Source organism: Variovorax sp. GW821-FHT09D04 (genome assembly GCF_059416405.1).
The window spans coordinates 1-54747 of record NZ_JBWKPA010000018.1 but is presented as its reverse complement, the minus strand read 5'-3'; the positions used below and the strand labels follow the sequence as shown (position 1 = coordinate 54747).

At 58.9% G+C, this 54747-nt stretch carries 63 protein-coding genes (1 of these 63 only partly in view); 37 read left to right on the top strand and 26 right to left on the bottom strand.

What is annotated here, in order from left to right; translation table 11 throughout:
* The 3 genes in view from AC07O4_RS30980 to traJ are tightly spaced (at most 46 nt apart) and all read right to left on the bottom strand, a layout consistent with a single transcriptional unit that may run on beyond the window.
* On the bottom strand, positions 1 to 1725 hold the 5' portion of the coding sequence (locus AC07O4_RS30980) for a type IV secretory system conjugative DNA transfer family protein (protein WP_495306562.1). Its footprint begins 216 nt before the window's first position; only the first 1725 of its 1941 coding nucleotides appear in the window; the start codon lies at positions 1723 to 1725; its stop codon lies off the left edge, out of view.
* Complete coding sequence (gene traI / locus AC07O4_RS30975) at positions 1722 to 3959, bottom strand: TraI/MobA(P) family conjugative relaxase (RefSeq protein ID WP_495306586.1); 2238 nt, start codon at positions 3957 to 3959, stop codon at positions 1722 to 1724. The genes AC07O4_RS30980 and traI overlap by 4 nt, the downstream gene beginning before the upstream one ends.
* A gap of 46 nt (positions 3960 to 4005) precedes the next feature.
* The gene (gene traJ, locus AC07O4_RS30970) at positions 4006 to 4383 is read right to left on the bottom strand and encodes a conjugal transfer transcriptional regulator TraJ (protein ID WP_495306561.1); all 378 of its coding nucleotides are present in this window, start codon (positions 4381 to 4383) and stop codon (positions 4006 to 4008) included.
* 309 nt (positions 4384 to 4692) lie between these two features.
* Between traJ and AC07O4_RS30965 the strand changes: the two genes are divergently transcribed.
* From AC07O4_RS30965 to traM, 3 genes are read left to right on the top strand one after another with little or no spacing between them, the layout of a single operon-like run.
* Entirely contained in the window at positions 4693 to 5121 is a 429-nt protein-coding gene (locus AC07O4_RS30965) for a TraK family protein (protein WP_495306560.1), read from the top strand.
* Between the two features lie 14 nt (positions 5122 to 5135).
* The gene (locus AC07O4_RS30960; RefSeq protein WP_495306559.1) at positions 5136 to 5861 is read left to right on the top strand and encodes a P-loop NTPase family protein; all 726 of its coding nucleotides are present in this window, start codon (positions 5136 to 5138) and stop codon (positions 5859 to 5861) included.
* Positions 5861 to 6304, top strand: coding sequence for a conjugal transfer transcriptional regulator TraM (traM, locus tag AC07O4_RS30955; RefSeq protein ID WP_495306558.1), 444 nt, complete (start codon positions 5861 to 5863; stop codon positions 6302 to 6304). The genes AC07O4_RS30960 and traM overlap by 1 nt, the downstream gene beginning before the upstream one ends.
* Positions 6305 to 6306: 2 nt before the next feature.
* On the opposite strand, the gene AC07O4_RS30950 is transcribed toward traM, so the two are convergent.
* Positions 6307 to 6912 carry an IncP plasmid survival protein KfrC family protein gene (locus tag AC07O4_RS30950; protein WP_495306557.1) on the bottom strand — a complete coding sequence of 202 codons (606 nt, stop codon included), beginning with the start codon at positions 6910 to 6912 and terminating at the stop codon, positions 6307 to 6309.
* Between the two features lie 30 nt (positions 6913 to 6942).
* Positions 6943 to 7293 carry a KfrB domain-containing protein gene (locus AC07O4_RS30945; protein WP_495306556.1) on the bottom strand — a complete coding sequence of 117 codons (351 nt, stop codon included), beginning with the start codon at positions 7291 to 7293 and terminating at the stop codon, positions 6943 to 6945.
* 386 nt (positions 7294 to 7679) lie between these two features.
* On the opposite strand from AC07O4_RS30945, the gene AC07O4_RS30940 reads away from it, so the two are divergent.
* The 10 genes from AC07O4_RS30940 (at position 7680) to AC07O4_RS30895 (ending at position 14301) form a co-directional block, all read left to right on the top strand.
* A complete protein-coding gene (locus tag AC07O4_RS30940; protein ID WP_495306555.1) occupies positions 7680 to 7871 on the top strand; it encodes a hypothetical protein in 192 nt (63 codons plus the stop codon).
* On the top strand, positions 7868 to 8329 hold the full coding sequence (locus AC07O4_RS30935; protein WP_495306554.1) for a type II toxin-antitoxin system YafO family toxin: 462 nt from the start codon (positions 7868 to 7870) through the stop codon (positions 8327 to 8329). Before AC07O4_RS30940 ends, AC07O4_RS30935 begins: the two co-directional genes overlap by 4 nt.
* 829 nt (positions 8330 to 9158) lie before the next feature.
* Positions 9159 to 9407, top strand: a complete 249-nt coding sequence (locus tag AC07O4_RS30930; protein WP_495306553.1) for a hypothetical protein — start codon at positions 9159 to 9161, stop codon at positions 9405 to 9407.
* The gene (locus AC07O4_RS30925; protein ID WP_495306552.1) at positions 9404 to 9640 is read left to right on the top strand and encodes a hypothetical protein; all 237 of its coding nucleotides are present in this window, start codon (positions 9404 to 9406) and stop codon (positions 9638 to 9640) included. Before AC07O4_RS30930 ends, AC07O4_RS30925 begins: the two co-directional genes overlap by 4 nt.
* Positions 9641 to 9677: 37 nt before the next feature.
* The gene (locus AC07O4_RS30920) at positions 9678 to 10091 is read left to right on the top strand and encodes a hypothetical protein (protein WP_495306551.1); all 414 of its coding nucleotides are present in this window, start codon (positions 9678 to 9680) and stop codon (positions 10089 to 10091) included.
* 25 nt (positions 10092 to 10116) lie between these two features.
* Positions 10117 to 10386 (top strand): hypothetical protein, encoded by a 270-nt coding sequence (locus AC07O4_RS30915; protein WP_495306550.1) that lies wholly within the window; start codon positions 10117 to 10119, stop codon positions 10384 to 10386.
* Positions 10387 to 10401: 15 nt separating this feature from the next.
* A complete protein-coding gene (locus AC07O4_RS30910; protein WP_495306549.1) occupies positions 10402 to 11511 on the top strand; it encodes a hypothetical protein in 1110 nt (369 codons plus the stop codon).
* The gene (locus AC07O4_RS30905) at positions 11501 to 11779 is read left to right on the top strand and encodes a hypothetical protein (protein WP_495306548.1); all 279 of its coding nucleotides are present in this window, start codon (positions 11501 to 11503) and stop codon (positions 11777 to 11779) included. The genes AC07O4_RS30910 and AC07O4_RS30905 overlap by 11 nt, the downstream gene beginning before the upstream one ends.
* A gap of 259 nt (positions 11780 to 12038) precedes the next feature.
* Entirely contained in the window at positions 12039 to 12374 is a 336-nt protein-coding gene (locus tag AC07O4_RS30900; RefSeq protein WP_495306547.1) for a hypothetical protein, read from the top strand.
* A gap of 91 nt (positions 12375 to 12465) precedes the next feature.
* On the top strand, positions 12466 to 14301 hold the full coding sequence (locus AC07O4_RS30895) for a site-specific integrase (RefSeq protein WP_495306546.1): 1836 nt from the start codon (positions 12466 to 12468) through the stop codon (positions 14299 to 14301).
* Between the two features lie 226 nt (positions 14302 to 14527).
* On the opposite strand, the gene AC07O4_RS30890 is transcribed toward AC07O4_RS30895, so the two are convergent.
* From AC07O4_RS30890 to AC07O4_RS30835, 12 genes are all read right to left on the bottom strand, one after another.
* Positions 14528 to 15838 carry a hypothetical protein gene (locus tag AC07O4_RS30890; protein ID WP_495306545.1) on the bottom strand — a complete coding sequence of 437 codons (1311 nt, stop codon included), beginning with the start codon at positions 15836 to 15838 and terminating at the stop codon, positions 14528 to 14530.
* 301 nt (positions 15839 to 16139) lie between these two features.
* Positions 16140 to 16505 (bottom strand): hypothetical protein, encoded by a 366-nt coding sequence (locus tag AC07O4_RS30885; protein ID WP_495306544.1) that lies wholly within the window; start codon positions 16503 to 16505, stop codon positions 16140 to 16142.
* Positions 16502 to 16930, bottom strand: coding sequence for a hypothetical protein (locus AC07O4_RS30880; RefSeq protein ID WP_495306543.1), 429 nt, complete (start codon positions 16928 to 16930; stop codon positions 16502 to 16504). The genes AC07O4_RS30885 and AC07O4_RS30880 overlap by 4 nt, the downstream gene beginning before the upstream one ends.
* Before the next feature lie 50 nt (positions 16931 to 16980).
* A complete protein-coding gene (locus tag AC07O4_RS30875) occupies positions 16981 to 17265 on the bottom strand; it encodes a hypothetical protein (RefSeq protein ID WP_495306542.1) in 285 nt (94 codons plus the stop codon).
* Positions 17262 to 18293, bottom strand: coding sequence for a ParB/RepB/Spo0J family partition protein (locus tag AC07O4_RS30870; RefSeq protein ID WP_495306541.1), 1032 nt, complete (start codon positions 18291 to 18293; stop codon positions 17262 to 17264). The genes AC07O4_RS30875 and AC07O4_RS30870 overlap by 4 nt, the downstream gene beginning before the upstream one ends.
* Positions 18293 to 19069: a ParA family protein gene (locus tag AC07O4_RS30865; RefSeq protein ID WP_495306540.1), complete on the bottom strand. Its 777-nt coding sequence runs from the start codon at positions 19067 to 19069 to the stop codon at positions 18293 to 18295. The genes AC07O4_RS30870 and AC07O4_RS30865 overlap by 1 nt, the downstream gene beginning before the upstream one ends.
* The gene (locus AC07O4_RS30860) at positions 19066 to 19359 is read right to left on the bottom strand and encodes a TrfB-related DNA-binding protein (RefSeq protein WP_495306539.1); all 294 of its coding nucleotides are present in this window, start codon (positions 19357 to 19359) and stop codon (positions 19066 to 19068) included. The genes AC07O4_RS30865 and AC07O4_RS30860 overlap by 4 nt, the downstream gene beginning before the upstream one ends.
* A gap of 153 nt (positions 19360 to 19512) precedes the next feature.
* On the bottom strand, positions 19513 to 19824 hold the full coding sequence (kleE, locus tag AC07O4_RS30855; RefSeq protein WP_495306538.1) for a KleE stable inheritance protein: 312 nt from the start codon (positions 19822 to 19824) through the stop codon (positions 19513 to 19515).
* Between the two features lie 118 nt (positions 19825 to 19942).
* Positions 19943 to 20167, bottom strand: coding sequence for a stable inheritance protein KleA (gene kleA / locus AC07O4_RS30850; RefSeq protein ID WP_495306537.1), 225 nt, complete (start codon positions 20165 to 20167; stop codon positions 19943 to 19945).
* Positions 20168 to 20256: 89 nt separating this feature from the next.
* A complete protein-coding gene (locus tag AC07O4_RS30845) occupies positions 20257 to 20565 on the bottom strand; it encodes a helix-turn-helix domain-containing protein (protein WP_495306536.1) in 309 nt (102 codons plus the stop codon).
* A gap of 8 nt (positions 20566 to 20573) precedes the next feature.
* Positions 20574 to 21614, bottom strand: coding sequence for a hypothetical protein (locus AC07O4_RS30840; RefSeq protein ID WP_495306535.1), 1041 nt, complete (start codon positions 21612 to 21614; stop codon positions 20574 to 20576).
* A 102-nt stretch (positions 21615 to 21716) separates the two neighbouring features.
* Positions 21717 to 22133 (bottom strand): antirestriction protein, encoded by a 417-nt coding sequence (locus tag AC07O4_RS30835; protein ID WP_495306534.1) that lies wholly within the window; start codon positions 22131 to 22133, stop codon positions 21717 to 21719.
* Between the two features lie 886 nt (positions 22134 to 23019).
* On the opposite strand from AC07O4_RS30835, the gene AC07O4_RS30830 reads away from it, so the two are divergent.
* Positions 23020 to 23871, top strand: a complete 852-nt coding sequence (locus AC07O4_RS30830; RefSeq protein WP_495306533.1) for a replication initiation protein — start codon at positions 23020 to 23022, stop codon at positions 23869 to 23871.
* Positions 23872 to 24262: 391 nt separating this feature from the next.
* Here AC07O4_RS30830 and AC07O4_RS30825 read toward each other — a convergent pair whose 3' ends face one another.
* The 3 genes from AC07O4_RS30825 to AC07O4_RS30815 all read right to left on the bottom strand — a co-directional run bounded on the left by AC07O4_RS30825 (position 24263) and on the right by AC07O4_RS30815 (position 25767).
* Positions 24263 to 24511, bottom strand: coding sequence for a hypothetical protein (locus AC07O4_RS30825; RefSeq protein WP_495306532.1), 249 nt, complete (start codon positions 24509 to 24511; stop codon positions 24263 to 24265).
* Positions 24512 to 24518: 7 nt separating this feature from the next.
* Complete coding sequence (locus AC07O4_RS30820; RefSeq protein WP_495306531.1) at positions 24519 to 25328, bottom strand: N-6 DNA methylase; 810 nt, start codon at positions 25326 to 25328, stop codon at positions 24519 to 24521.
* 109 nt (positions 25329 to 25437) lie between these two features.
* Positions 25438 to 25767, bottom strand: coding sequence for a hypothetical protein (locus tag AC07O4_RS30815; RefSeq protein WP_495306530.1), 330 nt, complete (start codon positions 25765 to 25767; stop codon positions 25438 to 25440).
* A gap of 500 nt (positions 25768 to 26267) precedes the next feature.
* On the opposite strand from AC07O4_RS30815, the gene AC07O4_RS30810 reads away from it, so the two are divergent.
* Positions 26268 to 26921 (top strand): YkgJ family cysteine cluster protein, encoded by a 654-nt coding sequence (locus AC07O4_RS30810; RefSeq protein WP_495306529.1) that lies wholly within the window; start codon positions 26268 to 26270, stop codon positions 26919 to 26921.
* Positions 26922 to 27005: 84 nt separating this feature from the next.
* Here AC07O4_RS30810 and AC07O4_RS30805 read toward each other — a convergent pair whose 3' ends face one another.
* The 3 genes from AC07O4_RS30805 to AC07O4_RS30795 form a co-directional block, all read right to left on the bottom strand.
* On the bottom strand, positions 27006 to 27869 hold the full coding sequence (locus AC07O4_RS30805) for a hypothetical protein (protein ID WP_495306528.1): 864 nt from the start codon (positions 27867 to 27869) through the stop codon (positions 27006 to 27008).
* A 64-nt stretch (positions 27870 to 27933) separates the two neighbouring features.
* Positions 27934 to 29952 (bottom strand): ParB N-terminal domain-containing protein, encoded by a 2019-nt coding sequence (locus tag AC07O4_RS30800; protein ID WP_495306527.1) that lies wholly within the window; start codon positions 29950 to 29952, stop codon positions 27934 to 27936.
* Between the two features lie 579 nt (positions 29953 to 30531).
* On the bottom strand, positions 30532 to 30858 hold the full coding sequence (locus AC07O4_RS30795; RefSeq protein WP_495306526.1) for a single-stranded DNA-binding protein: 327 nt from the start codon (positions 30856 to 30858) through the stop codon (positions 30532 to 30534).
* A 102-nt stretch (positions 30859 to 30960) separates the two neighbouring features.
* Here AC07O4_RS30795 and AC07O4_RS30790 point away from each other — a divergent pair, with 102 nt between their 5' ends.
* From AC07O4_RS30790 to AC07O4_RS30710, 17 genes are all read left to right on the top strand, one after another.
* Entirely contained in the window at positions 30961 to 31323 is a 363-nt protein-coding gene (locus tag AC07O4_RS30790; protein ID WP_495306525.1) for a transcriptional regulator, read from the top strand.
* 239 nt (positions 31324 to 31562) lie between these two features.
* Entirely contained in the window at positions 31563 to 32528 is a 966-nt protein-coding gene (gene trbB, locus AC07O4_RS30785; protein WP_495306524.1) for a P-type conjugative transfer ATPase TrbB, read from the top strand.
* Between the two features lie 8 nt (positions 32529 to 32536).
* Complete coding sequence (locus AC07O4_RS30780; RefSeq protein ID WP_495306523.1) at positions 32537 to 32932, top strand: TrbC/VirB2 family protein; 396 nt, start codon at positions 32537 to 32539, stop codon at positions 32930 to 32932.
* 2 nt (positions 32933 to 32934) lie between these two features.
* Entirely contained in the window at positions 32935 to 33252 is a 318-nt protein-coding gene (locus AC07O4_RS30775) for a conjugal transfer protein TrbD (protein WP_495306522.1), read from the top strand.
* Positions 33249 to 35810 carry a VirB4 family type IV secretion/conjugal transfer ATPase gene (locus AC07O4_RS30770; protein WP_495306521.1) on the top strand — a complete coding sequence of 854 codons (2562 nt, stop codon included), beginning with the start codon at positions 33249 to 33251 and terminating at the stop codon, positions 35808 to 35810. Before AC07O4_RS30775 ends, AC07O4_RS30770 begins: the two co-directional genes overlap by 4 nt.
* Entirely contained in the window at positions 35807 to 36535 is a 729-nt protein-coding gene (locus AC07O4_RS30765) for a VirB8/TrbF family protein (protein WP_495306520.1), read from the top strand. Before AC07O4_RS30770 ends, AC07O4_RS30765 begins: the two co-directional genes overlap by 4 nt.
* An 8-nt stretch (positions 36536 to 36543) precedes the next feature.
* Positions 36544 to 37632 carry a P-type conjugative transfer protein TrbG gene (gene trbG / locus AC07O4_RS30760; RefSeq protein WP_495306519.1) on the top strand — a complete coding sequence of 363 codons (1089 nt, stop codon included), beginning with the start codon at positions 36544 to 36546 and terminating at the stop codon, positions 37630 to 37632.
* Position 37633: 1 nt separating this feature from the next.
* Positions 37634 to 38659: a conjugal transfer lipoprotein TrbH gene (locus AC07O4_RS30755; protein ID WP_495306518.1), complete on the top strand. Its 1026-nt coding sequence runs from the start codon at positions 37634 to 37636 to the stop codon at positions 38657 to 38659.
* A 46-nt stretch (positions 38660 to 38705) separates the two neighbouring features.
* A complete protein-coding gene (locus AC07O4_RS30750; RefSeq protein ID WP_495306517.1) occupies positions 38706 to 39179 on the top strand; it encodes a toxin co-regulated pilus biosynthesis Q family protein in 474 nt (157 codons plus the stop codon).
* Positions 39176 to 41032 (top strand): hypothetical protein, encoded by a 1857-nt coding sequence (locus AC07O4_RS30745; RefSeq protein WP_495306516.1) that lies wholly within the window; start codon positions 39176 to 39178, stop codon positions 41030 to 41032. Before AC07O4_RS30750 ends, AC07O4_RS30745 begins: the two co-directional genes overlap by 4 nt.
* A 15-nt stretch (positions 41033 to 41047) precedes the next feature.
* A complete protein-coding gene (locus AC07O4_RS30740; protein WP_495306515.1) occupies positions 41048 to 42394 on the top strand; it encodes a hypothetical protein in 1347 nt (448 codons plus the stop codon).
* Positions 42378 to 42872: a hypothetical protein gene (locus tag AC07O4_RS30735; protein ID WP_495306514.1), complete on the top strand. Its 495-nt coding sequence runs from the start codon at positions 42378 to 42380 to the stop codon at positions 42870 to 42872. The genes AC07O4_RS30740 and AC07O4_RS30735 overlap by 17 nt, the downstream gene beginning before the upstream one ends.
* A 2-nt stretch (positions 42873 to 42874) precedes the next feature.
* On the top strand, positions 42875 to 44710 hold the full coding sequence (locus AC07O4_RS30730) for a GspE/PulE family protein (RefSeq protein WP_495306513.1): 1836 nt from the start codon (positions 42875 to 42877) through the stop codon (positions 44708 to 44710).
* On the top strand, positions 44707 to 45801 hold the full coding sequence (locus tag AC07O4_RS30725) for a hypothetical protein (protein WP_495306512.1): 1095 nt from the start codon (positions 44707 to 44709) through the stop codon (positions 45799 to 45801). The genes AC07O4_RS30730 and AC07O4_RS30725 overlap by 4 nt, the downstream gene beginning before the upstream one ends.
* Before the next feature lie 55 nt (positions 45802 to 45856).
* Complete coding sequence (locus AC07O4_RS30720) at positions 45857 to 46450, top strand: type 4 pilus major pilin (RefSeq protein ID WP_495306511.1); 594 nt, start codon at positions 45857 to 45859, stop codon at positions 46448 to 46450.
* Positions 46451 to 46485: 35 nt separating this feature from the next.
* On the top strand, positions 46486 to 48177 hold the full coding sequence (locus AC07O4_RS30715; RefSeq protein ID WP_495306510.1) for a hypothetical protein: 1692 nt from the start codon (positions 46486 to 46488) through the stop codon (positions 48175 to 48177).
* A 78-nt stretch (positions 48178 to 48255) separates the two neighbouring features.
* On the top strand, positions 48256 to 48744 hold the full coding sequence (locus tag AC07O4_RS30710; RefSeq protein WP_495306509.1) for a hypothetical protein: 489 nt from the start codon (positions 48256 to 48258) through the stop codon (positions 48742 to 48744).
* A gap of 189 nt (positions 48745 to 48933) precedes the next feature.
* Here AC07O4_RS30710 and AC07O4_RS30705 read toward each other — a convergent pair whose 3' ends face one another.
* On the bottom strand, positions 48934 to 49386 hold the full coding sequence (locus AC07O4_RS30705; protein ID WP_495306508.1) for a hypothetical protein: 453 nt from the start codon (positions 49384 to 49386) through the stop codon (positions 48934 to 48936).
* Between the two features lie 131 nt (positions 49387 to 49517).
* Here AC07O4_RS30705 and AC07O4_RS30700 point away from each other — a divergent pair, with 131 nt between their 5' ends.
* On the top strand, positions 49518 to 49769 hold the full coding sequence (locus AC07O4_RS30700) for a helix-turn-helix domain-containing protein (RefSeq protein WP_495306507.1): 252 nt from the start codon (positions 49518 to 49520) through the stop codon (positions 49767 to 49769).
* A gap of 59 nt (positions 49770 to 49828) precedes the next feature.
* On the opposite strand, the gene AC07O4_RS30695 is transcribed toward AC07O4_RS30700, so the two are convergent.
* A complete protein-coding gene (locus AC07O4_RS30695) occupies positions 49829 to 50299 on the bottom strand; it encodes a lytic transglycosylase domain-containing protein (protein ID WP_495306506.1) in 471 nt (156 codons plus the stop codon).
* A 3-nt stretch (positions 50300 to 50302) separates the two neighbouring features.
* Complete coding sequence (locus AC07O4_RS30690) at positions 50303 to 50929, bottom strand: YcbK family protein (RefSeq protein ID WP_495306505.1); 627 nt, start codon at positions 50927 to 50929, stop codon at positions 50303 to 50305.
* 128 nt (positions 50930 to 51057) lie between these two features.
* Here AC07O4_RS30690 and AC07O4_RS30685 point away from each other — a divergent pair, with 128 nt between their 5' ends.
* The 4 genes from AC07O4_RS30685 to trbL all read left to right on the top strand — a co-directional run.
* On the top strand, positions 51058 to 52395 hold the full coding sequence (locus tag AC07O4_RS30685; RefSeq protein ID WP_495306504.1) for a TrbI/VirB10 family protein: 1338 nt from the start codon (positions 51058 to 51060) through the stop codon (positions 52393 to 52395).
* A gap of 19 nt (positions 52396 to 52414) precedes the next feature.
* Complete coding sequence (trbJ, locus tag AC07O4_RS30680; RefSeq protein WP_495306503.1) at positions 52415 to 53206, top strand: P-type conjugative transfer protein TrbJ; 792 nt, start codon at positions 52415 to 52417, stop codon at positions 53204 to 53206.
* A gap of 9 nt (positions 53207 to 53215) precedes the next feature.
* Positions 53216 to 53431 carry an entry exclusion lipoprotein TrbK gene (gene trbK / locus AC07O4_RS30675; protein ID WP_495306502.1) on the top strand — a complete coding sequence of 72 codons (216 nt, stop codon included), beginning with the start codon at positions 53216 to 53218 and terminating at the stop codon, positions 53429 to 53431.
* 12 nt (positions 53432 to 53443) lie between these two features.
* Positions 53444 to 54747 (top strand): P-type conjugative transfer protein TrbL (trbL, locus tag AC07O4_RS30670; protein WP_495306501.1); only part of this gene is annotated, 1304 nt, incomplete at its 3' end.

The window sequence follows — 54747 nt, the reverse complement described above, 5'->3', positions numbered from 1 at the left end:
GATGCACTCGTCCGGAGTCAGCAAAGGGCGTTGCACCTCCTGCGTCGTTCGGGAGACCTGGCCGAGGAGCATGCCTGCGCGTTTACCGCTGGTCGTGACCTGTTCCTTCACTACCGTCGTCTGGCCCGTCAGCTTCGATAGATGCTCAGCGGTCTCGATTCGATTCGGCGGGTAGGCATTCTGAATATGACAGTTGGAGGTGATCGTCTCATCACGTCCATAGCCGGTTTTGTCGCTCTTGAGCTGGTTCAAATCCTGGCAGATCAAATAGGCCTTGATGCCATAGCCTGCCAAGAACGCCAGGGACTCTTGAAGAATGTCGAGTTTCCCGAGCGCTGGAAACTCGTCAAGCATCAGTAGGAGACGGTGCTTGTACCCCTTGATCTGACGAACGTAGTCGTGCCCTTTTGGAGCTAGCCGTCCGAGCCATCGGCGCCAACCCTTCACCTCGACCGTTTTGCCGGCTGTGAGCTCAAACTCCATCTTGTCCGCCAAGAGCCTGATGATCATGTTGACCATCACCCGAATAAGAGGCCTGAGGCGGTCTTTGTCGTTTGGCTGGGTGACGATGTATAGGCTCACCGGGCTGTCAGCATTCATCAAATCCTTGATGCGGAATTCGGATGCGCTGGTGTTGAAGGCAACAACCGGATCTCTGTAAAGGGACAGGTAGGATTTGGCGGTGGAAAGCACCGAGCCTGCCTCCTCGTCCGGCCGATCCAGCATGTCCCGCCCTGAAGCGCCGATGACGGGGTGGTTTTTCCCATCCACGTGCCCATAGGTGGTCATCTCCATCCAGAGTTCTCGCACATCGCGATTCGGGTCCGCCAACAATGCGTCGACCGTCGTCATCGTGGCCTCCAGGCCTTCGTCTCTAGCTTTGTAAAGCGCATGCAGAATGACGCCGACCAAGAGAGCTTGTGAGGTTTTCTGCCAGTGACTCTCCAGGCCTTTCCCATCCGGGTCCACGATCAGCGTCGCCAGGTTTTGTATGTCGCCGACTTCCGATTCCGTCCCCACGCGGATTTCATTCAGCGGATTCCAACGGATGCTGCCGTTCATCGTGGCAGGCTCGAAGCGCAGGACTTTGTTCCTCCCGTGCTTCTGGCGCCAGCCTGAGGTCATCGCCCACAATTCGCCTTTGAGGTCGGTGATCACTGCGCTGTGGGGCCACGACAAGAGAGTTGGGATCACAAGCCCAACGCCTTTGCCTGAACGTGTCGGGGCATAGGTCAGGATGTGCTCTGGCCCAGCATGGCGCAGGTAGTGGATAGCGCCAGCGCTGTCTACCCATGAGCCCACGTAGACACCGTCGTCTGTTCCCAAAAGTGCAGCTGACTCAATATCTTTCTTTCCAGCCCATCGGGCCGAGCCGTGGAGGTAATGGCTTGCCTTCGAACTGTTTTTGATGATGGTCTTGATGACCAAGAGGGAGAGGAAGCCCAAGGAGCACAGCGATGCCCCAATCCCTCCAGCTCGAATAAACGCCTGTGGATACGCGGAGTACCACTGAGATGCCCACGAAAGCACGGCCCACGGGGGATAAAGTCCCCCTACGTTGGCGCCGAGAGCCGGGTGATACCCGGTGCTGTATGCGAAGTATTGCGTTGATGCCGATAGCGAAACACAGAAGGTCATTGCCGCGAGCAGTGGAATTAACTTCCCTGGCTGCTTCCCCACCCCTCGCACTTGCGGTCCCACTGCATTGTTGTAGTTCGAACTCATCTGCTGCGCCCCTTCGACTTGACCGTGCCCTGCGCGGTCAGTGTTACGGTGTCGCCAATACGAACTCGCTTGAGCTTTGAAGCTGTGGCGGGGTCAACCGGCATGACCGCGATATCGCCATTCCTCGCGAACAACGCGAGATTCACACCATCGATGGTTCGCATCCCGGCATAGGAGAGAACGGCTTCCTGAGTCGGAGTATATAGGCCGTACTTCGGTATATCGAATCCAAAGCCTCTCTTTCCGTTGCGCTCAGCTATCAACTTTTGGGCAGCTTCGGATTGGCCTGGCGTCAGTCCTGGCCGAGGTATTGACCGTCGCACAGCTCCATCGATTGAGGATCCTTGGTGCTCCAGGTCACGAGAAACATCACTCTGCAGTAGCACTTGACTTCCACCTTGGTTGCGAACCAAACCGAGTTCACGCAAGTCATGCAGGCGGTTTTTTCGGAAGGGTGGCGGGTGCTTGCCAATTCCGCCAATGTTGGGCTTTCCGCCTCTGGAGCCCGCCCCTTCGTCGGCGCCTCTGATGGCGGCGGCTCCTGCATCGGCGTCTCGAACAGCGGTGGTGAGAGGTCTGGAATCAACTCTGGTTCGGGTGTCGTGTTGTCCATGCTTAGCGCTTGCTCCGGTGGCTGGTCCGCGAGCGCCATGGCTTCCTCCATCAACTGCAAGTCTGTCTTTTCCGTCATTTCGGAGTCCTTTTCGATGAACTAAGAGTGTTTGAAACCTGCGTTCGAGATCTGGATCGACGAAGGAGATCTGGAGACGCTGTGCCGCGGCTGTTGCGACCACACGTGCTTTGAACTCGGCCGAACCATTGACGGTGATCCGTTGACCAAAGCGGGCAGTCGCCATCTGCAGTGCTTTGTGGATCCCGCCCCGATCGGCACCTCGGGAAACTTGCAACCGATCACCGTCGTCGCGGATCGCCGTATCCCCGGTTCGAAAGACCACCGTTCCTTTTTTTGTCACGGTGTCTTGGGTGCCGTTAGGCATCTGGGTCGGAGACTTCTCACCGCTGCCCGAAATCGCGTTGCCTTTCAGGCCTTGTCGACTCATCCTGGAACGCAACGCGTTCAATGCGTCCTCATTGCCTTGAGTGGCCTTTGCCTTGAGCCAATCCGCCCAGGCCTTTCGTGCGTACTGCTGATTCAGAAAACGCCGCTCTAGCCTGTGCCGTTCTCGGACAACCGCCAGATCCTTTTTGAGGCCGCGACTTGCCAAGCTATACAAAATCTTCCGCGAGAGGCGATCGCCGCCCACGAGCTTGATTGCGGCGCGCTTGCCAGCGCCCGCTGCCTTGACTGCGTCGACTTCAGCGCGCTGCCGCCGGCGCAAGACGTCGGATTCGGCCGATCGCGCGCGACCCGAATCCGCAAGCTCGGCTGTGTACTCCTGATGGAGGGCCTTGGTATCCACCTGGAAAGACACCGGACGCTTTGTATACGTGGCCCTGGCTTCTTGCGTTCGTGAGCCATGAACCGACGGCTCAAATACACCAAGTCGCGCCTCGAGCTTCTGCTTTGAGAGGCCCCTCGAAACTGAACTTGCCTTGACGTGGACCCCTTCCAGGTCGACGAACACGAAGCCGTTCGCGCGCATCCGAAGTTCAAGCCCGTGCTCGTGTAGCGAGTCATGCAGTTCCCGCCAGGTCTTGGCAGAGTCAATTCGATCAAGGCACTCTTTGCGAATCCAGGTCTGCAGGCTTTCGACCCCTGCATGGCGCTCCATGTCTTCTGCACGGTTTTCTGAGCCTCGCTTTTGCACCAAATGGTTGTCTTGTTCCAGGCCAAACTCGATTTCAAGCCGCCCGCATATCTCGGGAAGCTTCAAGTGATCAAAGTAGGGGGAATGGACGGTGTGCCTGGTTGGATGGACCTTGTTGATCGCAATATGTAAGTGGACGTTGTCTGTGTCGTAGTGAGCGGCACTTACCCGCTGGTGCTCACCAAAGCCCAGTTCCTGGCAAATCTTGCTTTCGATTGCTTCAAGCACCTGATCGGGCGGGTTCTCGCCGGCGCGAAAGGAAACGATCAGGTGATAAGTCTTGTCAGCGCGCGAGCGCGTATTCAGCTGTTGGGTTGCTTGAACTTCCAATGCCGCTGTCGGCGCATCCAGAGACTGGCAATTCGTGATGGCAACACGACCCACACGCTCCTGACTCCCTTGCGTGTCGGTGATGTACTTGACCAGTTCGCCGTAGTCGCTTTTGCGCGCGGAGCGCATGGCCACCTGTTTTGCAATCACTCAGACACCCCAGATTTAGCCGCTAAAGCGCTCACGAATGGACCGCCATCCTGATCACTTCACGCATCGCGACCTGGTTCACTTGAATCTGATCCAAGGTCGCCAGCAGCAAGCGTCTTAGCTCATCCTGCGAGTAATCCGCCAACCTCTTGTCGTTGGTCAACCAGAGCTTGACCAACCCCCCTAGCCTGCCCAGATTTGCGTTGATCTTTGCAAGCTCGTCGACACGCTCGTAGTCGAGGACGCTACGAACCTCGTATCCAAGGCCGACTTTTCGGAGATATCCGGACGTGCTGTTTCCCGTCGTCTGAGCCATTTTTTCGATGCCATCCTTTTCGTCTGGCAAGACCCAGACGCGGATCGGTTGATGTTTGCGACGCGGCGACTTCTTTTCTTCCATGGCGTTCATACAGATGCGGTAGCAGCTCGGCCCCGCAGGGCAGGATCCGTTGAGCACCGCAGGTGCGAATAAGGGCGCGATGGAGGCCGTAGGCCTACATCGCATATCCTGCCCCGTTTCACGGGGTCATTACTCCAAAGGATGCTACCACTCGCGCCCGATTTATTGGGTGTTTAGCACCTCTCAGGCCGTTCATTTCGTTCGATATTTCGGAATCCGTGCCTCGTCTCCCTATAATCGGCTCCAGTGGGCAACAGCCGGCCGAGAGACGGCCTCTGATCGGCACTCAATAGGAATAGCAATGGATGGCGAATCGAAATGGCTAAGAGCTACCCAGATCAGCTGGCCGAGTGGATTCGTAAACGCGAGGCAAGCGGCCGCGACAAGAACCTGGTTGCGTTTCACGCTGTCAAGGACGATGTGAAGACCGCAATGGAGGCCGGCTACGCTGTGAAGACCATTTGGGCTCACATGAGCGAGACGAAGCGTGTTGGCTTCGGATACGAAACCTTCCTGGGCTATGTGCACAGGCTGCTTAAGCCGTCGACCAATCGACGGGGTATTCGGTCAGGGGAGCGATTGGTTGCTGGCCAGGTTGAACCGCAGCGCACGGATCCAATCACCTCAGCCCAAAAATCTGCCGTTGTTCGCTCTCCGCCCCCAGCGGAGCACCTTGCCTCTGACGAGGACTCAGCTCCTCCCAAGATGCCGGCCTTTGCCTTCAACCCCCTCCCCAAAAGTCGATAGATAGGAAACCAACCATGGCCAAAATACACATGCTCCTGCAGGGCAAAGGAGGCGTGGGCAAATCGTTCATTGCTTCCGTCATCGCCCAGTACAAGAAGTCCCTGAATCAAACGCCTCTGTGCATTGACACCGATCCGGTGAATGCAACGTTCACAGGGTTCAAGGCGTTGAAGGTCCGCCGCCTCGAGTTGATGGACGGCGAGGAAATCAACCCGCGGAATTTCGACTTTTTGGTGGAGCTGATTGCGCCCTCAAAGCACGACGTTGTGATCGACAACGGCGCAAGCTCTTTCGTACAGTTGGCCCATTACTTAGTGACCAACCAGGTGCCGCAGCTGCTGCAAAGCATGGGGCACGAGTTGATCATTCATTCGGTGATCACCGGTGGTCAGGCCTTCGAAGACACGCTCCACAACTTGAGGCAAATCGTTCCTCAATTTCCGAAGGAGGCTAAGTTCGTCGTCTGGTTAAATCCCCTTTGGGGCCCTATTGAAGACAAGGGCAAGACGTTCGAACTGATGCCCGAATACGAGGAAATGAAACCTCGTATTTCTGCGATCGTCACGATCCCTACGTTGAAGCCTGAAACCTATGGCCGGGATCTGACTGAACTGCTGCAAGCTCGGCTGACCTTCGAAGAGGCCGAGAACAAAGCATCACTGACGATCATGACGCGTCAGCGCCTCAAGATCATCTGCGATCAGCTCTATGCCCAAATGAAGTTTGCGAAGGTGATGTGATGAGCGAGGCGGTCGACGAGCTCATGCGAGACATCGTGGCGAAACATGGCATCGCTGTCGGCCGCGACGATCCGATCATGATTCTCCAGACGATCAATCAGAGACTGCTGATTGACAGTGCGAAAGCTCAAGAAAAACTTCTTGAGCGCTTCAAAGAGGAGCTCGAAGGCATTGCGCAGCGGTCCGGCACCGATGCCAAGGAAAAAGCGGAACGTCTTTTGAACGCCGGCGTAACCGCAGCGCGAGAGATGATGCAGATGGGAGTGAAGAACTGCACCGACGAGTTGACGGCCGCTGTGCGCCAAGAGGTGGAGGCAGCCATCCGCAGGGTCGACACAAAAGCCCAGGAGGTGAGCAACTTGTCCAAGATCAATCTGATCGCATCTGGCCTGGTCGTCTTAGCTGCCGCGATCGCGCTTCTCGCCAATCTCTTCGTCCGTTGACCCTAGTCACGGAGCAAAGAAAGCCCCCGGGATCGACCGGCAAGGGAGTGTTCCTCGTTCCTGACTTGCGCCCTCCTCCGTTGTTCCTGCATTCGCAGATGCAGTTCATGGGCACGACGGGCTTGCTGCATCTCTGCCCACCCCTCTACCAATTCAGGATCCTGGGCCCGGAGCTTTCGCAAAGCGAGCTGTTCGATTTTCGGGCCAGACGGACTCATCCCGTCTCGAACTTCCCGGACCCTTTCAAGCCGGTCTTGCATCCGCTGGAGCATGGCCTTCTGGCCATCGATCCTTTCCTGCCACTTTGCGCGCGCGCCCGGTAGGACGAGGCGGCCTGGACGTTGTCCTTCTGTCTGCTTGATCAGCAGTACCTGCCGATCCATCAACGACTCCAGCCGATCTTCGATTCTCTCGACCTGGTGTTGCTTTGCATCAATCTGGGTTGAGAGCGCCCCTTTGAATTGCTCCTCGAGCGGGGTCATTGCGACCTCCACCTCGTTCGCCTCTTCGACCGCTTGAGCGCGCTCCAAGAGCACGTCGGGGTCTTGAGCGCCCTGCCCTACCCTGCTTTGGGTTTTCGTTTGAAAGCTCTTTCCAAGTACGGCCATTTTCCCCACCAGAAAATTTAGCCGCTAAATTCAGCGCGAGAGTTTTTGCGCTCTCTGCTGCTGCGGCACAGACACCACCGCCCTCCCCTCCTTGTAGCAAATCGAGGCGGCGGAACCCATGTCAGGTACTTTATCGAAATCTTGCTTTGCGTGCAGCACAACATCCCTGCCCGCATGTTGATAGATGGCTTGTGCATCGACGTGCAGGATGATTCCATCCGTGGTGGCGGATTTATCTGCCGTCTTGGCGGTGTACAGGTTGTAGTAGCCAGGCCGAATGCCTTGAGCCTTCTCTACCTTCTCGACACGCCAGTCATTCGTGCCTTCCTCGGTTTGAACGATCTTCTGACCGTTCATGACGACAAGGCGTTGCTTCTTCATTCCATACCCTCGACGGCTCACGTTGATTGGTGCCAGTCCCCAGTGTGGGTAGGCCGTATGGCCCCAGGCGAGGACAGGAATTCTAGATTGATCCCTGTCACTTACATTGATTTATCACGCGCCTGGGCGCGGAAAATCGGGTTCAACATGCTTTTTTAGTAGTTCTCCTACGCAGCAGGGGGCAGTTTCGATCAAGTTATAGGTGATAACTGAGCCGTCCGACATACATGGCATGGCGTCCCGGCTATTCATCGACGCTTCGAATTCTGAAATTTAGCGGCTAAAACTCTGGGCAGGACGACTCGAAGGGGAGGGGGCCCGAGTTGCAATGTGGCTGCGGATAGGGCCACGTTGCGTGCTGTGCAAATAAGAGAGAAAATGCTTGGATGGCAACACAAGCAAACCGCACGACCTTCACGGCCACCCCCTGGCCCGACACGTCTCGCGCGCGTCGCGAGTTCATTGCCAAGTCGTTCGACCGCGCAGTCCAGACCAGCGAAGAGGCTCTGGAAAGCGCACGCAGCATGGCCGCGAAGATGCGCAGCGGCAAGCCTCTGCAGCGCGCACCAGCCAGGTGAGCCCAAAAGACCTCGCGGTCCATTTCGCACCCGCTGTAGCGGACAGGATCGGGGCAGACCTTCCAGGTTGGGCTGACGCCATACGCAGCTGGCACCACGATGGCGACCCAGATAGGTTCTTTGGGCGCGATGTTTACAACCATCGCGATGGGTACAGCATTACCTGGGCGCGCCACATGCACGTGGTCCCCAGCCCTGGCGAAGCTGGGCTGGAGAAGTGGGAGCGTACCCGTTCTGCTTTCAATCGAACGAGTGATCGCCTACTTGTGTATTCCATGCACTCCGAGCAGCCACTCCAGTATGGAATCCTACTGCTCGCCCTCCTAGGCGATCCAGGCGGACACAAGGCCCTCATCCATGGTGCTGCTGCCCAGGAGCGTCGCGAGATTTGGGATGACCTGGCCTACGCGCATCAGACCAGTGGCGACATGCCCGATGGCACCGTTACGGATAGCTAACTTCTCAACCCCTGTTTTTGCGACTGTTCCAACCAGCGGCAGCAGCGTTAACTTGCGCGACTCCTTCGGCGGCAGGCCTATCAAAGGCGAGAGGGTTTTGGACCTCGATGAACGGGCCTCTGGCCCCACAAGAACTGCACTGGCCCGCGTAGCCAAATTTCCTTCGTACAGTTCGTTGCGGCTCAGCGATGAAGGGGGCCATTTCTCGCATGTTGACGCCAGAGCAAGCAGCGCCGCAGAAGGGGCAGGGGGCGAGTTCAACCATCGGCAAGTTCTCCTATTGAAGTGGCTTCTTCACCTCGCATCATGGTGTTTCTCCCGCTGTCTAGCAACTCCAATGAGCTTGCCTCTCCGGCGTTTGCCTGATCGTGGGCCGCGCCAATAGAGGTTCGTCGTACGCGCCACTGGAGGTTGATCTGTGCAGAAAGTGCGCCACTGATCACTGGCTTGCACAGGGCCTGCGACGGCCTCAGCGGACAAATACAGCCAGGTTGGCGGGCCACGCCCAGCCCCTGAGGAACATCAACCAAAGATCGGCGGCGTTCCAAAGCGACTGTTGGCGAGGCGCGGCCGGTTCCAAACTCTGTGAAAAAAATTCCATTCCCGGTGAAACAAATCTCCTGCCGTGACAATGACTTAGGCGAACTCACCATCAACTCGGGCATCAAAATAGGCACTTAGCGAGTAAAAATCGCACGGATGATAATAAAGATTATCATCCCGTCAGATTGCTCTTGACGTCTGCTCGAGGCTGTGCAAAATAGAGCCGTGGCGCTACACGCCATCCGCACCGGCGGCACCGGTCTTCCTGAACAGGATCACCATCAACATGGGCTACACCAATCCCTTGCTCAAGCTCCAAGCCGGCAGGGCGCTTCTGGCACTACCCGCCGAAGACCGCCGCCGTATCGAGGCCGTAATGCGCGCACTGCGCGTCCAGGCAAACACCGAAGCCGAGATCTCCTGGCGCCGTCGCAAAGGCCCCATGGCCGCGTACTGGCGTGCCGTGGCCACCTACGCCCGCCACCTCGCGCACGCGCTGTCACGCTCCACTCAGTGCAAGGACGGCGCCCCATGACCGCGCGCAAGACCCCAGACCTCATGCCTTTGACCTCGGACGAGACAGCGCGACTTGCGCGCGAATCGGGCCCTGGGAAACCTTTGTCGCTTGCCTTTGGTCGCAGCGGCGTTGCGCTGCGCACCGCCATGTCGCCTTGGGCCGTCACGAAGCTGCTCGCCATGCGTGCAGCCGCCACGACGCTCGATACAGCCAAGAAGGACGAATTGAAGCCAGGTGGTCCCCATGCCTAGCGTTCGCCGTCGCCGCCCCGATGGGCACAGAGGGGAAGTGCAGCTGGCGCTGTTTCCCGAGCACGCCGAGCTCAACAATTACGCCGCGCGTTGGACAGGCAGGCTCAAGGACAAGTGGAAAGACCCGCGCATCGAAGTTCGGTTGATTTCCATGTGGACCCACAAGCACGGCTGGCAAATCGGCTGGTTTGCCCGCGTAGATCAGGCTCTGGATGAATGGCATCCACAGGCCCCCACTGCGCACCTCCGATCGGCCAACTACCCGTGGTACCGGCCCGATGCGCTTCCGACCTCCAATCGATTCGAACTGGCGGCAGGATCCGCCGCGCGCGCTGTCAAGATCGTGCTGGCACAGATGATGGAATACACGGCAGACAGCGACAACGCTGCAGAGCTCACGGCCGTGTCTGAACTCATCGAAGAACAGGCGCAGGCCTGGCTGACTTCTTGATCGATACACAACTGAAAGAACGACCATGAGCAATAGAGCATTCATTCCTGGCGTGCTGATCGGCGCGGCCGTTGGAATCGTCTCTTCGGCCGCACTTTGGCACTTCGGACCCAGGTTGACCTATGACCGAGTTCTTGATGAGACGGGGCGGGACATGGTCAAGAACGCGCGGCTGATCGAGCGCTGCACAGCAGCCTATGCGCAATCGCACGGTGGCACGCTACCGAAAGGTACGCTGGTGCAAGGCGATGGACCAGCGCAGATCGTCATTGGTTACGACCCCACTGCGAACTGATCAAAGGGAACGGAAATGCCCATCACCCCGAACACACATCACCGCATTGAGATTCCAGGCCTCGCCGAGGCCATCGCTGCAGCTCCTGTCGACGACAAGCACAAGCAGTTGCTGCAGGCCGTGCGCCGGTTTGAGCCGCTTCACGCGGCCAAGCTGGCCACCACCCGCGACGAGGGCGGCAGGCTCGTTAGGCGCTCCGTGCTCAACGCCGCCGGCGAAGTGATCCATGAGAATCACAGAGAGTGGCTGCGCCTCGAACTGGAAGCGGACGCCGGCGACGCTGCGACCACGCGTGCACGCCTGCGCGGCAAGGGCTATCTCCTTTCAGTCTGCAACTTCGTAAACGTGTACCTGGTGCACGACCGTGGCGGCCCGGCTCAAGACAACTTCCTGCAGGTCGATCTGCTCTTAGAAGACGAGCGCGTCGACCTAGAGATGTTTTCCTCGGATTCGTGGCGTGACGCGCCAAAAAATCTGCGCGACCTGGTCGACGCGGCCGAGGAGGGCTACAGCGTGGAGGAAGTGCGACGCCGGCGCCTTCGTCCATCTGCCTACTCCCTCGAGAAAGTCGTGGACGTGGCCAAGTTCGTTGAGGACGCGGAAGCGCTCGAAACAGCGCGCCGCGCGAAGTACAAAGGGGCGCGCTACGCGCTGTCTGACAGCTACACGGGCGTTCGCGAAAAAGTCGTGACCATCGACGAGCTTTCGCCTGACTGGGATCGCTATCCTGGCAAGGCCAAACGCCTCTTCGATGACTGGGCCGCCTCGAGCGCCGGGCGCAGTGGCGCGCGGATCTGCGAACACTGGGTCATGAAAACGACCGACTGGACCAGCGACACCGGTGAACGCTCCATGGAGCTCATTCCCATGTGGACGTTCGACAAGAAGATGGCGGAGATCCCGAGCCATAAGGGCAGCGAATATGAACTCTTCGGCAAGCTGGAAAAGCTAGACCAGCGCACGAAAGCACCCTTCGCCTGGTTCTTCTTCATGTTGCACGGGAACAGAGTCACGGATGGTGCCGGCAGACGCATTCTTGAGGCTGCCGAAAACGGCCTGATCGTTCTACCCGAGCACGACTACCGCGTGCTCAAGGCCTGGAGGACGAAATCCTATGGCTTCTGAAGAATTGGTTCCAGTCCATCTGCGGGTGTCGAAAACACTGAAAGGCCAGTGGATCAAGCAATCGCGGGCCGCCGACATGACACTCAATGATTGGATCGTTTCGCGCATCGAAGCTTTGGATGCCACGGCCGACGAGGCTGCAGGCATTGCATGGTGGAACGAATTGACCGAGCCCACGCGGTTGCACTGGCTGGAAAAGGTTGAAGCACAAGGCGGCAGCGTTGCTGCAGCATGGGCGGCATTTAAGCTCGAAGCGAAGGGAACATAGGTATGCCGAACGAAACACCCTCAACGTCATCACGCACGAAAATCGTGAATCTCTCGATCGCACTGATCGCCACGATAGTTGCTCGAATTCTCTGGTCACTGCTTGCAGCTTCCGCCGGCGTCGATCTACAGGCACCAGTCTTCCGATTCGTCCTGGATCCAATGCTACTTGTCACCTTCTGTCTGTGGATCTCCTTTCATCTTGAGAGACGAGCTCGTGATCGCATGAAAAATGAGGCTGAACAAAGAAAGGAGCGCCTGTGAAAGACCCTGGCAGCTTGGGTGGCGCAACGATTTTTTTTGGAGTTGCGGTGTTCGCCATGGTGGCTTTTTTGGGGCACGAGGTTTGGCAGCAGATGCGCATCCCACAAGCGATCACGCCTGAAGAAATTTCAGCCGCCCCTGCCGGCTGCATAGCTGATCGTGTGCGATCGGAAATCCAAAATGGAACGCGGCCCCTGACACACGGGGACTACAACTCCATTAAGTACAGATGCAAGAAAGAAGATGACGCTCAACGCATCGAGGCCGAGGCCAAAGTCGATCTCGCGCGCCAGCGCGAAGTGCTGAGCAAACAACAAAACGGATCGCAATGAGCGATCTCGCAGTTTGAGATCTTCTTGGAGTCGAACAATGGTCCATCGCACGAGTTGCGGCCGAAAACTCCACGTTGGCCACTTCGCCTTCATGCGTGCTGTGATCGAAGGCTTGGACATTCGCGATAGCTGGCAGAGATACCTGCAGCTCGAGGGAGAGGCGACAGATGCCCGTCGCGTGAAGAGCGCCATCAAGTGGATTCGCCTCGAGTTTGCAGCCGCAGCAAAGCGGCAATCAAAGCCTGGAACAGCTCGCCTGTTCAGAATGGACGCAGCGGAGCTGGGCACTGAACAGGCGCTCCCGTCCCTCGCCGAATACACAGCCCTGCGCGGCATGGAGGACTTCCCAGAATCGGAAGTTGCCGAGGCCTATGCAGATGAGTTTGGTGAAAAGGCAACTAAACCCGGTGCATCGCGCCGCGGCCGGCTAATCAAACTCCAAATACGAGCGCTCAACAACCTTGAGCAGCTGGTGGCCGAACATCCGAAGGCAGGGGACGGCGTGGGAGCCTGGCTAACTCCTTCGCTCGCTTTCCGATTGGAGCAAGCAGGCCTGCATACCCTCCGCGCGCTCATGGATCGCATCAACGGTGTTGGTGCACGCTGGTGGACCAGTGTGCCTGGCGTTGGTGAGCGAAAGGGACACCGCATCGTCGATTGGATCCGAATGCACGAATTGAGCATCGGCCTCAAGATTGGCGACCATGTCGCTGTGCGGCGGGCAGCATTGCTGCATTCGCAGCTCGACCTGGTGGTGCCAGCATCGACTGCCCTGGTTCCTCTCGAGAAGTTCGTCGTCCCGACCGAACTCAGTGGCCAGGCTGGCGTATTTCGCGCGCCGCAGACTCAATGCCTGCTCGATGCAACCGACGACTACGCCGCCATCCAGGCCTGGCTGAAGAGCAAGCGGGCTGAAGGCCCAACGCAGCGCCTCTATCGAAAGGAGGCAGAGAGACTGCTTTTATGGGCAGTCCTTCAGAGACGAAAGGCGCTTTCTTCGCTCACTGTAGAAGATGCGACCGCCTTCACTGCCTTCCTTCAGTCTCCGCCTTCAGCCTGGTGCGGCCCTCGTCATCGGCAGCGGTGGTCGCCGCTTTGGCGGCCTTTGGAAGGTCCGCTGTCGACAAACGCGACACGCCAGGCCCTCATCGTCCTACGCGGCTTGTACGCGTTCCTGGTCGCTCAAAACTATGTGGTCGGCAATCCATTCAGTGGTGTTTCGCTGCCCCGCGTTGCAGTGCGGCCGCTTGGCTCGGGCCGAGCGCTCACTTTTCAGCAATGGGACGAAGTCAACGCCCAGCTTTCGAAAGCCACGACGCCGGCGGAGCGACGCTGTTCGCGAACAGTCCGATGGCTCTATGCTACAGGCTTGCGGATCTCTGAACTGTGCGACGCACGCTGCGGAAATCTTGATTCAGTCGAGTTCTCGGCCGCCGATGGCTCCAGATCTGCCGGCTGGCTGTTGGAGGTGATCGGGAAAGGGGTGAAGTACCGTCAGGTGCCTGTTCCAACCGACCTTGTCGATGAGCTCAAGGCGCTACTCGAGGCAGCTGAGATGCAGCCAGATCTGAGAACACTGCCGACCGCTGACATCCCGATCCTCGCCAACCTCGAAGAAAGGGCCACAGAGGCGTTTTCGGCATCGGGGGCATACAAGGCTGTCCGAATCGTTTTTGAAGCCTGTGCGGCACGTCTGGAGGCCTCCGACAGCGCTTCAGCTGCTCGGATAAGAACTGCAAGCCCGCATTGGTTGCGCCACTCGCACGCGTCCCATGCCCTCAATGGGCGGTCCGGTAGCTCTGCCGTCCCAATTCAGGTGGTCCAAAACAATCTTGGCCACGCGTCGATCGGGACGACTTCTGGATACCTGACGACCGAACAAGATGCGCGGCTTTCGGCGATGCAGAGCTTCTGGAACGAAAAATGAATCGGAAACTTTCCGAGTCCTCCTGCAGACCCTTCACCAGTGGTCCGGCTTTTTTCTCGGCTTCTTCTTCGTCGGTACAACAAGCGGCAGCTGAGCTGCATGGAGTTCGTCGTCCAGGATGTATCGCCGTGTCCAATGCGCGTGCCGTGACAACGATACGGCGTGCCGGCGGGATGCTGCTTCTTCCGCTGGCGGCCTGACGACGGTACCGTCAAACGTCTTGAAGCTAGGGCCGCTGGAGCTTGGCCAGGGCAAGCGCTAACGGTGACGCTAAGTTGGCCCCATATGACAGTAGCGCTGCATGCCCTGCCATTGTCAAAATGAAAGTACCGTCGGAAGCGGGCCTCAACAGCCGGCGAGCTGTCAGCTCCTCGAGGGCGGCGCCTTGCTGCAATCCTAAGTCATTCGCTGCACTGGCGAACTCTGGCCCAACCTCGACATGGGCCCCCGCATCGACACTAGAAATGATCAAACTCCCAATGAGCCTACCTTGCTGTGTAGCAGTCAAGGTGTAGCCAGGCAGGGTTGGCACTTGATCCGCATCAAGAACGAATTTCTCAAGCAATAAATTTGCTCGGCTGAAGTCGATGCTTCTTCGAAGCGCAGGATCCAGGACCGCCAGTAGGGTGGTAATGTCTTTTAAGCGCGCATTTTGTGCGGCATCCCGATTAAATTTGCCAATCAGAGTAGAACGCTCAGTTTCTAATTCTGGGCGCATCGACCTGAGGCGATTCAGGGCAATTTCCATGCGCTTTTGAGCAGAGCCGCTTTCAATTAAATGCGTTTGCTTTGTTTTGAATTCTCGGTCATTCGCAAGTTCGCATGCAGAAATGAATGCAAGTCGTTCAGATAGCGACGGCTTTCCTTCGATACGTGTTTTAAAGCCCGATCCCCACATAATGCTACACACGATCGACCCGAATTCGGTTCGCCTATGCTGCACCTTCGCGGATTGAGGGCGAGCCCGAAGCATCAATACAGCCGCTTTACTCCAATCCACATGATGGCGATCTTGAAGTGCACTCGCCTCTGCCAGAGCCCCGTCATATGCCGATTTCATAGAAGAACCGGGCGGCCCCACAACTTCGTACGATGAGCCATCCAGTTCGCGCCACTTAATTTTTGCTTTAAATCGAGACCCAGGCAAAGTGTTATAAGTGACAGTCCCCGAAAGAAATAGTGATTTAGCAGCCTCATCGAGCTGAGGTTTAATTTCACCGCGAGGTCCCTTAGCGATTTTTTCATTGCACCGCGAAATTGTTTCTCGCAATGCTTGACCCATGGTTGCCCAAGTCGTCGAACTCGTTGTTGAATGATCTTTATCATTCCATGTCACGGTACACAAATAGCGTGGAATCCCAACAGGAACAACATTTCGCATCACCACCGAGAGAATAGGAACTCTATTGGATATAAGTCCTCTGTTTACCTCACTCTTCCAACCTAGCTGCGGCTCATCTGGGCATTCTTTTAATTGCTCGCACACTTCCTCAAATGCTTCTTCTGGAGTACCGTGGAATCGACTTTGCAGAGTCACTCTCCACTCTCCGACGCCGAAGACGATAGTGCACCTGAAATTAGGCTGATGTGCAGCTGTGAGCAAAATCCGCACTTTTTGAACCGAAGCGCAACGTCCTGCCAAGACAGGCGTGAGCTTTAACGGATGTGCGTTGTACTCAAGCTCGCTGACTTGGATCCATTCGTCGGGAGGAATCCAAGAGCTTGTAGATCGACCAATCTGTATTTCGTCCACCCAAATTCCCCTTCATCGCTCAGCTCTCGGCCATTGTTCAGGTATTCTTTATCTGCTCGTTGAAAACTTCCAGGAATGCTTGAGATTAGCCAGCGAGAACTGTTCCTTCGCGTTTTCTGCGGCGCTTCTCGTTCAACAGCGCGGTTCTTTCTTTACCTCGAAGTTTTCGAATGAAATACTTCTTTCGCAATGCGTCAGCATACTTTCTCTGTCCACTCCATGACAAATCGTACCCTGGCGCAGGTTTGGTCAAAATATCCGAAACCGGAATTTCAATATCCTGAGCCATTGCATCATCAACGACGCATGCAACAGGGCACCTCCAATAATAAAACGTCTCGCTCGACGATAGCCACATTACCACTGCGTAGATTAAGGCACCAATGGATATGACCAAGATTGCCACGGGGTCATTTGCGAGCAATAACAATCCCTCTTGCAAATTTCTCATGGCTCACTCCTATCCCTGGCGTGCAGCTTGAGCTCGTAGCCCCCGCTGAGCTTCGATGCGAGATCCAAAGCAAAAGACTTTCCGGAAGAGGTACTGCGGTAGCTTGCAGCTGCAGGTGAGCTGATCTTCGCGAGCGAGCCGACCACCCACAGCTCCAACGCAGGGATGCCGCTGGGAAGAAACCAACCAGTGCCATGCACCCCGACCGCGTTTCGCAGAGCCGTCTGCTCGACGATTTCGGCGACTTGGCCTGCACGCCTAGTCTCAACAACCCTCATCGGGTTTTCAAGATGGTTGCTGATCTTGCGAGCCATTTGAGCTGTCAGCGGATTAGGCGGCAATCGAGCCAAATAATCCATCGCTTCACGAAGCAGCGTATGTGATGCAACGAGCATTTCAGCAGAGCTGACTTCGTCGGGGGTCATGGCTTTTATGTCCTCGCAGTCAGATCATATGGAAATTTTTTCATATGCCCTCAACCCTTGGCCATCGTGGCAGTCCAAAACGCTCGCGCCACCAAGAACAAGCCCACGGGGGCGAGAAGGATCGTGACAAAGCATCCAGCGGCCAGAAGTATGTCTCTCACGCAGCTCATGACGGCGACATCGTTAAGTCCACGGATCTTCGCTACCGTCACAGCCATCACAATGAGAAGCATCACACTTCCGATCGCAAGACCAAAATGAAGGGCTAGGCTATAGCCCCCGAATATTTCAAACAATCCTTTGAACTGGTACGAAATATTTTCAACCGAGTTCACGTCGCCCCCTCAATAAGTCGATTCAATTTCAAATCACCGAGTTCGATCTCAATTTCCTGCCCATCGTCCTCGTATTTGATCCATGCGAAGCCTTCCGCAGACCAGCGTTTTCCGGTTAGCAACCGAACTGGGCGCTTCTTGTAGGTGCCGAGGATGATTGCCTTCTTAATTTTTTCAGGATCGGGCTCTTTCTCCGACTTTTCCTTTGGAGTCTTATCCGCGCCAGCGGTCGGCTTTGTCGTGCTCGGTTCGTCGCCACCTGTCTCAGTGCCGCCGTCCGATTCGCGGGCCTGGTCTGACCTCTCGTCGAGAAATTCACGAAGCAGCTTCACCGAACCGCGGGTGATCTCCTGTGTGTCGTCTGCAAGCCATTCCTTCACGGCGTCAGGCTTCTTCTTGAAGGCCTTGGACACCTCGCTGATCAGCGTCACATCCGTGCAACGGCCGCTTTCAAAAGCGCTCGCAACTGGTGCAGGCAGCTTCAGCAACGCCATGTGCTGTGACACATAGGCTTCGGAGAGCTTGGACTTCTCGGCCAACTGGCGCTGCGTCCATCCGTTCTCTTCCATGATCTGCTGGAAGACCCGGGCCTTGTCCATTGGCGGGGTGTCGGCACGGACCTTGTTCACGACGACCTGCTCGATCCGCGTGAACTTCTCTCCGATCACCGCAGGGATGGTGTCTTTCTCTGCTGCGAGCGAGGCGCGCCGGCGACGTGCACCGTCGTTGATGATGAATCGACCGTCGACCTCAGGATGGCGATACACCGAGATCGCCACCTTCACGCCGTGGGCCTTGATCGATTCGGTCAGCTCGAGCATTTCCGCTTCGTCGAAAGTCTGACGCGGTTGATCGGGATCCTCGTCGATCAGGTCGAGCGAAAGCGCGATTGACTCGCCTTCGGCCGAGGCACTTGCTTCGGCTGTCAGAAGGCTCGAAAGATTTCCCAGGCCTTCCAGGCCCAGACCACTCGACTTAGGCGTGTCTGCGGTCTTCATGTTGTTCCTGGTGGTGGCTTCGGCGCTCATCATGCAATCTCCATCTTCTCGAACACGTACTGTGCGAACGCTCGCACTTCCTTCGTTGCCACACGGGCAGCGGTCTTCTTGATCTCCCATACCGGCATGTTGTTGCCGAGGGCTTCTGCGATGCTGTCGCGCAACCCGACGCTGACCGGCATCACGGTCTGCGGGTAGGCCTCGCGCAGGGCAGCCAGGTTGGCCACATGACGCGGCTTTCGCGCATCGATCTTGTTCGGCACCATCCCCAAGAACTTGAGCTTGGTGTTGTACCTGCGCAGAGTCTCAATCTGCTTGTTCATGAGCTTCATACCCTGGAGGCTGTACGCCTCTAACTCGATTGGGGAGATCATGAAGTCGGATGCAAGCACGGCGGCTGACATGGCCTTGCCGAGCGAGGGAGCCGTGTCGATCAGGCAGATGTCGAAATGCTCGCTGAGCTCCGCGACGCATGCACGCAGTTGCTTGGCCGCATCTGCCAGTTCCATAGAGCTGTCCAGGTTGGCCAACTCCGGGTCTGCAGAGATCAAGGCAAGACGCCCTTGATCATCGCCGACAGCACCTGCAGCCATCGCCTTCTTCAACCCCTTCAGATCCGCTTTGAACAGCTTGCTGGACGTGAAGCCGGTATCAAATTTACCCAGCGTCGTCGATGCATTTCCTTGGAGATCAAGGTCCAGCACAACAACACGGTATCCACGCTCGAAGTAGTCGAACGCCAGGTGGCAAGTGGCAAAGGTTTTGCCCTGCCCACCTTTTTGAATGGCTGTCACGAGAGTCTTCATTTCTGCAATCCTTTTTTGGCCGCCTTGGCCCATTGCTTGACCTGGTAGGCCTGGACGGCTGGGAGGACGGCCTCGACGCGCTCGAACCCCGGCGGCACCTGGCTTGTTTCCCACACCTTCGCCACTGCCTGCGACACCGCGCCCTTTGTCAGACCGTGCTCCTTCGCCACCACCGTCTGCACCCGACCGTCGACCAGCACCGATCGCACCATTTCGATCGTCTTGTCCGCCATTCGCAGGCCCTTGATCGCTTGCCGGAATTGCTCCTCCGTCAGCCGTTTTTCGCTCATTGGCATCACCCATATGAATCTCCGCACTCTGTGTTGAAAAAAGGCGGTAACAGCCGCCACCCGAGAACACAGTTTAGCTAAACAAAAGTGCGGCGTCAAACTGTTTTAGCCGCTAAACCGCAAATATTTCGATTTATCAGCTAAACAGTCTGCTCATTTTCTCGGCTTTGCCACCGTCACAAAGTATGTGATTGCAACGAAAACGAGGAAATGGATCACGAATGTCCATCCAGCGTGCGCGCCTGGCGTATTCCATTGGAAGAGCATCCTGAAAAACTGCCAGGCAACGTCGATGGCGAGGACCCAACGCAGAACCGGCCAGACAAGTGCGAGCGCCAGTTGGAATCCCGAGACGACAGAAGGCCATGCTTTTTTCATGGCGCCATCATGCCTCGGCGCGACAGTGACGACTTCAAGCACGTCCACCTTACGGGGCCGCGCTGGGAATTGAAGAATGTTCGACATGACTTGACCTCGCTTGCATCCAATGTTGGAATACCGCCGCAAGCCGCACTCTGGTTTGGACCTCGCTGTAACAGCAGCAAGGTCAAGCGCTCCCCGGTTCGCCGGGGCGCTTCCTCCCCTAAGTGGGCACTGCGCCTTCTATCCGCGCTTTCTTGATTTCCTCTGCTGACCACTGCTGCAGCACGTCGCTGTCCAGCTGCAACGAATCCAAATAGGCTTTGTGCCTCACAGAAATGGCCTGTCGTTCCAGGGCACGCGCTTCACGTTCGAGCGCCTGGATCCGCTCAACACGGTTGAGCAATGGTGTTCCCACCTCTGGCAGTTTCTTGACCCATTCCATCATCGGAAATCTCCGGTTCCGACCAGAGCGACATGCCCGGCCATGGGCAATAGTTTAACTAAACTCTCTATTCGACGCAAGAGATTTAGCCGCTAAATTTCGTTCTTTCCCATCGTCGTTGTCTGCTCACCACTTGCTTCTTCATGGAGCCAGATGCATCCAAACCCTGCCATATGGCAAAGCAGGGCCCATGCGGAAAAAGGGATTTCTGTTTCTCCTCCGACCCATCGGCGAATCGTCCGACTCCCTTTGTCACCCAGGCCGAGAAAGCGAGCGGCTTCACCACCGGTGAGATTTGCTCTTCCAAGAACCATCCTGATCTCATCGCCCGTCGGTGGTCGCCAACCTTCGTCAGCTGGCACCATGGAATTGCGCTGTGGTTTTTGCAGGTTTTCGGTCACTTTGTCCTTTAGTTGAGCGGTCTAAGGGCCCCCATCGTGTAGGCCGTCTGGATACAGCTCGGATCATGATCCACGACGACGCGTCCCTTTCGGTTCTTCTTGTACGTTACCGCTTTCTCATCGTGTGCCCAGACCGACTCCAACTCCTCGTTGACCTCTGTGACGATCACCACCTTTCCCAGCCTGTCCTTCAATCCCTCTCTCGGCTCCCAATCGATCACGCAGCGTTGCCCTTCGCGGAAAACCTTCTTTTTGGAGTAAGTCCCGCGCAGCTTCTCTCTCTCTGCCGCCTTCGCTGCAGCAATTCTTGAACGTGCCTGCTTGGCCCACTTGCGCACGATGAATGCCTGGTGAGAGGGCAGAACTACATCAACGAATACAAAGCCCTCGGGTACAGGATCTGCCTGGTCAAACGACTCATCGGCTGCGCGGCGCCGCGGCGGCTCTTCCAGCTCGAGCAGCCATTTGGGCATTGGCCACTCTGCCAACGTTTTGCGGTGCTGGTCATCCACATACCGCTTTCGCCCAGCGAGAAATGCTGCAAATGCTTCTGCGACAGCATCGAGCAGGCTCAGTCCTGGTCTTGCTTGAGTGAACTCTGATCGGAAGCCCGTTTCAGAGATGAAAACCTTGTCCAGGTCGACTGCGTGGAATTCCAAGCAGCAGCGGGTCAAGTCGCCCCACCCTTGACTCACGATTACCAAGCAACGGACGCCCTGAATCGTCAGCATGAACTCACCCAGCTGGCCCCAATGCGGAATTGCGCCTGGGGCAGCTCTACAGTGGCGCTCAATCAGAGCTGCGGCCGAGTCCTCGCGGCTGACGTCTCTGCAGGCGAAGAAGGTTCCGCCGTTGAGCTTCCAAATTGATGCGTCGTACCTTGCCGATGCCAATCCGGCGATATTCATCTCACCCGACAAGACGGCACGATTGCACTCTTCCACCGATTCTTTTGCCACGCGCAGCAGCCCGTCGAAGTCGTCGGGCAACGTCGCAGCGATGCGGGCCGCTTCGTCTTCACTGGCTTGAATGTGGTTCTTTGCCGGCATGGCTTTGGCTCTCCGCCGAACTGGTACTTGTTGGGACGCGTTCACACAAACCTCGCTTGTGAAATTCAACAACTGCCCCGGCCGTGGCCGGGGCCTTTGTCCTCAATCGATCGCTGCGTAAATCAGCCCAGCTTCAGGAAGCGTTTCGACAAATTCCACCAGCTGGTAGTAGCGGTTGATGTGCTCCTCGAGCCGCGTTTCGGCTGCGAGTTGATTGAGCGCAAAGAGGGTGGCCACGACGCCGGCGCCATTGGCCGACAGAACGCGCGAAAAGCCATTGCCCGACACCGAAATCCGCATCTCGGCCGGCGTGAGAGGCGCCATGTAGAAGCCCTCATTGCTGAGACGGTAGAAGTTCCAAAAGCCGCCTCCGTACTCCTCCGCTAGCCGGTCCATCCAGGCATACACGAGGCTTTCAAACCTCATCATGTGCTGGGCGCCGATAAGGAGCGGCAGCACCTGCAGCCGCTCGGATTCGTGAACAAGGGTCGGGGAAATAGTGGTTTTCTCGTCGTGCATGAAGTGCTCCGGTAGGCGACCTTGGCGAAATGCCCGGCCATAGAACATAGTTTAGCTAAACCTATCGTGCCTGTCAACCAACACAACGGTTATATCCCACGGAAGGCCACCCCCCCTTTGGAGTAAAACTTGCAGCCTTCAGAACAGCAGCGGGTTTTGCGATCGCGTAGAGCTTCGGTGCCGGCAGTGAGCACGGGCGCTGCTGAGATCCTGAATTTGATTTTTTCAAAGCCCTCGGCGCCGAAGGCGCCGCTGGATGCGCAAAGCGCACGGGGCGAAGCCCCGCCCGGGTGGGAGCGCGTAGCGCGGGGCGGAGGCCGTAGGCCGGAGGAGCCGGAGGACGCGAAGCGGCCGTGAGGCGGTGCGTTGTCTTACCGCGCTCAGCGCCGTAGGCGCTGCTGGTATGCGGTGAGCGCGGTAGCGCGAGGGGCGCAGCCCCTACCCGGGTGGGAGCGCGAAGCGCGAGGGCGGAGGCCGTAGGCCGGAGGAGCCGGAGGACGCGAAGCGGCCGTGAGGCGGAGTGTTTCGGCTCCCGAATTTTTCGCGCGTGGTTTTTAGTTTGTTTCCTTCGTTTCTTAAGGGGAGGGTGTTTGTAACAAAACGGCCTCCAAACCCGCATGGATGCTGGGTTCTGCATGTGGATAAGTCCGCACCTATTCGGACGCTGGCCGGTGCTGTTCGGACAGTTTTCCGGGTGAGTCGGACAAATACCGGGACCTATCCACAAAAGGAGTCGGACAAATACCGGTGACTGTCCACACACCCATTCGGACAAATACCGGTGTGACTCCAAAAAACGGTATTCGGTCGTTGACCTGCCAGTGTCCGAATGGTGTAATAGCCGTACGCCGACCTTCAATGTACGACTAACCCGGAGTTTGTCCGAATGACCAGCCAGCCCAGCAAGGCCACAGAATACGCCATGGTGATGCCCGAGGAGACGTCCGATCGGCACGTGTCGATGAGCAACAAACTGGCTCGGTCAGCACAGGGGCTGAACCTGGCCGAGAAGCGGTTGGTAGCCCTCGGCCTGGCCAGCACAGATTCGGTCCCGATGAAAGGGCTCGCCCTGGCCACGAATGCAGGCTGGAAGATGCGGGTTTCGGCACTCGAGTACGCCGAAGCCTTCGGGGTACACCCCACAACCGCCTACGAACAGCTCAAGGCCGCTTCCGAGAAGCTTTTCGAGCGGTATGTGCGCTACGAGGTCAAGGGCCGTCGAAACCAACCCGAGGAAAAGAAGTTCCGATGGGTCTCTGGTGCCCACTACGCTCCAGGAGAGGGCTACGTCGAGCTCAACTTCTCCCCGGAGATCGCGCCGCACCTCCTGGGGCTGCGCAAGCAGTTCACGACCTACAAGCTGCGCCACGCGGCCGCATTCGACAGCGTCTACGCCTGGCGCTTGTACGAGATCCTGAAGTCCTGGCAGAGCACCGGGTATCACACCACCTCGATCGAGGACTTCTGGGAGGCCATGGAAGCGCCCCCCAGCTGCCGCAAGGACTTTAAAGCCCTGCGCACCCGTGTGATCGAGCCTGCGGTCGAAGCGATCACCAACAAGGCGTCGATGATCATCAAGTGGAACGTGTTGCGCGCCGGCAGCCGGCGCGTCACGGGCCTCGAGTTCCGATTCGGCCCAGACCCTCAGGGGCGCTTGGACATGGACCTTCCGCCAGTGATCGACGCCGGTTCGGAAGACCTGGACGAATCGGACGACGATCCATCCGTGTCCGACTAACCCGGCATTTGTCCGAATCGATCACCGGCATTTGTCCGAATAGACCGCCGAGGGAGCCCAGGTGGCATGGGCTTCGTCTTCTCAAGCGGCCATCGCGAACCCGGTATTTGTCCGAAAACGGCTTCGCAGGGCCAATTTTGGCCGTATGGCGACGCTGCTAGTGTTCAATGTGAGTGGGCACTCACAGAAACCCGGTGTTTGTCCGAATAGGTTTAGCTGCTCCGAAAGCTGTTTAGCTGCACAGCAAGAGGCAAAACAGCCTCCTGAACCCGGTATTTGTCCGAATACAGCAGCGCCAGCTCCAGCGAATCGACTCCAAAACCACGGGTAGGAGCCTGAGAAGCAGAGAAAACCCGCATGGGAGCCCGTTTTAGGGCCTCAGCGAGTCGATTTAGCTGAACTCGAAGGGCCGAAGGCCCCCGCGGGTGGTGAGTTTCCAGGCGCGGCCGCGCCGAATCTCTTTCGGACAACCTCCGGTGAGCAGCTGCAGAACGCCGGCCTTGTCGGTGGCCACCTCAACCTCGCAGATCCGCAGCGCACCGCGAAAGACCGGGACGGTCTTTTTCCCCTCGCGGTGCGCCCGTGTGAGAGTGGGGTGCCAGGTCAGCACCTCGCCATCACTCAGCTCGTAGAACTTCATGATGGCTTCACCCGAAAAGATTCAGCTGGTCAGCGCGTTCGGCTGCAATGGCCGACCTGGCCGCGACCAGGTCGACAACCGTCGGCGCCGGCAGCGCAGCGCGCGGCGGTGCGGCCGCCGGCGCAGCTGGCACGGAGATCTCGGCAGACGCATCGCGCCTTGCGCGCCGTGCAAGACGAAAATCCCAACCGCCCATGACATGGGCAGGCGTTACCCAATGCGACCACTCCTCGACGGTCAGCGAATTCCCGTGGATGAGGATCGCTGGCACGTGGTACAGGGTAAATTGGACATAGGCCATGTGCACGGCGGTGCGGTCGACGTCGACGGCCGTCACGTGCATCGCGTGCTGGTAGTTCACGTCCCTGGCCAGCATGGCTTCGGCAAGGGCTATAACCATCGCTCCGGCGCCGACCGCAGGCTCGGAAATCGTCACGAAGCCCTTGCTCTCGACTTCATCCTTGATGCTGTCTCCGAGCGTCAAGCCGGCCATCAGTGTGCAAACTGAATACGGGGTGAAGAACTGCCCCCGGAATGCGTCGCCCAGCTCCAGCGACATGAAAAGCTCCCCTAGGAGGTCGCCATAGCCACACTCTGCCCAGAGGGCGAGCAGACCCATCATCTGAACGAAGCGGTCGATTTCGTCGCGTTCGTAGCGCCGCGTGATCTCGAGATAGCGCGCCTCTCGAGCTTCGAAATTGGCCTTGTCCACGGCGTTGCTGTACGTCAGCGCCATCATCTCGACCCAGTCGCTGAAGACATCAAAAATCCGGTGCCGCCTGGAGTTGTCGCGCAGCAGCCCGGTGATCTCCTTCATGTGAGAACCGGGCCCGATTGGCCGAGCCTTGCCCATGCTGAAACCTCTTTGAAGTTGGTTGTTCAACCCTGCGGCCGTGGGCCGCAGGTTCGATTTATCGAAGAGGCCGTCAGACAGCTTGCGTGCGGCGTTGGCTCATGGGCTCTTGTCCACGGCAATACACGCGGTACCCGTCCTGTGCGCGCGCCCAGTGCCGGAAGTCGCTGGTGTCCTGCAGCTCACGCACCATGAAAGTCGAAGTCACCAACGGGTTGCGGCAGTCCGGCACCGTTGCCGCCAGCACTTCCGCTGCTTCAATCAGTTCGGAGAAATCCCCGATCACACTCCACGCCTTGTGCAGGTCTTCACCAGCAACAAAGAAGTGACTCAGCACAACCTGCGGCTTTGCGACAGGCGAAACCATCATCGGCGTGACGGAAATGAAGTGAAAAACCGGCATTGCTATCTCCTCAACTGCGTTCAAAAAATGAGCCTCTTCGTGTGCCTCTTGGCTCCTCGAAAAGACCTCCTTTTGGAGTCGAACTGAAACCGGCGCTTTCGCCGTTTCCCTGTGTGTTCGCCCGGTGAACGGCGCGCACGTGATGGCGGGAGATCAAGGGGGAGGGTTTGTAAAGGCGCAGCCTTTATGGAAACCCCCTTGAAGGCGAAGCCGCTCTCACGACAGCACGGGCGCAGAGTCACCGGACAAAGCGAACCCACAGGGAAACGGCGATACGAAGAGCGCCGAATCACGAGACGCGCGCACAGCGCGCCCCTGCAGGCCGCAGGCCTGCCTGGTGGCAAGCGAAGCGCGCAGCGCGTCACGCGCGGAGGCGTCAGCCGACCGAAGGGAGGGAACGATGGAAGCCCGAATGGGGCGAGACAAGCGAAGCGCCGGCTCGATGCGAAGCACGACAGCGCGACCCAGCACAGCTGGGGGACGCCAGGAATAGACTCCATGTGAACAACACGGCGGAGAACACGGTGCAGGATCTGCAACAAGCACAACACGACCGACTGCCGATCGCGAAGGCCCGTGCGGAAGCAAAGCTGGCCAGCGTGATTCCCAATGCCGCCGCCGAGAGACTTCTGTCAGCGGCAAGGAAAGCAGGCACAGGACGGCAGCGCGTGCTCTGGCTGCAACGCACAGCGTCAGCCTGGGCGCAACCTCTCGAGAGAATTGCCGCATGCCGGCAAGGTTGTGATGCCTGCTGCAGCATTCCGTTGACCATTACACAAGCGGAGGCGGATCTAATCGGCGCGCATGCTGGGCTGGTGCCGGCCCACCCGAAAGTCAGCGTAGAGATTCCGAAGGCGGAGGCCGAAGAAGCTCAGTGGAACGAAGCGCAACAAAAACTGCGTGCCGCGGCACCGGGCGGCACGTGCCCCTTCCTCGTCAACAGTGCTTGCTCGATCTACGAGCATCGTCCGTTCGGCTGTCGGATTCACTTGAACCTTGACGACGATTCGCTGCTCTGCCAGCGAATCGATGGCGTCGATACCGATGTGCCGCTTGCGAACAACATGCTTCTCAAGGCCTACTACTTGGGCCTGCAACCGTCGGCCAGGCTGGCCGACATTCGTCATTTCTTTCCGGCGAAGCCGGCGAGCTGAGCCCTTTCGCGGAGCGAACTGGTGGCAGCGCGCCCCGGCCCACGCCGGGGCGTTCTTAAGGCCGCGAACGACCTGGCCAGCAAGCTACAGCGCACCCGTCACGCGATGCTGACTGACGTAGTTCAGGACGTCAGACCAAAGGTCCGATTGGACGACAGGCTTCTCTAGGTCGGCGTCGCGATAGAGGTGGAATCGAGGTGCATCAGGCTCGTGCCGCAAGCTCGTGTCGAGGTAGTCGATGAAGAGGGTGAACTGGGGCCACTCGGCAGAAGGATCTTGCGCCGCAAGCTCAAAGGACGGGCAGGTGTTGCCGTGCCAGGATTGGTCAATGAAGCCATCGGGCAATTGCACGTCGAGCAGTCCGAAATCCGGGAACTCGAAGAGATATTGCGGGGGTTCCGCTGTATCGCTGCTCGGTACCGATTCCTTGCCGGCAGGCACTTCGGCAATCAGCGTTTCGCCGTCCATGTCGTAGAAGAGATCGAGCGCAACACCATCTTGGTTCTTCACGCGCAGCACAGGCGTTGCAGCGAGAAGGAAAGTCAGGAACTCGGGGGCGACGTCTGCTCCTTCGACCTCCAGGTCGTCCAGGTCGCCAACTGTGTGAATGACGATCCCCGCACCGTTGGGTTGAACGCCACAGCTGTCAGCGACGATTGCCGCTTTGATCGAACGGCGCTGCTTTTCGCTCAGTGCTTCGTGTGCATGGTCGCGCGCCTCGTCGAGAGAGGCCCAGTTGATAGAGCGCGCCCCGCATCCCAGCTCCTCGCTTGCAAACTCGTATGCCGCAAATATCACTTCTGCAGCACGTATGGCCGCTGTCATCTGGGCCGCGCCGTAGCGTTGGCCATCGAGCGTGAAATGAAAATCCGTCTCGGTAGGCGAGGGGGGTGCGGGGGGAACGACCGCCCCGGCGCTAGAACTGGTGACTTGATGCTGATTGGTCATGGTGTGTTCCGATGAAGTTGATGGCAGGGCCTTTGAAAAGGGGCGGCGGTGCCGCCCCTTCAACTCAGGCTTCGGCGTCCTCTTCCACGGGTGCCTCGTCGTCGGCTGCAGCGTCTGCAGCAGCCGCAGCGACCTTGACGCGCAGCGGTGCGGGCAACCAACGGGTGCCATGCAACTTCGCGGTGCAGTAGTTCATCCAGTCGGCTTTCTTGAGGGTCGTCAGTTCCTTCGTTGCGTCGAAGCCAGAGGCCTCGGTGATGGCTTCAATGGCCTTGGTCTTGCTCACGCCGGAGAAGTAGGTTTCCGGCGTCGCGGTCCACCAGTCCGCCATATCCAGCGACAGCGCTTGCGCGATCACATCGCTTTCATCCCGACCGTGAGGGCGGCCATGAATTGCGTTGATGCTGCGTGCAGCGCAAAACGCCAGCAGGTCCAGCAAGACAGGCTGCGGCTGATCCAGCAGCCAAGCGAAAAGAGCGCCGGGCTCGCTGGGCAGTTGATCTGCCCACATCTGGTGGGCGGGCTCAAGAATTTCTGCGGCCTTCGAGCCGGTGTAGCTGGGGGCCAGTTCTTCAAGGTGGCTGGTGCTGGTCACTTGGACCGAGATTTTCAGGGTGCTCTCGAAGGAGCGGCGCGAACTGAAAACCGCCATCGCCATCGTGTGCACCATTGCGACAAGTGCAACCTTGGGGTTCTGTGCCATCGCTGCCTGAAGCGCTGCCGTGCGGTGCGCAGTCATGTCCCGCATGAGGCGTTCCGAGAAGTCTGCCCGGATACCCCGATCCAACCCGTGGGGAACTGCTTCGCCTGCGTCGATCATGGCCTTGACTGCTGCCTTCTTGTCGCTCGGACGGATCAGGCCGAAGGTAACTTCGATCTTGCCCTTGTAGTCGAGCGACACCATCGCACCAGCACGCGCCTTCTGCTCTGGCATCCACTCTTCGAGCCCTTGCTCGAAGTTCTCAACCGCTTCTTCGGCCTCACGTGCCGCTGTCTCAAGGGCGTCGGCCTTCTGCTCGTAGTCCTCGGCGCTTTCGTCGGACTTGTAGTGCTCCTGCAGGGCATCTTCGGAGGATGCCTCCGTCGCCTTGAGCTTATTCAACGCGCGTGCTTCGGCGGCGGTGGGCTTGCGTTGGCCGATGCGCTCGCGCCCGAAATTGCGGTAGTCGCTGCTGTCGGAATCAAGACTGCACTCGACCCACGACCAACCTTCCTCCGTCAGCTTCTGCGCCGTCTTTTGCAGCTTGGCCGTAGCAAGTTCATGCAGCAGCCCTGTGTCCTGCAGATAGATGCCGTCGTTGTTGTCCGCAAACAGATCACGGCGAACGCTGCCACCGGCCTTTTCGTAGTTCTTCACGCCCACGAAGGCAGCGAGTCGGGACTTCGCGCCGACCTCACCCTTCGTCAGCACTTCGCGCAAGTAATAGGCCGAGCGATGACCTTTCGGCAGACTTTCCCACGCGGCTTCTTGGGTCGCATGGTCTTCCGCGACTGCGAGCACCATCAGCACATCGGTATCGATTTCGTTGTTGCGATACATCTCGATAAAACGGGGAGCGAGTCGGGCGAGCTTCAACCGGCGTTCGACGGTCAGAGGGGTCACACCCCAAGCGGCTGCGACCTCGGCAACGCTCATGCCGTCCTCATCGATCATCTTTCGGAAGGTGGCAATCTCGTCGGCGCGATGCATGTCTTCGCGACCCGAGTTCTCGGCGAGAGAGAGCTTTGCCGCGTCTACGCTCTCGAATTCCTTGCATTCGATGAGCGCATCAACGCTCATCTTCCCCGCCTCGACGTTCAGGCCCATGGCCTCGTAGCGGCGACCTCCCGCGATGATGCCCATGCGGCCATCTTCCACAACGACCATGAGCCGTTGCAACAGACCGAAGTGCTCGATGAGTGCTGCCAGTTGGGGCAAGCCTTGCTTGTTGCGCTTGGTCCGCGTGTTGTGCTTGCTGATGAACAGCTGGCTGTACGGCACCAGCACATCGCGGCCTGTGGGCACGACGACCGTGCTTTGCGTCGTCGTTTCTACTGCGGCGGCGGTCTTGCTGGCCTTGCTCTTCTTTGCGGATGCGGTCATGGTGATTTCCTTTATCGAGTTGAAAAATTGCGCCGTTTCTTGATTTGCCCCCGATGAAGAAGGCCTCCTTTTTGGAGTCGGACTGAATCCGGAGCCGGCCGCCGTTGCTCCGTATTCATTGCCCGGTGAACGGCGCGAACGGGAGGACGGGGGAGCAAGGGGGAGGGTTTGTAAAGGCGAAGCCTTTATGGACACCCCCTTGCAGGCGAAGCCGGTCACACGGCAGCACGGGCGCAGAGTCACCGGAAAAAGCAATGAATCCGGCGCAATGGCGCCCGAGCAAGAACGACGAACGAAAACGGACGTCGTGCGCGGCGAGCGCCCTTGCACGCCGCAGGCGTGCCTGGTCATCGGCAAACGCAGTGCGCAGCGCGGGACGCGCGGAGGCGTCAGCCGACCGAAGGGGAGGGGACGATGGAAGCCCGAAGGGGGCGAGACAAGCGAAGCGCCGGCTCGATGCGAAGCACGACAGCGCGACCGGCGTCAGCCGGGGACGTCCTGACTGCAGTGTTGGACGCCAAGAAATGAAAACGAGGGCACATGCCCCCGTCGATGTAGCCGCGAAACCGGACGCCGCACTTAGTTCCTCGGCGGGTACTCCACCTGGTCAGCGATGAAATCCATCTCGTAGACCGTCTCGCCGTTTTTCTCGTACTGGTTGTTCTGCATGTGGCCCAGGATCACCACGCGGTTCCCCTTCTGCAGGTACTGTGCGTGGTTCTCTGCAGCCTTGCCGAAGTCCTTCACATGGAAATAGGTGACGCGTTCCTGTTTCTGACCCTGGCCGTCGGTCCACTGGTAGTTGGAGGCGACATCGAGCGTGACGATCGACTTACCACTTTCGGTGGTTTTCAACAGTGGGTCGCGAGTAAGATTGCCGGAAATTGTGAAATTGTTGATACCCATGATTCGATATTTCGGATGTTTAAGGGACTGACAGAGTAGCTAATCCGGCCTCAACGTCAAGCAATTTAGCGGCTAAATTTTCCCAATCGGCGACCCTGACCTGTGTATATCCACATCTTCTACACCAACGTTCTGCGCATCCTGGATGAACGCGGGATGACAAAGCAGGAGCTCGCCGACGCTGCGCAGATCTCGATTTCATTCCTGTCTGACCTGACAAACGGGAAGGCAAATCCTTCGTTGAAGATCATGCAGAACATTGCGCAGGCACTTGAAACGCCTCTGCCCCATCTTTTAGAGATGACGGACCTGGACGATGAAACACTCCTCGAGCTGGATCCGGGGATAGGAGGCAAGAAGAGCTTGCCATCCGGCTTCGAGCGCGTCTGCGCGGTGCTTCCGTCCTATCAGGCCTACCAGGTCAGACAGTGGGGACGGCTTGCTCGGCAGAAGGTCAAGCGCTGACAGCCTGACTCCCCATTCCCCTCGCGGCATTCGTCGCACCTGAGAGCGCTACGGCGCTCTTTTTTTCGCCTTGACGTTTTTGCCATAGGCAGTCTGGCCGCTCCCGGCAAGGCCATATGTCGCGTTCCCGCGAAAAATCTACATCGTCTTTATCGAAATTCATCCCGATCCCTTAAGATTCGATATATTCGATGCCGAGGCGCTGAAGTGGCGCCGCGGCGGATATGTCGGAGGGCGAAGTGGAAGATCAGGACGATGACGGCTCGACTGTCAAACGAAGGGCGAAGCAGAAGCTCGAGCGAGATTGCGGCGAAGTGCTGCTGGCCGCCTTGCGCGACCCGCTGACTGTCGAAGTCATGCTCAATGCCGATGGCCGTCTCTGGCAGGAACGGCTTGGTGAAGCGATGAAGCCGATCGGGAAGATCCGCAGCGTTCAGGCGCAAGGCATTCTCAAAACGGTTGCATCGTTCCACGACGAAGTCGTCACGCGAGAAAAGCCGACGTTGGAATGCGAATGGCCGCTGGATGGTTCGCGTTTCGCGGGCCAGTTGCCGCCCATCGTGAGCGAAGTCACCTTCGCGATTCGGAAGAAGGCGAGTGCTGTCTTCTCGCTCGCGCAATACGTCGAGAAGGAAATCATGACCGCCGCGCAAGCGGCGGCACTTCACGCGGCCGTCAAAGACCACCGGAACATCCTGGTGATCGGCGGCACCGGTAGTGGCAAGACGACGCTGATCAACGCGTTGATCGCGGACATGGTTGCCAACAACCCGCACGAGCGTTTCGTCACGATCGAAGACACGGCCGAGCTGCAATGCACGGCAGAGAACAAGGTCCAGTACTACAGCACCACCAGCATTTCATTGGCCGACCTGGTCAAGAAGACGCTGCGCATGCGGCCCGACCGCATCCTCATTGGTGAGGTGCGAGACGGGACGGCGCTCGACCTTGTCGACGCATGGAACACGGGACACGAGGGCGGCGCAGGCACCCTTCACGCAAACAGCCCTGAGGCGGGCTTGAGCCGCCTCGGTTCCCTCATCAGCAGAAACCCCTCGGCCCCTGCCGCGATTGAACCCCTCATTGCCGAGGCGGTTCACGTCGTCGTTCACATCACCCGCACTGCCAATCGCAGTCGTCGCGTGGAAGCAATTCTCGCGATCGACGGCTTCGAAAACGGCAACTACATCACCCGCAACCTCTAGGAGAAACCATGCAGATCGCAACTCAAAACCGTCAGAGCACCAACATCCTCTTCATGTTCACAGCGCTTGCGCTGCTTGCTGGACTTCTCCTCTTGCCCTCCGCCGCGCATGCGGCGGCTGGCTCCGGCGGCGGCCTTCCCTACGAGGAGTGGCTGACCAAGATTCGCTCGTCGATCACGGGGCCCGTGGCATTCACGATCTCGATCGTGGCCATCGTCGCTGCCGGCGCAATGCTGATCTTCGGTGGCGACATGAACGGCTTCATGAAGACCCTCGTCTTCATCGTCCTGGTCCTCGCATTCGTGATCGCCGCGCAAAACACGCTCGCTGCCGTCACTGGCACTGGCGCCGTGATCGCCAACGTTTCGCCGGCCGAAGTGCTGCTGAACATTGCAGCGAGCTGAGCATGGCTGAAGAGCTCAACAGGATCCCGATTCGTCGGGCCGGCAACCGTACGAACCTCTTCATGGGCGGGGATCGCGAGCTCGTGATGATGTCCGGCGTCATGGCCTTCGCCTTGATCTTCGCAGCTGCAGAAGTGCGCGCTACGGTGGTCGGGCTGCTCCTCTGGTTTGCCGCCCTCTATGTGTTCCGACTGATGGCGAAGTCGGACCCCCGCATGCGGCATGTGTACCTGCGCCACCGCAGGTACTCCCCGTACTACCCAGCTCGGTCGTCACCGTTTCGCGAAAACACAGCCGCGCAAGGAAAGCAGTATTCATGATCACCGTGCTGACCATCGCAACCGCAGTGCTCGGTGTCTTGCTGGTGCTCGTTCTGGTCCTTCGAATTTTCGAAATGAACCACGATCGGAAGCTGGCGAAGCATCGTCAGAAAGACGCTGCATTTGCAGACCTGCTGAACTATGCGGCAGTCGTCGATGACGGCGTCATCGTCGGAAAAAACGGCTCCTTCATGGCGGCCTGGAGCTTCGCCGGCGACGACAACGCATCAGCGACTGCGGAGCAGCGCAACCTGGTTGCAGCCCGCATCAACCAAGCGCTCGTAGGCCTGGGCAGCGGCTGGATGATTCATGTTGACGCGGTACGGCGTGCCGCACCGCGCTATTCAGCGCGTTCACAGTCCTTCTTTCCTGATCCGGTCACGGATGCGATGGACGAAGAACGCAGGCGGCATTTCGAGAGCCTGGGGACCATGTACGAAGGCAACTTCGTCATCACCGTCACCTACTTTCCGCCGATGCTTGCTGAGCGGAAATTCATCGAACTGATGTTCGATGACGACCAGAAGATCCCCGATCAAAGAGCACGGACGCAAGGGCTGATCGATGCGTTCAAGCGTGAGATCACCAGCATCGAATCGCGGCTTTCTGCGGCAGTCAAGCTTGAGCGCTTGCACGGGCACAAGCTCGCGACGGAGGAGGGCGCCGAAGTCACCCATGACGATTTTCTGAGGTGGCTTCAATTCTGCGCGACGGGTCTGAATCATCCGGTTCAGCTTCCAAGCACTCCCATGTACATCGATGCCCTCATTGGTGGGCAAGAGATGTGGACGGGCGTGGTTCCCAAGATCGGCAAGAAGTTCGTCCAGGTGGTCGCACTGGAAGGCTTCCCGATGGAATCGCATCCCGGGATCCTGACTGCGCTTGGTGAACTCCAAAACGAATACCGTTGGTCCACCCGCTTCATCTTCATGGACCTCCATGAATCCGTTTCCCACCTGGAAAAGTACCGGAAGAAGTGGAAGCAGAAGGTCCGCGGCTTCTTCGATCAGATTTTCAACACGAACAACAGTGCAGTGGACCAGGACGCGCTGTCCATGGTCCAGGACGCCGAAGCCGCGATTGCAGAGGTCAACAGCGGCGTGGTGGCCCAGGGCTACTACACGAGCGTTGTGGTGCTGCTCGATGAGGACCGCGCGCGCCTGGCCAAGAGCGCCTTGCAGTTCGAGAAGGCGGTGAACGCACTGGGATTCACTGCGCGGATCGAGACCATCAACACCGTGGATGCCTTTCTCGGCAGCTTGCCCGGTCACGGTGTCGAGAACGTTCGTCGGCCGCTGCTGAACACCTTCAACCTCGCACAGCTGCTGCCCACCAGCACGATCTGGGTAGGGGAGAAGTTCGCACCCAACCCGATGTACCCGCCAGCGGCGCCGCCGTTGATGCATTGCATCACCCACGGGTCCACGCCCTTCCGGTTCAACCTGCACGTGCGCGATGTGGGTCACACCTTCCTCTTCGGGCCGACAGGGGCTGGCAAGTCCACCAAGCTGGGATTGATCGTCGCCCAGCTGCGCCGCTACCGTGGCATGCAGATCTTCGCGTTCGACAAGGGCAAGTCGCTCTATCCCTTGGCCGCAGCCATCCGCGCGAAAACGCGTGGTGTCAGTGGCCTGCATTTCAGCGTCGCTTCTGACGGTGAAAAGCTCAACTTCGCGCCCCTCCAATACCTCGAAACCAAGGGCGATCGAGCCTGGGCGATGGAATGGATCGACACCATGCTGGCGCTGAATGGTTTGGCCACGACTCCGAGTCAGCGCACCGAGGTCGGCAAGGCTCTACTCCAGATGCACAGGGACGGCACGCATACGTTGTCCGGCCTGGTCACGATCGTTCAGGACGCGAAGATCCGCGAAGCGCTCGAGGTGTACACAGCCGATGGGCAGATGGGCATGCTTCTGGATGCCGAAGAAGATGGCCTCGCGTTGTCCGACTTCACGGTATTCGAGATCGAAGAACTGATGGGCATGGGCGAGAAATATGCCCTTCCTGTTTTGCTCTATCTCTTCCGACGCATCGAGCGGTCATTGCACGGTCAGCCTGCAGTGATTGTGCTGGACGAGGCTTGGCTGATGCTCGGCCACCCGGTCTTCCGGGAAAAGATCCGTGAATGGCTGAAGACGATGCGCAAGGCCAACTGCGCGGTTGTCATGGCAACCCAGAGCCTTACGGACGCGTCTGAATCCGGCATCTTGGATGTGATCGTCGAATCCACCGCGGTGAAGGTCTTCCTGCCGAATGCCTTCGCGCGGGATCCCGACATGTCGGCTCTCTACCAGCGAATGGGCCTTAACAAGAGGCAGATCGACATCCTTGCCGAAGCCATCCCGAAGCGGCACTACTACTGCGTTTCGGAGCGCGGTCGTCGTCTCTATGACCTCGCTTTGGGCCCCCTCGCATTGGCCTTTATCGGTAGCACCGACAAGGACTCCATTCAAGCAATCAATGCACTCGAGCAGCGGCACGGAGAAGGCTGGGTCGAAGAGTGGTTGCGTCTCAAAAACCTCGACCTGAATGACTACAGCGGAGCAGCAGCATGATTTTTTTCAAGAAGCGTCGTGCAGACGCAGACGAGCTTGAAGGGCTCGACTACGCGCAGTCGACGAACCCTTACCTGAACGGCCGGCGTGCATGGAACAGCCATACCGGCAGCATCGTTTCGTCACGGCAGATGTGGCAGGTGATCGGGATCTTGTGTCTCATGATCGTCGTCGCCTCTGTTGGTGGCTTGATTTACGTCGCGCAGCAATCGAAGTTCGTTCCATACGTGATCGAACGCGACAACCTCGGCAACCTGGGCGTTCCCGTGATCGTGGATCGTGCTGGGCCCGCAGATCCGCGGGTGATCGAAAGAACTGTGCGTACCTTCATCGAGGATGCCCGCATGGTCACGCCTGACATTGCGCTGCAGCGCAAGGCTGTGTTCCGCATCTACGCGCACCTGGCCCCGAATGAGCCTGCCACGAACAAGATGACGGAATGGCTGAACGGGACCCCGTTGTCGAGTCCGTTCAAGCGTGCCGAGAACGAAGCCGTCAGCACAGAAATTACTTCTGTCCTGCCCCAAACACCGACGACCTGGCAGGTCGACTGGACGGAGACGACACGGGACCTGACCGGAGTTTCCAAGAGCCAGCCCGTTCGCATGCGTGCGCTCGTGACGATCTTCACGGTGCCCGCTACTTCCAAGACCACACAAGAGCAGCTGCGGGACAACCCGTTGCTGATTTTTGTTCGCGACTTCTCCTGGTCGAAACAACTCTAGGACAGCCCATGACCACACGCATCCGAACAATTGCGCTTGCTGCAGCTCTTCTGCCTCTTCTCGCTTCTGCAGCTCCTCCGCCTGCAGACCTCCTGCCGCCGACACCGCCGGCGGTGCCGGTCGCAGCACCGGCGACTCCGGCGCCAACAACCGTGGTTGTTGCACAGCCCGTTGCCGTCGCGGCGACCCCCGCTTTAGCTGCTAAAACTCCAGCGCCGCGCATCGCTGGTGTTGAGCGAAAGCGGGTTGCCAAGGTCGAGCCTCCGAAGTCCGATCTCGCTGCCGAGCAGTTTTTCACCAATCCGAACCCTGCGCTCTCCGAGCGCGAGCTCGCGGCCATTGCCATCGGCAAGAAGTGGCAGGAAGGTGGATCGTCGGCAAGCCTTCCTGTCGGGGGCAACGGCGGCGCCGTTCGCTTTGCGTTCGGTGTCTCGCAACCCAGCATCGTCTGCGCGGTGCTGCAGGTTTGCGACGTCGAGCTGCAGGCCGGCGAGCAGGTCAACTCGCTGCAGATCGGCGATCAGGAGCGCTGGTCGGTTGAGCCGGCAATTTCGGGCAGTGGCCCCAATGAGGTTCAGCACCTGATCATCAAACCTCAGGACGTAGGCCTCGAGACTTCTCTGGTGGTGACGACCAGCCGTCGCACGTATCACCTTCGGTTGCGCTCCCATCGCACCGACTTCATGCCGAGGGTTGCATTCAGCTACCCAGAGGATGCGATGGCCAAGTGGGAAGCGCTGAAGAACCGCGAGGTCAAGGAGCGACGCGACGCCACGATCCCCGGCACTGGCGAATACCTGGGCGATCTGAGCTTCGACTACACGCTCAGTGGATCGGCTTCCTGGAAGCCCGTGCGGGTCTTCAACGACGGCCGCAAGACGATCCTGCAGATGCCTCAAGCCATGTCGCAGACCGAAGCTCCGACGTTGCTTGTGGTGCGCAAGGAAGGTGGGCTGTTCTCGGACGACGAAACCGTGATGGTGAATTACCGGGTCCAGGGCAACCGCTACATCGTTGATTCCATCTTTGACAAGGCCATCCTGATTGCCGGCGTGGGGTCGAGCCAGGATCGAGTGACCATCCAGCGCGGGAAGTGAGATGAACCCGAAATCTCAATCCCTCCCTGCATTCCGCCTGGTGGCTGGGGCCGCTCTGGCTCTGGCAATGCTGACGATGGTTGGTTGCGCAAGCAAACCTCCGGTCGTTCCCGCAAACACCTTTGCGGTGACTTCCCCCGAAGTGGGGGTAGCTCTTGCAAATGAAGCCGGCGATCTACTGCGCGGGACCTATCCACCGGCGACTTCGGAATTCGCTCTACGCCAAGGTGACGACGCTTTCGGCAAACGCCTGAACTCCATTCTTCGTCTCAGCGGCTACGCGATGGTGGTCTCCGAATCGAATGGTCGTGGTCGCCACCAGGACGACGGCTCCCTCGAGGTGACCTATGTCGTCGACCAGCCTGCAGCTGGCCTCTATCGGCTTCTTGTTGGTGTGGGCAGTGTGCAGATGACCCGCGCCTACGTGTCCAGCGCCGGCGAGCTGCGGCCTGCAGGTGCATGGACCAGGAGGATCGCCGAAGGGGGTGTAGAGCCTCCTGCGTACGTGCCGGTGTCCCGCTCTTCGAAGGTCGAGTTCGTTGATGCGCCGGCAACACCGAAGTCTCAACAGCTGACTGCGAGTCCGGTGCAAACCGCTTCGGTGTCTACGGAAAAGCCCGCGGCACCCATCGCACCAGCCAAAACTGAAGCGGCGCAGGAGGCACCTCGCACGGCCGCAGTTACGGCGGCCGTACCAACCCCAACGATCGCGACCACGAATTCCGGGCCAGCTGCTATTGCAACGGCCCCGGTTGCAGCGCCCTCGAGCTGGGCCGTGGAAGCAGAGCCCACGTTGCGCGATGTTGTTTCGAGATGGGCGACCGCTGGTGGCATCCAACTCCAATGGGAAAGTGCCCGCAACCTGGATATCGGCGAAGCGATGCGCGGCACGTATTCGGGCAGCTTCAAACAGGCACTTGGCCAGCTCGCGGCGAAGTTCGATGCCTTGGATGCCCCGTTGGGATTTCGCTTCCTCGAGAACGGGACGGTGCTGCGGGTCTACGACCTGACTGCAGCCGGCGAGTAGTGCACCGCACCTGAATCAATTCACACACGAACCCATGGAGTCCCCAATGAAACAGGCATCAACGACCTTGGCAATCGGCATTGCGATGCTGGTTGCATCCGCCGCAGCACTTGCCGCGCCGGCAGCGAAGAAGGGCACCGCCCAAGACGAACCCGACATCGTGCTCGGTAGCTCCTCGAGGGCGATGGAGATCGGCGTCAAAAGCAAGGCCGGCGCAGTAGCCGCGACGGCCGGCACCAGCCAGCGCTGGAGCGTCGAAACCAGAGACGTCAACCTGGCCAACACCTTCCAAAGATGGGCAGGCCCGGCGGGCTGGAAGGTTCGCTGGGACGCCCAGAAGCACGTGATGGTCGAAGCCCCTGACACCTTCACCGGCACCTTCGAGGAGGCGATCGAAGCGCAGCTGTCGTCGCCCGGTATCGCGCTGAGCAGCTATCCCCTCGAAGTCTGCTTCTACCCGAACACCCCCCCGTTGGCGCGCATCACGCGCAAAGGCGAACAAACCCAGGAATGCAAATGAACAGCAACACTTCTCTTATCGGTCGTTTCGCCCTGTCTTGCGGTGGCCTGATCGTTCTTGCCGGCTGCGCGGCCTCCGGGCAGGTTTTCAAGGAGGGCGCGGTTGTGCGCGATCAGGCATCCGCCGTGAATCGTGGCACGCGTCAAGAGCCGATGGCGTTCGGGGACAGCTCTGTGGGTTCCCCGAGCTACGCAGACGCCAAGGCGGCATATGTCCAAAACATGCCCGTCGCGCGACGCGCAAAGCGCGCATGGATTGGCGCGCGAATGATGGCGGTGCAAAGCGATGAAGTGCTGCCGCCGATCTTCTCGGAGTCGTTCAAGATGAACTTCGACGATCGGGCGAACGGTGGCCGTGTTTCGATTGCGGTCATTGCCGAGCGGCTTGCGCGCATGACGAACGTCCCTGTGCGCGTGAAATCCGACGTCTACGCAGCACAGCCTGGCGGCGGCCCCGCCGGCGACAACAGCGCCACCCAGCCGATTGGTATTGCACCCCTTCCTGGTGCAGCGCTGCCCCCGCCGCTTCCGCTGCCCAGTGGTAAGGGCCCGGGCCCGGCCGCGGGCGCTTCGCCGCTCACGCCCCTGCCGCCTGGCATGCCTACCGCTGCAGCACCGGGTCAAAACCCATTTCAGCCGAATTTCCGCCAGGCCGTCACCGACGTGAACAGCGTCGACATGCAGTGGAACGGCTCCTTGACCTCCTTTCTCGATCACGTCACGGGACGCCTCAACCTGAGCTGGTCCTATCGCGACGGCGCAGTGGTCATCGAGCGGTACATCACCGAAAACTTCGAACTCTCGGCATTCGTGGGGTCGCAAGACTTCAAGATGACGATCGGCAGCACCACGCAAGGCCAGGCCGGGAGCGAAGGCAACAGCGGCGGTGCCAACACGGCGATGGACGTCAACGAGTCCGGGAAGATCGCGATCCTCGAATCGTTGCGCAAGTCGATCGAGGCCATGGTGAAGCCGTCGGGCGGTGACGTTCTCCTGAGCGAAGGCTCTGGCCGCTTCACAGTCACGGCGACGCGCGACGTGATGAGCCGCGTTCGCGAAGTGCTCAAGCATGAAGACGCGTCGATGATGCGTCAGGCGCACATTCAGTTCGACATCTATTCCGTCACGACGAAGAACACGGACGAACGCGGCGTCGACTGGTCCTTGGTCATGAACAACGTGGCCAAGACCTGGGGCGCGGCCATCAAGTCGCCCACGTCCCTCGGCGGAAATCTTGGCGGCAACCTGAGCTACACGATTCTGGCGCCCGCAGAAGGCACGCCGGGATCCGACTCGCAGCGCCGCTTCGGCGGCAGCTCGGCCATGCTCAAGATGCTCCATGACCTGAGCGACACCGCCCAGTACCGGCCCGTCTCGATGATCGCGCTGAATCGGCAGTGGGCTCGCAAGACGAACCTGAAGAGCGACGGCTACTTGTCGGAAACCACCCCGGCTACGGCTTCGTCGGTTGGCTCGGGCGCTCCTGGCCTCAAGACTTCGTCCATCGTCACCGGCGACAAGTTCATGGTGCAGCCGGCAATCTTGGACAACGGCGCCATCTTGCTGAAGTTCGGCATTTCGCTGACCGAATTGCTGAGCCTCTTCGAAGTGACGGCCGGCACCGGCCAAACCTTCCAACGCGTCCAGGTGCCAGTGACCTCGGGTACCGATGACCAGACCACGGTGCGATTGAACCCCGGCGAGCTGATGGTCGTGACCGGGCTCTCTCGCCGCCTCTCATCGGGCGGCACCCGAACCCTTGCGGATGGTATGCCGATCGCTGCTGGTGGTAGCCGCACGGCGGGCTACACCCGCGAGGACTTCCTGATCGTCGTGCGGGCTGTGCAGCTCTAAAGCCGAACTCACAGCATGGCCAGCATCGTTGTTTTCACAGCGCCTGGGGGCAAGCCGGTCTTGATGGCCGCCCTCGAATGGCGCTTGCTACCCGCCGAATCAAAGGCGGCAAAACTCGACTCGCACGTCCGTGACGCCGCGAGCGAGTTCCTGGGCACGAAGCATGCAGCTCGTGCTGCAGCGACAAAGCAGGAGGAAGTCACAGGGAAGGGGGGCAAGACCTCACTCGTGACTCGCACCAAGGTCGGTTTCGTCGTGCCCACGGAAGGCACGTCACTGCCTCGCGGGGCCCACTCTCTGGCCGCGGCATTCGCGAACTGGACTGCAGATCACGAGAAGTCGGTCCTCTGTGTGCGGATCTCCGACGACGTTTTCGCGGTCGTCGTCGTCATCGACGGCCTGCCGATGCTCGACACCGTTGCCAAGGACAGCGGCACCGCATTCGAGCTCGTCAAGTCCTACCTTGGAGACGATACCTCGGTCTTCAGTGACGACCTGGTGACATTTCCGGGCGCACTCGACCGCGATGACCTCCTTGAAAAGATCGCCCGAAGTGCCGACAAGCGCTCGGCGATCAAGGCGATCCCGGTCGACGTCGTCAAGATGACGGTACTGGTTCTCATCGCCGCGAGTGCTCTCGCCGGCGTGCAGTACTGGCTTCACCTCAAAAAGGAGAAAGAGCGGCTTGAAGCCCTCGAGCGCCAACGCGAGGCTGACCCAATTCCGAAGTACCTCAACGCGCTAGCTGCAGCTCGCCAGGAAGTCGGCATCCATCGGGATTCCATAAAAGCCGGTGTTGACTACGCGATGCGTGTACCTCTGACCCCGCCTGGCTGGAACGCGACGCGAATCGGGTGCACAGCAAGGATCGGATGCGAGGTCGTCTACGCACGAACCACTGGCACCTTCGAAGGTTTGATGAAGGCGGTTCCGTTCCTCAAGCTGACGCCGGCGGACGTGATCAACCTGAACGAAGCCAGGATGACCTGGGACCAGAAGCTCGAGAACGCAAAGCTGGATCCGACAACTCAGCTCCCGCCTATGACGGCCTTTGTGCAGGGCCCGGAGGCGTCGAAGCTGCAGGACTGGCTGGTTGCAGGCCTGTCGATCCAGCTCACACCGCAGCAGCTCTGGCCGCAGGCAGAGGGTGTCCCCGCCACCTTCAAACATCCGGAGGCCTTGGCCACCGGGAAATTCGACATCGACTCGATCTCTTTGCCCCAGCTCATCGAGGCCGTCGTGACGGCGCCTACCAACGTCAATTGGACCGCCTGGAGCATCGACGTCGGCGATGTGAAGCAAGAACCTCTTTCGCGCGCCAAAGGGCGTCTGTCTGGAAATTACTATGTCACCAACAACTAAGCGCATCCGCGTCCTTCCATTCGTAGTCGCTTGCGCTGCGCTTGTCGCGGCCAGTGCAGCGGGAGCGCAGACCCTTGGCGAGCTGGCGTCCGCCCAACGTGGCAAGCAGCAAGCAGAGCTGCTGAAAAGTCAGAAAGATCTCTCCGACGCCGAGGCTGCTGCTGCAGCCAAGAGCGCTCCGTCCGAAGCGCCCAAGGTCTCTGATGCTGATGCCAAAGCAGCAGCGAAACGGGCAGCCATTGCGGCTCGTCCGAAGATCGCCTTGCACGCCCTCTATGCACGCAATGGCGCGTGGGTTGCCGAGCTGGCCTCTGGCCAGGGCCTTGCACTGGCACTCGTCGGCATGCAGATCTACGGGCACCGCATCACGGCGATCGATCAGCGCGGCCTTGTGCTGTCAAAGCCTTGCACAGTCGAAGATGTTCGGGAAAAGGCACGCTGTGGACAGCGCGTCCTGGTCCTCGGCGAAGCGATCTGATCATGGGATGGTTCTCCACCCGCCAGAAGCCGGCGCACGATCGTTCGTCGCCACGCCAAGGCGCTCACACCGAGGCAGCAAAAGCGCCACCGCCAGCACGACGCGATCCGGTTCCATTGCAAGGTGCAGACGGTCTCGGTCAACAGACCCTTGAGCTCGGCAGTGTGGTCGGCGATGCCGCCAACGGACCATCGATCCTGAACCTGTATCAGACCTATGCAGACGTGCCACGGTTCGTTGGGTTGATGACGAATGGCGATCCCCCTGTGATCAAGTTGGCTGATGCAGATCGTGATCGTGTCGTCGTGATTGAGCAGTACGGTCGTGCCGCCATCATCGTCCACGCAGATCTCGAGCCAACCAGTCTGGAGTCCATCAAAGGAACCTTGCTCAGCAAGGCCTACAAGGTGGAGACCGCGATTGCCCCAACAACTGTCATTAAAGACATCTATGTGGCAGGCGGCAAATCCGAGGCATCAGCACGGAGCACCAGGTCAAAGAGTCCGTACATGGCAGCAGCCGATGACTGGGTCCTGTACGCATTCGAAAACCGGGCAACCGACATCCACATGGAGACCCAGGGTTCGAACGGCATGCTTCGCTTTCGTGTTGACAGCGAACTCGAGCCGATGCGCAGAGCGAATGGAGGCCGCTATCCAGCGGCGTTCATTCAAGACTGCATGACGTCCCTCTACAACAACGATCTGGACAAGAAGTCTGGATCCGATTCGCTCTTCGACCCAGAGAAAAACCTGTACTGCATGATTTCGTACAGGGAGATCCCTGGCCACGCTTTGAAGCTGCGATTTCAGTCAGTGAAAGGGAATGAAGGTCCGAAGTCTGTGCTCCGTTTGCTCCATGTTGGAGAAGACCAGCCAACCAAGACTTTCGAACAACTCGGGTACTCGCCGTCACACATCGACCTGTGGCACCGCTCGATGGAAACGCCCAGCGGAATGATTGCCGTCGCCGGCGTTACGGGATCAGGCAAGTCGACGACGATCAAGAGCTACATCGAATTGAATCCTGCGACACCGAACAACAATGTTCTGACGATCGAGGATCCAGTGGAGTACCCCATCCGCGGGGCGCACCAATACCCGATCCAGCGGGACCTTTCCAACCCGGAGGAATCCGCCAAACGCTATGCGGAAGTGATGTCCGCCTTTATGCGGCTCGATCCCGACCAGGTCTTGGTCGGCGAGGTTCGTGACAAGTTTTCTGCAAACGCGGCGCAACAGTTGGCGGAGACGGGGCACATGGCCATGGGCACCGTTCATGCCCATCTGTTGTCTGGGATCGTCCCGCGCCTTGTCAATCCTGAAATCGGAATGACGCGCTCGGTGCTCACAGCTCCGAACATGCTGACGCTGCTCGTGTATCAGGCCCTTGTCCCACTGCTTTGCCCGCACTGTCGTTTGAGCATCCAGGACGTTCAGGGTGATCGGCGCATCGCCCAGATCCTCGGCGACGTGAGGAAGCTTGGGCTGGACCCTAGCCTTCTGCGTTGGAAGCGCCCCAACGGTTGTGCGTCATGCAACGGACGAGGGACATACGGGCAGACCGTCGTCGCTGAGATGCACATGCCTGACGAGGACTGGCTGAAGGCAATTCGTGAAGAGCGCGATACCGATGCAGTTGAGGTGTATCGCAGCTACGCCGGAAACGACTTGCTCGATCCCGACATGACAGGAAGAACAGTTTTCGAGCACACGTTGCACAAGGCACTGCACGGCCTGGTCGACGCTCGCTACTGCTCGCACTTCGACGCCTGGCCTCGCTTCATGTCGAAGCACGAAATCAAGAACCGGTTCAAAGCCACGCAAGGCCAACGATGAACATCAGTCGCATCATCTTCAAGTTCTACTGTTTTCTCTGGTCGTTCGAGAGGCCGCAGTTCTATCGTGACCTCGCTGATGCATTGAAGCGGAAGGTCGCTATCCGGGACTTCCTGGAAGTCCAAACCTCGAACGCAAGGATGTTGAAGGACGGTACCGCACTGCGGGTCTATCAAGCTCTGTCCTCGCGGCTGGCCAGCGGACAGGGAAAGTCGCTGTCTGAGCTCATGCGTGGCATAGCGCCGGCGTCGGATCAAATGCTGATGCGATCGGTTGACGACGCAGGAAATAAAAAGGTCGAAGCGCTCGAAGTGAGTGCTGAAGCTGTCGAGTTCCAGTTGCGAACGATGAAGACCATCGGTGTTGAGCTGGTGGTTCCTCTTGTGGCCATCCCCATCGTTGGTGCGCTGTGCATCATCACGTCCGAGATCGTCGCCGGCATCGCCAAGGATTCGCCTGCAGAGGTTTGGCTCGGATTCAACGGCTTCGTGCGTTGGCTGGCAGAGAGCATCAACGCCTATGCCGCGGCCATTGGCATTGCGACTGTCATCGCGATCACCGTCTTCATCTTCATGCTCCCGCGATGGACTGGACGCCTGCGGCTGCGCGTTGAAGCTTGGCCTGCCTTCTCGCTGTACCGCGACTACAACGCTGCGGTCGTGCTGACGTCGATGTCGATGATGTTCCGCTCCGGGAAGTCCATGCGCGAAGCGTTGGAGGCCATGCGTGCGACCGCGAGTCCCTGGCTTCGCTGGCATCTCACGTTGATCCTTCGTTCCATCCAGGACAACCCCACCGACTACTCCGGCGCTTTCGGCCGCGGCCTGATGCCTCCGTCTGTTCGCGCCCGATTGGCAAGTCTGCTGGTCGCCAACAGCGACTTCGCCACCGCCCTCGTGACCCTTGGATCCAACGAAATCGCCTCCCTCGAGAAGCGCGTTGGCGTCTCAGCAAAGACGGTGAACTGGTCGCTCACCGGGTTCTTCGTGTCGATCGCAGTCGTCCTCTCGATCGGGACCATGACGATCGCATCCGCTCTGTCTCGTGAAGCCGAACCTTCTCGAGTGATGCAGCGCAAATCGCAACACTAAATTTTTTGTCAGTCGGGGAATCGTCCCCTTTTTTAACCTCGTGGAGTCTTTCCAAATGTTCTCGAAAACGAAGCTTGCAGTTCAATCCCTCCGCCGCGCCGGAACTCTTCGCGGTGGGGCCTCGCGCCAGCGCGGCATCAGCATCATTTCCGTTCTTCTTGGCCTGGTGATCGCTGCTGCAGTTGTGGCCGTGGTCTACAACCAGTACACCGACTCGCAACGGAAAGCCCGTATCGAAGCCGCCCAAGCCGAGATCGCAGCCATGATCGCCGGCTCGCAAAAGCTCTTCGGCAACACGAACCAGTACGGCGCCGTCACGACGGCAATTGCCGTGCAGTCCGGTGTCGTGCCCGAACGACTCCGTGTGACCGGTACGACCACGGCCCAGAACCGCTACAACGGTGCGATCACCTTCACCCCGGCCACGATCACGACGGCCAACGATGCGCTGGTGCTGGGCTATGCGTCCGTGAACCGTGAAGACTGCCAAGACCTCGTCCTCGGCAGTGCTGGCCTTGCTCGCCGCATCGCCGTCGGCGCTACGACGGTGAAGCCGAACGATCTGCCAGTCGTGATCGCAACGCTGGCCACCGCTTGCGATGCAACTCCGACCGTTGCGCTGAACATCGCTTTCGGCCGCGGCCAGTAAACGGCTTCCTCAATCGCTTCATTCTGGTTGGACCTATGAAAAAACTCAAAGCAACGCAGGGCAGGGCAAGGCAGTCGGGGTTTTCTCTCCTGTCTGTTCTGCTTGCCTTGGTGGTTGTTGCCATCATCACAGCCGGCCAGATTGAAGCGAGGCAGCTCGAGCAGCGCATCACGAGCGGGCGGCTTCAGGGCGACGTCCTGAATTTGATCAAGGATGCCGTCAACAACTACACGATGGAAAACTATCCATCGCTGCAATCCTCCCTTCCGGTCACTAAGGCGGGGACGACGCTGGCTCCTGGCTCTGCAAACGGCCAAACGCTGGCGCCCACGATCGCCAACCTCATCGCGATGCAGTACCTGCCTGCCGGCACCACGGCAGTCGCACAGTTGAACAGCGGGGTTTATCGCGTTGTTCTTTCGGCTGTGCCTGCAGGCTGTGTTGGTGTTGCTTGCAACATCGCCGGCGCGGTCTACATCGACCAGCCGATCCGGAAACCCGGGACAACGAACATTGCCGGTGTTCCGGTCGGGGCCATCATCGACAAGGTCGGTGGCGACGTCTTGGTGGCGCTGTCCACGAATTCGGGCAACCTGGTGGGCATTAACGGCATGACCATGCCGAACCCTCTGGGAGCCTCCGAAGGGGTCGTTGGTGCCCGTGTGGGCTTCGGAGCGAGCGGGTTTGGTCGCTTCCTGGTGATCAACGATCCACGCGATCCCAACTTCCAAGGCAATCTGACCGTTCGACAAAATCTCTCAATCGGTGGGTCTTCGACCTTCACCGGTCCCGTGACCGTCAACAACACGTTGAAGACGACGGGCACGATCGACGTCAACAACTGCATCAAGCTGCAGCCTGACGGACGAGGCGGATTCAACTGTCTAGATCCGAATGACCTTCCGGCCGGCTACGCAGGGGGCATTCGTGCCGTCGACGTCGTCTCGAGTGGCAACGTTCTCACATCGGACGCACCGGCCAGCTTCACCGGAGCCAATGGCAATTTCGCGCTGCTCTCTCGTGGCGGCGGCGGCGTCGAGGCGGCGGTGAAAACTTCCGGCCAGGTCGCCGGCAATCGCCTGATCCCCACGGGGACGTACATGCCTGGGACGGCCTGCAGCGAACCTGGTGCTGTTGGACGCTCGAGTGTGGACCCAACAGGCGTCATGTGTTCGAACTCTGTATGGACGCCACTGGCTGTGGTGGCATCGGCCGGAGGGTCATGCCCGGTCAACGGGCAAGGCGCCGTAGACGTGCAAGGGCGCCAGCTGTACTGCTTCAACGGCACCTGGAACCTGATGCTCGATTTCCTGCCACCTGCAACACCAGGCGCAGCGTGCACAAGAGCAGGCGCCCTGGGCTATCAAATTCCGCTGATAGGTGCCGGATCGACGACGAGCGTTTGCCGCGCCAATCCGACCGGTGGGGGCCTGCGTTGGTTCCGGATCCAGGACATCACCACGCACCTGACCTTTGTCACCGCCTATGAAGTCACTCACGGATCAGTGGTGGCCAAGCCGACTTGCGCTGCTGCACCTGGTCAAACAAATGTGCCGATTCCTTTCCTCGAGGCGAAGGTCGAATCCAGCTCTGATGGCGGGTTTGCGCGATTCACGATCGATCAGGGAGGCAGCTGGTTGGTGCAGCTCACCAATGGTGCCGGCGGCGCGTTGTCGGCCTCTCCTGCGGCGAGTGCGATCTTGCAGATCTATTGCAACGTCGTTTGATGAAAAGAAAGGGAGGTCGACGAACCAGAACAATCCCACAAGCCATCTATTCCCTCAACACATCATGGAGATCTTCAAATGAAAAAGACGAGAGCAACTGCCGTGCGAGTCATCGCGCTAGCGCTGCTGACAGTCTCATTCGCCGGAGGGGCATTCGCCCAAAGCCTTCCTGCGAACTCGGCTGACTCGGGACGCCGCGCTGTTGTTGCGATCGATCAAGCAACGATCAACAACAACATCAACAACGCCGTGAACATCGGCAACAACGCGACGAACATCGCAAACTACGCCAACTCTCGGGTTGACGGCGCCTGGAACTACGCCAACACGGCCTACAACGAAGCGCGTGGTGCAAGGCAAGCTGCTGATTCAGCAGCTGGCACTGCTAACTGGCTTGTCTACGGCAGCGTTGCTGGTACGTTCTACTTCTCGCACTGGGGCGGCGCTACTGGATCAGGCCTCTGCTTACGCGGCTATCCAGGTCCCGACGGCTATGCGGACTGCCCTGCGGGCACAGGCCCCTACTACATCTCCAGGGGCCAGAACTCACCGGGCCAGGGCGAATAGCCTTTCCCGGTGATTCAGAGGGGCTTCGGCCCCTTTTTTTGTGCTGTCGCATTCTTGACGCCGTGTCAGGAGGCGTTCGAGCCGCGGCTATTGGTGTGGCCAAAAAAAAAGCCTCCGGTAAGGAGGCCTTGAAACTGCCGAGACGAGGAGGGTGGGGGAGAAAGTGCCCCGGCAGAGAAACGATGCGGATTACCGAGGAGTGAGATCGTAGTCATGGTCCTCGTCGGTCTGCCAGGCCACAGCACCACGTCGGCCAACGTTGGTCTGAACCGTGCCGCCACTGCCGTCGTTCTTGATCACAAATCGCAGCTCAGGGCAGCTCGGAAAACGCTTCGCGGGAACGATCAACGTAGTCTCCGTGCTCGTCTCGACTCGCGCGTCGACTTCGACGTTCAGGCACGAATTCACAGTCGTTCCCACCATGCGTACGCTATACGCGCCGGCGCCGTCCTGGAACAGTTTGACGCTGCCTTCAGTCAGACCATTGCGCAAGCCGATCATGTCGGAGCTGCGGACCAAGCTCCCTGGCTGAACCTTCAGGTTCCACTCCTTCACCGTCGACGCATGAACAGACGTAGCTCCGCCCATCAGTGCCAGCAGCGAAAGTGCCAGGAACGACTTGAGTTTGTTGTTGCGAGTCATACTGATCTCTCCAAAAATCTAGGCGGCCGCTCGTGGCCAAGTTGCGAGAAGTGGGGACATTTTCCCATGGAGTCGTAGCAAATACAATTGCTATCACGTAAAGCTTCGATGAACTTCAAAAGGTCTTCCTGATGGCTAGAAAAGAAGCAAGTCGCACCTCCGATGTTGATCTCGTTGTGAAGCAGCTCGGCCACAGGCTCAGGGCTGCACGAAAGGCCCGCAACCTTTTTCAAAAAGATGTGGCGGCTCTGATTGGTGTCTCGATCCCTTCGTACCAAGCCCTCGAATCGGGGAGGGGGACACCAGCCCTGTGGACGTGGGTTGCTTCGTGCATCGTCCTGGACATTCCATTCGGTTCTCTGCTGACGCAAAAGGACGATTAGTTGGAGTCGCAAGCCATGGGCAAAGCTTCGCGTCGCGAGCTGCGCTGCACCGGGCATTCCTATGGTGCGGCACGCCACGATTGCAGCACCTCATAGATCTGCTTCGCATATCGGTCGCGATGGGCCGGCGTTTTGCTGTGGTACGTGCCGACTGCCGTCCATGTGTTCCCGTATTGCCTGACTTGTTTCCCGAGATGCCAGGCCGCGACGTACACGTTGACGCAGCCATCGAGCAAGTGCTCGCGGCGGATGCCGTAGCGGGCCAATTCGGGCAAATGGACGGTGTTCAGGCCAGCGAGACCTAGGTCTTCAGACCCGTTTTTGTTGCGAAGCACCAGGTTCGGCTTGTCGCGTGACTCGTGGAAGACGATGGCCCGGAGGATCAGCGGATTGACACCGTGATAACGCGCTGCGCTTTGGAGACAGCTGTCGCCGGTTTGAGCTGGCTGCTCCTGCTGCTGGCCGTGGGCGGAGCACGCGATCGCCAATGCCCAGACGGAAACCAGCACTTGGGCAGGGATGCCGAACACAGATCAGCTCTCGACCTTGCCGCCGCGCCAGAACGTCGGTGCGCGACCGACGTCCCAATGCACGTGGTTCTTGTAGAGACCAACTCCTCCGGCTTTGAAGCTCAAGAGCATGGCTGCATAGACCGAGACGCTGACACCTCGGAGTCGGCCGTCAGCAGCGCGTCCCTTTGGGTGCAAGCCGCCCGGGGCACCGCCTACGGCACGATTCGTCGATAGGGTCCGGTACGCGGAGGTCAACTCGTGCTCCGTGCGCTTGCGCTCGGCGGCGAAGTACCAAGCCTGGGTGCCATACATCAGGTCAAAGACCTGCGGGTCCATCTGCACCGCCTTGTTTTCGTGATGGTCGAGCCCAAGAGCGCACAGGGCGTAGTACTCGTCCATGACGTATTTCCCGTCGCGCCAGTAGACGAATTCACCACGTTGACCCGTGTTGGTGTTGCGCACCACGACTGCCCGCGGCTGAAGCCAGAACGAAGGATCCGCCCCCGTTGGTGTGGCTGCACTGCCTTGAGCCTTGGACTTTCTGGGAAGGATCCCTGCGAGGGCGGCCAAGCCGCCCACCACGAGTGCTCGACGTGCCGTGGGTGCCTCCGGCTGAGCCACCAAACAACCTGGAAGTGCAAGCGTCATGTTCCCTTTTTCCTTCGCGACCGACTGGGCGTGAAAACAACTGAGGAAAGGGGCAAAATGGAGCCTCTTTCTTCGATATAACGAAACCGGCCGATATACTAGCAGGAAGGAAAAGGAGTCACATAGCTATGAGCAACGCAGATTTACTGTCCCCCGATTCGTCGCCCGGCAAGGTGAACGAAAAAAATGCAGGTGTGCGGCGGGTGAACAACATGCCGATGATGTTCATGCTCGGTGCGCTGTGCATCTTCTTGATGGTCATGGTGATGGTCGCCTGGGATCGTTCCGCACGGTCACAGGAAGTGACCAAACCGGTGGAAAAGGCTGGTGATGCCACCCAGTCAGCCAAGGACATCATTGGCGATCGCATGGACGGCATCGTTCAGACCAAGAAGCCGGAACCGCCTCCGATGCCCCTGGGAGCAATGCCCCTTCCACCCGGTGTGGGCCCCCAAGGGATACCGGCGCCAGTTGATGAGCTCGCCGAACGGCTTCGGACGCTCAGGATGGCAAGGCTGGAGGCTGCGGCAAAGGCAAAGCCGCGCATTGAAGGAGCCCAGACCCGCAGCGATGCTTCAGCCGGGTCTGCACTGCCTGCACCCAGAACTCGCGAAGAGGCAGCGGCACGCATGGCGGCTCTGAGCAACGATCCAACCACCGCATACCGCGCACGGATGGCTCAACTCCAAGGAGCTGGATTGCTTCCTGCCAGCGCAGGTGGAGCCCAAGGCAGTCCGATGGCTGCCTTGGCCGCGATGAATGCGCCTCCGGCAATGAAGCGCACCAACGACATCAGTCAGTTCGACAGCGCGGGCGGTGATCGGTGGCGATTGGGATCCGAATTGCAAAACCCACGCACCCCTTATGAATTGCGGGCGGGGTACATCATTCCTGCCACGCTGATTTCTGGGATCAATTCGGAGCTTCCTGGGCAAATCGTGGCACAGGTTTCCCAAGACGTGTACGACACCGCGACCGGCAAGTACAAGCTGGTGCCGCAAGGATCGCGTTTGGTCGGGGCGTATGCAAGTGACGCGGCTTTCGGCCAATCGCGAGTTCTCGTCGCGTGGCAGCGCATCGTCTTTCCTGATGGTAAGGCGCTGGACATTGGCTCCATGCCAGGAGCGGACAGCGCAGGCTACGGCGGCCTGAACGACAAGGTCGACAACCATTTCTTCCGTGTCTTCGGTTCAGCGCTCCTGATGTCCGGAGTGGTAGCTGGCGTCAGCTACAGCCAAAACCAGAACCAAAGCCAGAACCAGGCGAACGGAAACGGCAATCGGCCTACCGCTGGCAGCGCGCTTAGCGAAGCGCTAGGCCAGCAGCTTGGCCTGGTCATGTCGCAAATGATCGCCAAGAACCTGAACGTCTCTCCGACTCTTGAAATCCGCCCCGGATTTCGCTTCAACGTGATCGTGACCAAGGATCTCGCCTTCTTGAAGCCCTATTCATCTTTCGACTACTAACCCCCGAAAGGAGCTCTCGATGACCACCCACCTCAGGAATTTAGCCGCTAAAGCAGCAGGTCTTTTCCTTGTCTGCCTTTTTGCGTTTACCCCCGCGTATTCCGGTATTCCGGTGATCGACGGTGGGAATCTTGCTCAGAATCTGATGACAGCGATGGAAAGCATCATGCAGACCGCGAAACAGGTCGAGCAGTACAACAAGCAGGTCCAGCAATACCAGACGCAGCTGCAGCAATATGAGAACCAGCTGAAAAATACTGCGCGACCGACGCAGGAAATTTGGGAGCAAGCCCAATCGACGATGACGTCATTGCGGCAAGCAATTGATACGCTGAACTATTACAAGCAAAAGCTCGGCAGTCTGGACGCATATCTTTCTAAATTCCAGGACGTCGACTATTACAAGTCCTCCCCGTGCTTTACGAGCACTGGATGCGACAACGCTACGCGTGAAGCGCTGCTTGCGGTTCAACAGAGGAATCAAAGCGAATCGCAAAAAAAGGCGAATGACGCACTTTTTAAAGGCTTGGACAAGCAGCAGGATGCATTGATCACCGATGCCCGGACCCTTGAAAGACTGCAGTCGGCGGCGAAGGGTGCTGACGGCCAAATGCAGGCGCTTGGCTACGCGAACCAACTCGCCAGCGCCTCCGCAAATCAAATGCTGCAGATCCGTGGGCTGCTTGTTGCGCAGCAAAACTCGGTGGCGACAAGGCAGCAAGCTTTGGCTGATCAAGAGGCCATGAAGGCCGCTGCCGACAGCAAAGCATTTGGCGGCTCCTATACATACGGGACCAAAAAGACCTACTAAAGGCGCAGCGTGAAAAGATTTACCGTCGCCGTAGCGAGCACATTCGTTTTGAGCCTTGTCGCTTGCGACAAGGCTCCGTCATTTGCGATGCCTGAAGTGAACAGCACGAATTGCGCTCCCGAAGCAATAAGGGCTCTGCCAGTCCCAATCGAGAAGAAGCGGGAGTTTGGAACTGCGTGCGCAACCGCTGGCAGTTTCACCTACGGCCCAAACAAAACGTACTGACGAGAGTTCGATATGCAACTTGCAACCCGATCGCGGCCAGTGGCGCTGATGCTCATCGTCATCCTTCTGATGTTGGCGTTTGAAGCTCACGCGCAAACTCAAACAGGTGTCCTGGACGATGTTACTGACCGCTTTCAGGCTGCCGCCTCCAAATGGGCAGGCGTCATCACGCGCGCGGCAACCTTCCTCTTTTGGTCGCTTGCCCTTATCTCAATGGTTTGGACTTTTGGCCTGATGATGATTCGGAAAGCGGATCTCAGCGAGTTCTTTGTCGAGCTGATTCGCTTTTTCGTTTTCACAGGCTTTTTCTTTTGGATGCTAACCAACGCACCCGCCATTGCAACAGCAATTCTCAACTCACTGAAAAAGCTTGGTGGAGATGCGTCGGGAACAGCAGGTCTGACACCCTCTGGGATTGTCGATGTGGGCTTTCAAATTTTCGACAAGGTAATTTCCAATTCCAGCCTGAGTGATATTCCTGCGAGCCTCTTCGGCATGCTTATGGCAGCCGTCATCCTCGGGGTTCTGGCGTGGGTTGCAATCAACATGGTTGTCCTGCTTGTGTCCGGGTGGATCCTCGCATACGCCGGAATTTTCTTTCTTGGATTTGGCGGCTCTCGCTGGACTTCCGATATCGCCATCAACTATTACAAGACCGTTCTTGCCGTCGCGGGGTCTTTGATGGGGATGGTTCTAATTGTCGGCATCGGTCAATCTGTCATTGAAGAGTATTACGCCCGCATGACCACTTTTTCTTTAAAAGAAATCGGGGTCATGCTGATTGCTGCGCTCGCGCTTCTTCTTCTCACGAACAAAATTCCACCGCTGATTGCCGGGATCGCATCAGGCGGGAGCATCGGAGCAGCTTCTTCCATGGGCGTAGGTGGGGGCGCGATGATGGCCGCAGGGGCCGTCGCGGGCGCGGCCGCCGCCGGCGCCGTCAGCGCTGCCATGTCTGGTGCGACGGGCGCGGCTGGATGGGGGTCAGCGGTTTCGGCCGCAATGAAGGCAGGCGGCACAGCCAGCCGCAGTGATACAGGCGTGAGCTCGATGCCGGGTGCAAGTGGCGGAGCATCGGGGGATAGCGCTTCGTCCTCCAGTTCAAGCACGCCGTTCGGCGCAGCGATGGGGGATTCCGGCGGCTCGATGGCCGCCGCAGGCTCCAGCTCTGCCTCTTCTGGCGGCGAAGGAAGCGGTAGTGGCCCAGAGCCAGGCGCTTCGCCTGAGGGTGGCGAGTCCTCGCAGCAGTCAGGCGCCGAAGGTGGCAACGGACCGAAGGACGGTGATTTTGCCGCTGACGCAGAAGGGAAGGGGAC

What these genes read in the sequence shown, in the direction of transcription:
- AC07O4_RS30775 (WP_495306522.1), top strand. Translation starts at nt 32,935, where the DNA reads ATGGCTGAAGAGCTCAACAGGATCCCGATTCGTCGGGCCGGCAACCGT.
- traJ (WP_495306561.1), bottom strand. Translation starts at nt 4,383, where the DNA reads ATGAACGCCATGGAAGAAAAGAAGTCGCCGCGTCGCAAACATCAACCG.
- AC07O4_RS30720 (WP_495306511.1), top strand. Translation starts at nt 45,857, where the DNA reads ATGTTCTCGAAAACGAAGCTTGCAGTTCAATCCCTCCGCCGCGCCGGA.
- AC07O4_RS30770 (WP_495306521.1), top strand. Translation starts at nt 33,249, where the DNA reads ATGATCACCGTGCTGACCATCGCAACCGCAGTGCTCGGTGTCTTGCTG.
- AC07O4_RS30795 (WP_495306526.1), bottom strand. Translation starts at nt 30,858, where the DNA reads ATGGGTATCAACAATTTCACAATTTCCGGCAATCTTACTCGCGACCCA.
- AC07O4_RS30905 (WP_495306548.1), top strand. Translation starts at nt 11,501, where the DNA reads ATGGCTTCTGAAGAATTGGTTCCAGTCCATCTGCGGGTGTCGAAAACA.
- AC07O4_RS30880 (WP_495306543.1), bottom strand. Translation starts at nt 16,930, where the DNA reads ATGACCCCCGACGAAGTCAGCTCTGCTGAAATGCTCGTTGCATCACAT.
- kleE (WP_495306538.1), bottom strand. Translation starts at nt 19,824, where the DNA reads ATGTCGAACATTCTTCAATTCCCAGCGCGGCCCCGTAAGGTGGACGTG.
- AC07O4_RS30685 (WP_495306504.1), top strand. Translation starts at nt 51,058, where the DNA reads ATGAGCAACGCAGATTTACTGTCCCCCGATTCGTCGCCCGGCAAGGTG.
- AC07O4_RS30705 (WP_495306508.1), bottom strand. Translation starts at nt 49,386, where the DNA reads ATGACTCGCAACAACAAACTCAAGTCGTTCCTGGCACTTTCGCTGCTG.
- AC07O4_RS30725 (WP_495306512.1), top strand. Translation starts at nt 44,707, where the DNA reads ATGAACATCAGTCGCATCATCTTCAAGTTCTACTGTTTTCTCTGGTCG.
- AC07O4_RS30715 (WP_495306510.1), top strand. Translation starts at nt 46,486, where the DNA reads ATGAAAAAACTCAAAGCAACGCAGGGCAGGGCAAGGCAGTCGGGGTTT.
- AC07O4_RS30735 (WP_495306514.1), top strand. Translation starts at nt 42,378, where the DNA reads ATGTCACCAACAACTAAGCGCATCCGCGTCCTTCCATTCGTAGTCGCT.
- trbG (WP_495306519.1), top strand. Translation starts at nt 36,544, where the DNA reads ATGACCACACGCATCCGAACAATTGCGCTTGCTGCAGCTCTTCTGCCT.
- AC07O4_RS30885 (WP_495306544.1), bottom strand. Translation starts at nt 16,505, where the DNA reads ATGAGAAATTTGCAAGAGGGATTGTTATTGCTCGCAAATGACCCCGTG.
- AC07O4_RS30840 (WP_495306535.1), bottom strand. Translation starts at nt 21,614, where the DNA reads ATGCCGGCAAAGAACCACATTCAAGCCAGTGAAGACGAAGCGGCCCGC.
- AC07O4_RS30945 (WP_495306556.1), bottom strand. Translation starts at nt 7,293, where the DNA reads ATGAAGAAGCAACGCCTTGTCGTCATGAACGGTCAGAAGATCGTTCAA.
- traM (WP_495306558.1), top strand. Translation starts at nt 5,861, where the DNA reads ATGAGCGAGGCGGTCGACGAGCTCATGCGAGACATCGTGGCGAAACAT.
- kleA (WP_495306537.1), bottom strand. Translation starts at nt 20,167, where the DNA reads ATGATGGAATGGGTCAAGAAACTGCCAGAGGTGGGAACACCATTGCTC.
- AC07O4_RS30730 (WP_495306513.1), top strand. Translation starts at nt 42,875, where the DNA reads ATGGGATGGTTCTCCACCCGCCAGAAGCCGGCGCACGATCGTTCGTCG.
- AC07O4_RS30960 (WP_495306559.1), top strand. Translation starts at nt 5,136, where the DNA reads ATGGCCAAAATACACATGCTCCTGCAGGGCAAAGGAGGCGTGGGCAAA.
- AC07O4_RS30865 (WP_495306540.1), bottom strand. Translation starts at nt 19,069, where the DNA reads ATGAAGACTCTCGTGACAGCCATTCAAAAAGGTGGGCAGGGCAAAACC.
- AC07O4_RS30700 (WP_495306507.1), top strand. Translation starts at nt 49,518, where the DNA reads ATGGCTAGAAAAGAAGCAAGTCGCACCTCCGATGTTGATCTCGTTGTG.
- AC07O4_RS30745 (WP_495306516.1), top strand. Translation starts at nt 39,176, where the DNA reads ATGAACAGCAACACTTCTCTTATCGGTCGTTTCGCCCTGTCTTGCGGT.
- AC07O4_RS30710 (WP_495306509.1), top strand. Translation starts at nt 48,256, where the DNA reads ATGAAAAAGACGAGAGCAACTGCCGTGCGAGTCATCGCGCTAGCGCTG.
- AC07O4_RS30815 (WP_495306530.1), bottom strand. Translation starts at nt 25,767, where the DNA reads ATGCCGGTTTTTCACTTCATTTCCGTCACGCCGATGATGGTTTCGCCT.
- AC07O4_RS30950 (WP_495306557.1), bottom strand. Translation starts at nt 6,912, where the DNA reads ATGGCCGTACTTGGAAAGAGCTTTCAAACGAAAACCCAAAGCAGGGTA.
- AC07O4_RS30740 (WP_495306515.1), top strand. Translation starts at nt 41,048, where the DNA reads ATGGCCAGCATCGTTGTTTTCACAGCGCCTGGGGGCAAGCCGGTCTTG.
- AC07O4_RS30830 (WP_495306533.1), top strand. Translation starts at nt 23,020, where the DNA reads ATGACCAGCCAGCCCAGCAAGGCCACAGAATACGCCATGGTGATGCCC.
- AC07O4_RS30940 (WP_495306555.1), top strand. Translation starts at nt 7,680, where the DNA reads ATGGCAACACAAGCAAACCGCACGACCTTCACGGCCACCCCCTGGCCC.
- AC07O4_RS30780 (WP_495306523.1), top strand. Translation starts at nt 32,537, where the DNA reads ATGCAGATCGCAACTCAAAACCGTCAGAGCACCAACATCCTCTTCATG.
- AC07O4_RS30965 (WP_495306560.1), top strand. Translation starts at nt 4,693, where the DNA reads ATGGCTAAGAGCTACCCAGATCAGCTGGCCGAGTGGATTCGTAAACGC.
- AC07O4_RS30870 (WP_495306541.1), bottom strand. Translation starts at nt 18,293, where the DNA reads ATGAGCGCCGAAGCCACCACCAGGAACAACATGAAGACCGCAGACACG.
- AC07O4_RS30915 (WP_495306550.1), top strand. Translation starts at nt 10,117, where the DNA reads ATGAGCAATAGAGCATTCATTCCTGGCGTGCTGATCGGCGCGGCCGTT.
- AC07O4_RS30860 (WP_495306539.1), bottom strand. Translation starts at nt 19,359, where the DNA reads ATGAGCGAAAAACGGCTGACGGAGGAGCAATTCCGGCAAGCGATCAAG.
- trbJ (WP_495306503.1), top strand. Translation starts at nt 52,415, where the DNA reads ATGACCACCCACCTCAGGAATTTAGCCGCTAAAGCAGCAGGTCTTTTC.
- AC07O4_RS30750 (WP_495306517.1), top strand. Translation starts at nt 38,706, where the DNA reads ATGAAACAGGCATCAACGACCTTGGCAATCGGCATTGCGATGCTGGTT.
- AC07O4_RS30800 (WP_495306527.1), bottom strand. Translation starts at nt 29,952, where the DNA reads ATGACCGCATCCGCAAAGAAGAGCAAGGCCAGCAAGACCGCCGCCGCA.
- AC07O4_RS30765 (WP_495306520.1), top strand. Translation starts at nt 35,807, where the DNA reads ATGATTTTTTTCAAGAAGCGTCGTGCAGACGCAGACGAGCTTGAAGGG.
- AC07O4_RS30895 (WP_495306546.1), top strand. Translation starts at nt 12,466, where the DNA reads ATGCGTGCTGTGATCGAAGGCTTGGACATTCGCGATAGCTGGCAGAGA.
- AC07O4_RS30910 (WP_495306549.1), top strand. Translation starts at nt 10,402, where the DNA reads ATGCCCATCACCCCGAACACACATCACCGCATTGAGATTCCAGGCCTC.
- AC07O4_RS30825 (WP_495306532.1), bottom strand. Translation starts at nt 24,511, where the DNA reads ATGAAGTTCTACGAGCTGAGTGATGGCGAGGTGCTGACCTGGCACCCC.
- AC07O4_RS30690 (WP_495306505.1), bottom strand. Translation starts at nt 50,929, where the DNA reads ATGACGCTTGCACTTCCAGGTTGTTTGGTGGCTCAGCCGGAGGCACCC.
- AC07O4_RS30805 (WP_495306528.1), bottom strand. Translation starts at nt 27,869, where the DNA reads ATGACCAATCAGCATCAAGTCACCAGTTCTAGCGCCGGGGCGGTCGTT.
- AC07O4_RS30755 (WP_495306518.1), top strand. Translation starts at nt 37,634, where the DNA reads ATGAACCCGAAATCTCAATCCCTCCCTGCATTCCGCCTGGTGGCTGGG.
- AC07O4_RS30820 (WP_495306531.1), bottom strand. Translation starts at nt 25,328, where the DNA reads ATGAAGGAGATCACCGGGCTGCTGCGCGACAACTCCAGGCGGCACCGG.
- AC07O4_RS30835 (WP_495306534.1), bottom strand. Translation starts at nt 22,133, where the DNA reads ATGCACGACGAGAAAACCACTATTTCCCCGACCCTTGTTCACGAATCC.
- AC07O4_RS30930 (WP_495306553.1), top strand. Translation starts at nt 9,159, where the DNA reads ATGGGCTACACCAATCCCTTGCTCAAGCTCCAAGCCGGCAGGGCGCTT.
- AC07O4_RS30925 (WP_495306552.1), top strand. Translation starts at nt 9,404, where the DNA reads ATGACCGCGCGCAAGACCCCAGACCTCATGCCTTTGACCTCGGACGAG.